This window comes from Blastochloris viridis, assembly GCF_001402875.1.
GTDB lineage: Bacteria > Pseudomonadota > Alphaproteobacteria > Rhizobiales > Xanthobacteraceae > Blastochloris > Blastochloris viridis.
The window spans coordinates 1,315,079-1,371,457 of record NZ_CP012946.1 but is presented as its reverse complement, the minus strand read 5'-3'; the positions used below and the strand labels follow the sequence as shown (position 1 = coordinate 1,371,457).

Genomic DNA, 56,379 nt, shown 5'->3' with positions numbered 1-56,379 from the left:
GCGCGCGTGACCTCCATGGAGCAGATTCATGACGTCTGTCGCTACCTTCGTTCGCAACACGCCTGCCTCGTCTCTGCAGGCTTACTTTTCTCATGTCGGAATCCTGGACTCGCTGCCGATCGACTGGTCCGCAGCCGAACCCGAGGTGGTGCGCGGTGCGCTCCAGGCGGTCGATGGAATGGATGAGCAGGCGCGAGCCCGCGTTATCAACGATGCCGAGCGGGTCAGCGGCCTCGCAGACGATGCCGGCCAGACCGCGCTTTACAGTGTGATCGACGACCGTTCCTTGTTGGACGTTCTCGCGAACGGTCACGCCCGATCGCTCTGGATGTTTCTAAACCGGCCGATCCTGTTCCGTCATGCCGAGGAAGTCCGGTTCACGGACGAGAAACGGCGTGGTCGCAGCTGGGATGGCTTCATCATCGAAGCGGGCTGCACTGTTCGTCGCGATCCGGTCTCCATCGAGGCGTTCAAGGCGGCGCTCCGCACCCGCTTTGCATCGACCAATGTCCACGTCGATATTTTCGAGCGCGTGCGCCCGACCTTCGAAGGTGAGGACTGCGATTTGGTTCAGATTACGGTCTACCGGGAGGGCCTGCCGGACGATCTTCTCGCATTCGATGACGGCGGGGCTCTTGTCCGGCGTGCCTATCGCCCGGTGTTCGAGGCCGGCATGACCTATGAGTCGGCGACCGGGGTGGTCGAAGTCGTCGCGAGCGACCGAGAGAGCCGCGCCGAAATGGCCCTGTTCCTGGCCCGCGATCTCCTCGGCGTCGACTTCCAGAACGAGAAGGTGCCGGTTCGTCGCTACGATCTCGACGTGCTGCTCTCGCCCTTCGATTTTCCGACCGACCTTGAAGACGGCATCGAACGGGTCGACGTTCGCCTGTTGCGGCTGATGCCGCTTGATACCGTCGGCGAGCGCGTCACGCTCGAGTGCATGGCGAAGGCGGGCCGCACGATCTGGAGCATGGCGGAGGAGCGGCTCGGACCGGGCAATCCGATCGATGGCGGATGGGTTGCCACACAGGCCAAGCTGACAATCAAGTTCTACCCGAAGGGCGACGCGAAACGCGGTCGGACTCTCCCTCTGACGATCACCATGCCGCACGGCTGCAATTTGAAGGAACAGACCGAGGAAGAGCAGTTAATCGGCGAGAAGTATCTCCGCCGGTGGGGAATCCTCGCCGATGACACGATCGCTCCGGCGTTCTGATCAGGAGGCGCTGGCCCTGATCTGCGCGATCGCGCAGACTCGGGAGGCGCGCATCACCGCCGCCGCCATGTCGAGCCACCATCCGGTGGTCGGTGCGCAGCTTCGGACGCTCGGCGTGCTGACTCGGGTGGGCGACGAGGCGGTGGCGACGTCCATGGCGGACCATGACGATGTGCCAGTCGCACTTGCGCGATCATCCGACGGCCGGGGCTTCGGCTATTTCAGCCCCCAGGCCGGATGGGTGTCGCGGTCGCCCGATGAGCAGGCGGTCTTTACGTTGAGTTTCGATAGCCTTCTGCCGAAGCTTCTGGACGGGCTCGATTGCCCGCTGGCCTCACGTCCGGTGCCACTGTTGCCCGGGCTGCTCTGGGAGGTCGGAGCCGCCCGGCTGCCGGCGCGCTCGGCCCGGGTGCCTGTTTGGGTCGGTCGCCGATTTTCAGATCCGGTAATGTGGGCTGCGTTTCTCGAACAGATCAAGCAGCGTCCATCACCATGTGCTCGCATCGTGCTGTCGCTGACGCCCGCGGCCAAATTGCCCAAAGACTATTTGAGTGGGCATGAGATTGTCGCCGTGCAATCGGTCGTCGATCTAAGCCACGGGCTCCGCATTGACCCACAGATCCTCTCTGCTCGCCTGTCGCACCGGCGCGATGATGGCCAACCCGTGTCATTGGCCGCGGACGGTGCATCGATCACCGTCCGAGGCAAGGCCTACACTTTCACTGGTACGAAGCACCGCGCGATCATTCGGTATCTATTCGAGGCATGGCAGAAAGGCGAACGCGAATGCCTGACAGCCGCTGTATTGGAAGCTGCCGATTCCGGCGACCAGGTCCGGACGCTCGGCAAGGCGTTCAAGGGACGCACCGACTGGCGTGAATTTATCAAGGAAGAACGCGGGCGGTGCTGGCTCGATGTCTGACACCGCCAAACCGCTGCGACCAGGCCGTCCTTCGGGGCGGCCTTTTCTTTTCCGGCACTCGGACGGCATTCCTCCCTTCTCCCCTCCCTTTCTCCTCCCCGGCTCCTCCCCCGGCCTCGGCCATCGTCTCCGCAGGTTTTCACCGGAAACCCAAGGAGAACTAGATGGCAATCAGGCATTTGAGCCAGCGGGAGCTTGCCGCCCGCTGGAACATTTCCCACCGCACGCTTGAGCGCTGGCGCTGGACCGGCGAAGGCCCGCGCTACATCAAGCTCGGCGGCCGGGTCGTGTACCGCCTCGAAGACGTCGAGGAGTACGAGCGCGAGCAGATCCGCGAGAGCACCGCCGATCACCCCAGCAGGCCTGCGGCGTGAGGGGGCGGTGATGACGATTTCCAACCGCATCTCCCTCGATGAGCTCCGGCGCATGGCCGTTGGCGACATCGCCGCTTTGTCCGCCGAGCAGCTCGCCCTCCTGCAGGACGAGGCCGCCGACGCCCTTCGCCGCGCCAAGACCGTCTGCGAGTGGCTCGATGGCGCCATCGTTTTCAAATACGGCGACCGTGCCCACGCCGCGCGCCAAGCCGCCGGCAAGGACACCGGCACAATCCGCCTCATTGACGGTACGGTCACTATCGTCGCCGATCTGCCGAAGAAGGTTGAGTGGGATCAGGACCGTCTCGCCGAGATCGTCGAGCGCATCCGCTCCGCGGGCGACGATCCCACCCAGTATGTCGACATCGCCTTCAAGGTGCCCGAGCGCAAATACGCCGCCTGGCCCAATGCCATCCGGACCGTCTTCGAATCCGCGCGCACCGTGCGCACCGGCGCGCTCAAGATTGAACTCCTGACCCGGAGGGACGCGCAATGACCGCGCTCGCTCCAGTCCCTCATGAGCCGCTGGATCTGCCCAGTCTGATTGATCGTGCTGCCAGCATGCTGAGCAGCGCGAAGACCGCGGCCGAGGTTCTTGAGGCGCGCGAAGCGGCAGGTCTTGCCTACGATGTCGCCCGCCGCGCCGCGCGCCTGCATCGGGCCAAAGCGGCCCATGACGACCTGGTGGCCGCGGCCCATCGCGCGCAGGCCCATGCGCTCGAAATCGAGGCCCGCGCCAAACGCCGGCTGGCCGACGAATACGATGCCGCGCAGGAACGGGGCGAAGTGGCCGGCCACGGCGGTGGCAGAAATTTCAAGATTCCAGACGGGAATCTTGAACCAACCGTGGTGGAACTAGGGGTCTCACCCAAGCTGATCCACGAGGCCCGCAAGATCCGCGACGCCGAGGCGGCCGATCCCGGCCTCGTTCGTCGCACCCTCGACGACCAGCTCTCCCGGGGCGAGGAACCCACCCGCGCGGCCCTGCGCCGGGCGGCCGAGGAGAGGTTGCAGCGCTCAATCGACCGGCTCAGGCGCACGCAGGACAGCGTTCGTCAGATCGACGCCGACAGGCCGCCGCCGCTGACTCCCGAGCAGCGTGCCCAGCAAATCGCGATTTTCGGAACGCAGGAGGACCGGGCGATCCACGCGCGGCTCGACGAGATCGTTGAACTCATCGCCGAGCAGCCCGACCCGGCCGAGGCTGTGCGGCGCATCCCGCCGGCATCCTACCACGCCGTCGACACGGTGCCGATCCGGCGCGCGGCGGCATGGCTCACCGACTTCAGCACCCTTTTCGAACAGGAGGTCCAGCATGGGACAGATGCGTCTGAATGACGTCGTCGCCGAGATCGTCGGCAACGTGATCGCCGGCCGAACCATCAACAAGCGCCAAGCCGCCGTTGAGCGATGGGACGACATCGATGCCGACGGCCAATATCTCGCCGGCATCGACGGCCTCGTCGGTCGGATCGACGACCGCGCGCGGGCCCTGAGGGTGAAGGCGGAGAAGACCGCAGGTTCCGCGCAGGCCGAGTTGCCGTTCCAACTGCCCGCCGCGGTGGCCATGGATCTTGAGGGCACGACGCTGGTCGCCACGCGCAAGTTGTCGCGCGCCCAGTTCGAACGCGCCATCGAGATCCGGCGGCAGCAGATCGCTCATGACAGCGCGGCTCTGCGCGAATGGCGCATCGCTCTGCATCAGGCCGACAGGTTTTGGGCGGATCATCCTGACTGGAGTTTTGGGCAGTGCCTCGACGCGATTCATGGTGTGGCCGGTAGGCTGCGCGCAACGCCAGAGGTGCTGTCGTGACCGGCGCGCTCCCCATCATCACGGCCGACCAGCGCCTCGCTGAGGCCCGCGGTATCAAGGCCGCCATCTTCGGCAAGCCCGGGATCGGCAAGACTTCATTGCTGTGGACGCTGATGTCCAGCACGGCGTCCCAGGGCTGTGCCACATTGTTCATGGATCTGGAAGCGGGTGACCTCGCTATCGAGGGCTGGCCCGGCGACACGCTGCGCCCTCGAACATGGAAGGAGTGCCGCGATTTCGCGGTGTTCATCGGTGGCCCGAACCCGGCGCTGCGCGAGGACCAGCCTTACAGCCAAGCGCATTTCGACGAGGTCTGCAGCCGTTTCGGTGATCCTGCGGTGCTCGGCCGCTATGAGACCGTCTTCATTGACTCGATCACCGTGGCGGGGCGGCTCTGCTTCCAGTGGTGCCGCGGGCAGCCCGAGGCGACGTCGGAGAAAACCGGCAAGCCGGACATCCGTGGCGCCTACGGCTTGCATGGCCGCGAGATGATCGCGTGGTTGACGCACCTCCAGCACACCCGCAGCAAAAACATCGTCTTCGTCGGCGTGCTCGACGAAAAGCTCGACGACTTCAACCGCAAGATCTTTGTACCGCAGATCGACGGCGCGAAGACCGGCCTCGAATTGCCGGGCATCGTCGATGAAGTCCTCACCATGGCGGAGATCAAGGACAAGTCCGGCACGTCGTACCGGGCGTTCGTCTGCCAGACGCTCAACCCCTGGGGCTATCCCGCCAAGGACCGTTCAGGCCGCCTCGACATGGTCGAGGCCCCGCATCTCGGCCGCCTGATGGCGAAGATCAACGGCCCGGTAAAGCCCGCCCCCGAGCGGCTCGCCTATCACAGCCCATCCGCGGCCGCGACGGCGCCGGCCCCCGACGCCCCCACGCATTCCGAAATCGCCTGAACGAGGAGACGCCAACCATGTCTGGATCCTGGAACGACTTCAACGACGCCCAGTCCAACACCAACCTCATCCCCAAGGGCACGCTGGCCAAGGTGCGCCTATCGATCCGCCCGGGTGGATTCAACGACCCGGCACAGGGCTGGACCGGCGGCTACGCCACGCGCGGGACCACCGGTTCGGTCTACCTCTCGGGAGAATTCACGGTGCTCGAAGGGTCCTATGCCCGGCGCAAGGTCTTCACGCTGATCGGGCTTTACAGCCCCAAGGGACCGGACTGGGGCAACATGGGCCGAAGCCTGATCCGCGGCATGCTGAATTCCGCGCGCGGCATCTCGGACAAGGACACGTCCGCCCAAGCCCAGGCCGCGCGCCGCATCAGCGGGTTCGCCGATCTCGACGGGCTGGAGTTCGTCGCAAAGATCGACATCGGCACCGACACCAACGGCGAGGAGAAGAACGAGATCCGCGCGGCGGTCACGCCGGATCACAAGGACTACCCCGCCATCATGGGCACGACCGGCGTGGCGCCGTCTCCGCCGGCCCCGCCGTCGCAACCCTCGATGCCCCAATCTTCGACGCCAAAGTCGGGCACGCGCCCGTCGTGGGCGCAGTGAGGCTGCCATGCTGCTCCGGCCCCGCCAGAAGCAGTTCGTCGAGCGTAGCGTCCGCGCGCTCGACGAGCATGGAAACACCCTCGGCGTCGCGCCTACCGGGGCGGGAAAGTCGATCATGCTCTCGGCGGTCGCCGGGCGCATGGTCGGCGAAACCCCAAAGAGCACCGAAGCCAAGGCCTGTGTGCTCGCCCACCGCGATGAGCTTACAGCGCAGAACCGAACCAAGTTCGGTCGGGTGAACCCGAAGATCACGACCTCGGTCATCGACGCCAAGGAGAAATCCTGGGCTGGCCAGGTCACCTTCGCGATGGTGCCCACGCTCGCGCGTGCTGGCAACTTGGATCAGCTGCCAGCGCTCGATCTCCTGGTGATCGACGAGGCGCACCACGCGGCGGCGGACAGTTATCGCCGCATCATCGACACCGCGCTGCAGCGCAATCCCATGTGCCGGATCTACGGCGTCACGGCGACTCCCAACCGGGGCGACAAGCGCGGTCTGCGTCCGGTGTTCTCGAACGTCGCCGACCAGATCCGGATCGGCGAACTGATCGCATCCGGCCATCTCGTGCCGCCCCGCACCTTCGTGATCGATGTCGGCGTCCAAGATCAGCTCTCCAAGGTGCGCAGGACCGCTGACGATTTCGACATGGCCGAGGTCGACGCGATCATGAACCGCTCGCCGGTCACGGACGCGGTCATCCGCCACTGGCGGGAAAAGGCGGGCGAGCGCCAGACGGTGGTGTTCTGTTCGACAGTCGACCACGCACGCAACGTGACCGCCGCCTTCAACGCGGCGGGCGCCGCGGCGGGGCTGGTCCACGGCGACATGACCGACACCGACCGCAAGGCGACGCTCGGCGCCTATGCCGCCGGGGAACTGAGGGTGGTCGTCAATGTCGCGGTCCTGACCGAAGGCTGGGATCACCCGCCGACGAGTTGCGTCGTGCTGCTGCGGCCGAGCTCCTACAAGTCGACCATGATCCAGATGGTCGGCCGGGGCCTGCGCACGGTTTCGCCCGAAGAGCATCCAGGCGTCGTTAAGACCGACTGCATCGTGCTCGATTTCGGCACATCGACCCTGTTGCATGGATCGCTGGAGCAGGACGTCGACCTCAACGGCCGCGAGCCCGCCGGCGAGGCGCCGACCAAAATCTGCCCGCAGTGCGAGGCCGAGGTGCCGCTCGGCTGCACCGAGTGCCCGCTCTGTGGCCACGTCTGGGAGCGCGCCGACGGTGGCGAGGCGACGCCGCTCGGCGACTTCGTGATGAGCGAGATCGATCTTCTGAAGCGGTCGAGTTTCCGCTGGTGCGATCTCTTCGGCGATGATGCCGCGCTCATCGCGAACGGCTTCAACGCCTGGGGCGGCATCTTCTTCCTCGGTGGCCGCTGGTACGGCATCGGTGGCCTGCAGAAGCAGCGCCCGCGGCTGTTGGCCATGGGCGAACGCACCATCTGCCTCGCGGCCGCCGACGACTGGCTGAACGAAAATGAGACCGACGAAACCGCGCACAAGACCCGCCGCTGGCTGAACCAGCCGCCGACCGATCGGCAGCTCGCCTTCCTGCCATCCGAATGTCGGCAGGACTTCGGGCTCACCCGCTATCAGGCCTCGGCGCTGATTACCTTTCGCTTCAACCGCGATGCGATCCGCTCCCTCGTCTTCGGTGCCGCAGAAGCCGCTCCCGAGGCAGTCATCGGGAGGGCGGCATGATGGAAGCCGCGCATGATCACCCCCGCTTCCGATCGGCTGCGGCTCTGGCATCCGCGTGGAACGCTCTGTGCCGTATGTCGGCGATCCACTCGTGGCTTTGGCTGGTCAGATCCGCACCGCTCGAAGCAGCCCCGACCATCGGTCTGGTTCTGTTCGATGGCTTGTCAAGTCTATTGGACGCGCTTGGCGCGGAAGCGCTGGGCCATGGTTGATCTCACCGAACAGGAAAAGGCAGCGATCCGCGCCGCCATGAAGCTGGTCGCCGAAATCATGGAGGAAATCGGCTGGCAGGTCCGCCTTGCCGAGCTCAACGAGGCGCAGGTTCTCACGCTCATCGAGGTCGCCGTCGGCGGCTTCCAGGACGCCATGCACGCCATGGCGACAAGCAGCGAGGTGGAGGTGCCGTTCTGATGCTCAACTTCAACCATCGCGCCACCATCGCCGATCTGGTGAACGGCGCCATCGATGCCGCGATCGTTGCCGAACGGGCCAGCACTCCGCCCCGCGACTATCTCGGCGCGTCACGTCTCGGACACGCCTGCGAGCGCGCCCTCCAGTTCGAGTTCGTGGACGCCCCGAAGGACGAAGGCGCCGGCTTCGATGGTCGGACGCTGCGGATATTCGAGATCGGACACGCGCTCGAAAGCCTGGCGATCCGCTGGCTGCAGAGCGCCGGGTTCGAGCTCTACACCCGCAAAGGCAACCGTCAGGACGGGGATCAATTCGGCTTCTCGGTCGCCGGTGGTCGTATCCGGGGGCATGTCGACGGGATCATCGCCGCCGCGCCCGAGCCGCTCGAGATCGGGGTTCCCGCAGTGTGGGAGTGCAAGACGATGAATGCCAAGAACTGGCGCGAGACCGTGGCCAAGGGCGTCGTCGTGGCGAAGCCCATCTACGCGGCGCAGATCGCCATCTATCAGGCCTACATGGAAGCGCAGGTTCCGGGCATCTCCGACAATCCGGCGGTGTTCACCGCCATCAACAAGGACACCGCCGAACTCCACCACGAGCTCGTACCGTTTGATGCGGGCCTTGCCCAGCGCATTAGCGACCGTGCGGTGCGGATCCTTCAGGCGACGGATGCAGACGAACTGCTGCCCCGGATCGCCATGACGCGCGATTTTCACGAGTGCCGGATGTGCCCGTGGGCGGAACGCTGCTGGGGGTTGCCGGCATGACCGACGACAACATCATCCATTTCAATCCGTGGCGCGACTTCAATGACGCCGCCCCGCAGGCCGATCCCTTCGACATCGAGCCGGATCGCGAGCAGATCGCCGTCTTTCTCGACGTCGTCTTCGGCTATTGCGACGGCTGGATTCCAGTTCGCGGCTTCGTCGACAAGGGGCAGGGTTTCGACGGCCGCCCGCACAATACTTGGATCGAGGCTGACGCCACCGCGCTCGACAAGATGGTGACCTTCGCAGGCTGGGCGGCGCGCGAGGGCGCGGCGTTCTATGTGGTGCCGGGAACGGTCGCCGAGACCGGCAAGGCCAAGGCCGCCGACGTCCGGCAGATGCAGACGGTTCTGGTCGATCTGGACGCGGGCGACATCGCTGCGAAACTCGAACACCTCATCCGACATCTCGGCGAGCCGACGTTGATCGTCGAAAGCGGCGGCCGCACGCCCGATGGCCTCGACAAGCTGCATGTCTGGTGGCGCTTGAGCGAACCGGCCGAGGGCGAGGACATCGCGCATCTATGCCGGCTGCGCGGCGACATTGCGGTCAAGGTCGGCGGCGACACTCATTTCCGATCGGCGCACCAGCCCATCCGTCTGGCCGGCTCGATCTATCACAAAGGCGGCTTCAAGCGACTGGTCACCATCCGCCGCCACAGCTCCCAGGTCGAGGTCCACCTGCGCGACTTCGCCGAGCTTATCGCCGACATGCCACCGCTCCCTGGCGTCGGATCCGAGCCGGGACCCGCGACCGACAAACCGTCGATCACCGAGATCCTGACCACCCCGGTCCGCGAAGGTGGTTCGGACGACTGGACCCGCTTCCAGGGCGCGAGCGCGGCGATCGGTCACTACGTGCGGCTGGCGCACGAGGGCCGCATGAGCCGCGACGAGGCCTGGGAGGCGATCTGTCAGTACAACGCCGCCCAGCTCCGCCCGAGCTGGCCGCTGGAGCGGCTCGCCTCCGAAGCGCAGCGCCTCTGGCGGTTGCACGAGGAACGTCACGGGCCGGCGCTCGAACGCCTGTCTGCGCCGCCCATGTCGGCATTGCCGGTTTTCACGCTCGGCGCGCTGCTCGACGACACAAGCCCGATGCCGGAGGACATCATCGCCCCGCGCGTGCTGACGCCGGGCGGCATGCTGGTGCTCGGCGGCGCGCCAAAGGTCGGCAAGAGCGACTTCCTGATCAGCCTGCTCGTTCACATGGCGGCAGGCGTGCCGTTCCTCGGTTTTACGCCGCCCCGACCGCTGCGGATCTTCTATCTGCAAGCAGAGATCCAGTATCACTACCTTCGGGAACGCCTTCAGGCCATCGGGATCGATTCCGCGCTCCTGACCGTGGCACGCGACAACCTCGTTGCCACGCCGAAAGTCCGCATGCTGCTCGACGCCGGCGGCGTCGCCCTCACCATCGCCGCCGTTCGCACCCACTACGGCCACGGCACGCCGGACATCCTGTGCATCGACCCGATCCGCAACCTCTTCGACGGCGGTCCCGAAGGCGGCGGTGAGAACGACAACACCGCGATGTTGTTCTTCCTGCAGGAGCGGGTCGAGGCATTGCGCGATGCAATCGCGCCCGATGCCGGCCTGATCCTCTGTCACCACACCCGCAAGATCACGAAAAAACAGCTCGCCGAAGATCCGTTCATGGCGCTCTCGGGCGCGGGCAGCCTTCGCAGCTTCTACACCTCCGGCGTCATCATGTTCCGGCCCGACGAAGACCGGCCGGAGCGGATGCTGCATTTCGAGATGCGCAACGGCCCCGGCATCGAACCGATGATCATCGACAAAATCAATGGGCGCTGGACCGAGATCGATCGCTCCGGCCAGCGGATCGTGCGACGCGAGTTTGGCGAGAAGCTCGATGCCGAGCGCGTGCGCAAGCATGACGTCATCCTTCAGCTCCTCTTCGACGAGGCGCAAGCCGGACGGCTCTACACGGCGCTTCAGTTCGCCGAGAGTTTCGAGAACCAGGCCGGGCTTGGCGGCAAGGACACCATCCGCGAGCGGATCAGCGTGCTGGCGACCAAGGGCTTCATCAAGTTCGTCCGGGACGGCGGGCCGTTCGGCCTGCCCACATCGCGCTCGAAGTTCGGCTACCTCTGCGTCGAGGCGATGACCTTCGCGACGGGTGACGAGACCGCAGACCCGGTCACCGGCGAGATCCTTCCCGTCCGGATCGCGGTGCTGCCCAGCCACTACAAGTGCCCGCAGAGCGGCGCCGCCATGCCGGTCGAAAACCCGCATGTCTGGGTCTATCCGGAGGGCGTCGAATGACCATTCTGCATCGACCCGCACCGTTCGCAGGAATGCGCAGATTCAAGTTGGGGAAGTTGGGAAAAACGGCCCCAACTACCTTCGCTCCATCCAGTCCGGTTTCGCACCGACGCGCCCCAGCAAGTTGGGACGGGGTTTCCCAACTACCTTGGCTCCGGCTCGCCCGACTGCGCGGTCTTTCGCAGATTCAAGTTGGGAACGCGATGGCCGATCCGAGCCTCCCCAACTTGGTTTTCATCAACAAAAACAGTGCATTAATGGGCCTCCGAAGTTGTGGGGGTGAAAGCTACCCCCTTCGGGGGAGGACGAGGACGACGCCCCGTCTGCGACGGGCGTCTCCTCCTCCGCCTTGTCACCAAGGTTTCGCGCGGTCCTCGTGTCGCGCCTTTCAGGAACCCCATCATGGCTCGTCTGATCGTCGTGAAACGGATCGCTTTCAACGTAGCGCCGTCAATCGGGACGGTGCTGCTGGTCGAAGGTCAGCGCTACGAGGTCAGCGCTCTGAACCCGCACCAACGCCGAGATGGCAAGCCAACCACGCTGATCACGTGGCGCGGTTACTGCGCCGACTGCGGTCAGCCATTCGAGCAGACCAGCGCGCTGACCGCCAAAGGCCTGAACCGGCGCTGCCCGCAACACCGGTCACCCGGTCACCCGGTGACGACCGGCGGGCGACAACGCAAGCGCCGTTTCCTCGCTGCCCGACCACCGGCATCCCCCCGGCTCGGCTGACCAGCCCCGAGCAGGCGACGACGGCGAGCTCCGCCAAGAACCACGCCGTCGCCGCCCCGACCACGACCATCCCCTGCACGGAGACCATCATGGCTGCGACGACTCTGGCTCTGCCCACCGCGGATGCAAGCGCGTCACCGGCGCTGTCGCTCGGTTCCGCCCACGGCGCCATCCTTGCCCTTGACCTGGGCACCACCACCGGCTGGGCGAGCCTGACGGGCGGGATCGTTCACAGCGGCACCGCCACGTTCCGGCCTGGGCGCTTCGATGGCGGCGGCATGCGCTATCTTCGCTTCCAGCGCTGGCTGACCCAGCTGGCCAATGACACCGGCGGCTTGGCATCGGTCTATTTCGAAGAGGTCCGGCGCCATGTCGGCACCGATGCCGCGCACCTCTATGGCGGTTTTCTCGCGACCTTGAGCGCGTGGTGTGAGCGCGAGGGCGTCGCTTACCAGGGCGTGCCGGTCGGCACCATCAAGCGCCACGCCACCGGTAAGGGCAATGCCGACAAGACAGCGGTGCTGGCCGCGATCCGGGCCCGCGGCTTCACCCCGGCCGACGACAACGAAGCCGACGCCATCGCCATCCTGCTGTGGGCCATCGACACCCGCGGAGGTGTGCTGTGAACTGGACACCGAGCCTGGTCGAGGAACGGCTGACGGAAGCGGCCTTCGTGCTCAAGCGCCTACCCGAACCCCGGCGGCAGGGGTATTTCAGCGTGTGGCCGGAGATCACTCACAGCTTCGCCGACAAGGTGGGCCAGGCCCCGCGCCCGATGAACATCGTGCCGTCGCCGGCCGCCATCAGCCGCATGGAGGAAACGCTGAGCTGGACCGTCGGCCTCGATCCGGTCGACGGCAAGATCGTCTGGTTGCGCGCCTTCGGCGAACGCTGGAAAATCATCTGCTGGACGGTCGGGCTGCAGCGCTCGGCCGCCCACGAGCACTGGCTCTATGCGCTGTGCGTGATCGCCTTCAAGCTTAATGGTCGGCGGCTCAATCGCAATCTGTCGAAGCGCAACGTCATCGCGCTGGCGAGCGCGGTGCAGCGGTGAGCACTGGCGCGGGAAGTGTCCGGCGGACACTTTTCGCACAGACGAAAGGCCCGGTCTTGGGGTAGATTTCGACTATCCTCGGGAGAGGCGCGCGGGGACGACAGCCCGGCACCGAATTGTTACTCGAAAGGCCTAAGCCTTTGATAATTTTGGTTCCTTCCTGGCATACAACCTATGCGGGAGGGCGAGGCGCAGCGTATCGCTAGCGTCATGGCGGATTTTTTGGGAAGCCACCCGGAAGCCAGAAGCCGCCGCCCACCCCTGAAACCTTCGTAACATCAGACACATGAGCCACCCCGCCGGGTGGATGCCCCCTGGATTTCGGGAGTCCACCCGGAGGCCAGCGGACACCCGCGTCTGGAATCCAGCTCGCGGAAGCGGCCCGATCATCGACAGGACCACACATGACCCTCGCCTTCGCCCCGGAGCGGATCGAGATGTGGCCGCTGGCGCGCCTGCAGCCCTACGCCAAGAACGCCAAGGTGCACGGGCCCGATCAGGTCGCCAGGATCGCCGCCAGCATGGTCGAGTTCGGCTGGACGGTGCCGTGCCTGGTGGCGGAGGATGGCGAGTTGATCGCGGGGCACGGCCGGGTGCTGGCGGCGACGCAGCTTGGGCTGACCGAGGCGCCGGTGATTGTGCTGGGCCATCTGACCGAGGCGCAGCGGCGGGCCTATCGTCTGGCAGACAATCGGCTCGCCGAAAGTCCGTGGGACGAAGCGCTGCTCGCCGGCGAACTGCAGGATCTGCTGGCCGAAGATTTCGATCTGTCGCTGGTCGGCTTCGCGGACGGCGAACTCGACAAGCTGCTCGCCTTCGCTCCGGAGGCGGACGGTGCAGACGGTGGCGCCGGCGGCTCGGTGCCGCCGGTCATCATCCCCGAGCCGCCGCGCAATCCGGCGTCGCGCACCGGCGATCTGTGGCTACTTGGCGGCCATCGGCTGCTGTGCGGCGACAGCACAAAACGCGAGGATGTTCGTCGGCTGATGAACGGCGAGCGCGCCGTGCTGTTCGCGACCGACCCACCGTACCTCGTCGATTACGATGGCTCCAACCATCCGACGCGCAACAAAGACTGGTCGCCGTCCTACGGCGTGACCTGGGACGACGCCAGCCAGGGCGCCGAGCTCTATGACGGCTTCATCGCCGCCGCCGTGGCCGAGGCGATCACCGAGGACGCCGCCTGGTACTGCTGGCACGCCTCGCGCCGCCAGGCGATGCTGGAGGCGTGCTGGGAGAAGGCCGGCGCCTTCGTGCATCAGCAGATCATCTGGGTGAAGGATCGGGGCGTGCTGACCCGGTCGCATTATCTCTGGAAGCATGAGCCATGCTTCATGGGCTGGCGCCGCCCGAACCGTCCGCCAAAGGTGGCCGACGAGACGCTGCCTTCGACCTGGGAGATGCCGGGCTTCGCCAAGGACGAGCGGCCCGATCATCCGACGCCGAAGCCGCTCGAGGCGTTCGGGATCCCGATGCGCCAGCATGTCGCCCGCGGCGGGCTCTGCTACGAGCCGTTCTCGGGGTCAGGCTCGCAAATCATGGCGGGCGAGGCCAACGGCCGGCGCGTCTACGCGATGGAGATCAGCCCGGCCTATGTCGATGTCGCCATCGAGCGCTGGCAGGCCGAGACCGGCCGTGCCGCGATCCTCGATGGTGATGGAACGACGTTCGCCGAGATCAAGGTCCAGCGGCTTGGTGCCGGCACCGACGCGGCGGCGGCATGATGCAGTCGCGCACCATGTCGCTGATCGAATCCGCGACCAACGTCGTCGTGGGCTACGTGCTGGCAATCGCCACGCAGATCGTGGTGTTCCCATGGTTCGGGATCGATGCCGCGTTCCGCGAGCATCTCGCCATCGGGCTCTCCTTCGTCGGCGTGTCGCTTGCCCGCGGCTATCTGCTGCGGCGACTGTTCGAGGCGATCCGAGTTCGTGGGACAGATTGAAAAACCGCCGCCCAGGCGGGCGGCGGCATCGGCTGTTCGAAGCTGCAACGCATCAGGCAGGCGGCAATTTGTAGATTCGCCCCCTCCCTTCGACCTTCTCCGACGTGACGTCGAGGCCGAGCTTCTTCTTGAGCGCGCCGGCGATGGCGCCGCGCACGGTGTGCGATTGCCATTCGAGAGCGGCGACGATCTCGTCGATGGTCGCGCCATCGGGCGCGCGCAGCATGGCGATCAGCTTCGCCTGCTTGGTGTTCTCGCGCGTGCGGCGGGCGGCACCACTCGGCCCGGTTTCGGCATTGGCCGTTGCGAGAGCGGGATCACTCGCCGTAGCGTCGTCGATCTGGACGGCGTCGGGCGCCGGCCCCGACATTTCATTGGCGTCGGGATCGGCATCGATTTCGATCCCGAGCGCTATGAGCGCGGCGTCGGTGACCACCAGCGTAACACCGTGGCCGTTGCGCTTCTTTCGCCAGATCGGGTCACCGTTCCTGGCGTCGACCTCTGCGATGAAGCCCTTGGCGGCGAGGCTGTCGATCACCTTGTTGGCGGCGCCGCCCTTGAGGCGCTCGGGCAGCGGCAGGACGAGGCGGTCGTCGCGCTGGCAGGCGGCCGAGAGAATCACGAGTTGCGTGTCGGAAAGACGGGCCATGGGATGGCGTCCTGTGCTGAAGGGGCCACGACCATCGTGGCGCTCCTACAGCCCCGAGCCCCGGTCGCGCGTCGCGACGCGGGGCTATTCAGGCGCGGAAGGGGTGCTTGATCACTCGGCGTGTTCGCCCTCCTTGAACGCGCTGTCGGTGATGCGCTTGAGGAGTTCGGCATAATGGGCGAGCGTCCCGACATGGCCCCAGTGGACCTCGTCGGGATGGATCTCGAAATGCTCGTCGCTGAGGGCCTGAAGTCGGGCCAGCATGGCGTCGATCTCGGCCTTCCTGGCGATGAAGGCGTCGAGGACCTTGGCGTTGTCGGTGCGGCGGGACATCGGGGATCTCCTTGGTTCGTGATCCCATTGAGGCTCGTTTCCGCGGCACCATCAAGCGGATAAGCGCATCATTTCTCTAGGAAAACTGGCGTTTTCTACGCGGACCTTCGGTTCATTGCTGTTTCGGAGCTTAAGATGCAGGGCATGAGCGAGCGCCGGTACGCCGCCCATGTCGGGCTGTCGCGGGGCGCGATCCAGAAGGCGAAGTCCGCCGGTCGGCTGGTTCTGTTTGCCGATGGCTCGATTGACGCCGCGGCCAGCGACGCCAGGCGCACGGCCACGACCGACCCCGCCAAGCAGCGCCAAGACTCCGGCGACGCCAAGATGAAGCCGGTGCCGGACGCGGCGCTCTCGGCGGTCGGTGACACGCTGCGCGAAAATGGTCTTGCGGCACCCATCACCGGCGGGGGAACGACCTTCCTGCAGGCCAAGACCGCCAACGAAGTGCTGAAGGCCCAGGAGCGTCGGCTGCGCCTTCAGAAGATGAAGAACGAGCTGATCGACCGTCCGCGGGCGATCGCGCTGGTGTTCCAGCTGGCGCGCGAGGAACGGGATGCGTGGGTGACGTGGCCGGCACGGGTGGCGGCGTTGATGGCGGCCGAGCTCGACATCGATCCGCGCCGGATGCAGACAGTGTTGGAGGCGCAGGTTCGTGCGCATCTCGCCGAACTCGCCGAGATCCGGCCCGGCTTCAGATGATCTGATCGACTTCGAGGGTGCCGATGCGATCACGGCGGCGTGGCAGCGCGGCCTCACGCCGGATCCGGACCTCACCGTGTCGGCGTGGGCGGACCGGCATCGTGTGCTGAGCGCGCGGGCGTCGGCCGAGCCCGGCCGCTATCGCACCGCTCGCGCGCCCTATATGCGGGCGATCATGGATGCGCTGTCGCCGGCGCATCCGGCGCGTCGCATCGTGGTGATGAAGTCGGCGCAGGTCGGGTTCACCGAGGCCGGCAACAATTGGATCGGCTATGTGATCCACCACGCGCCGGGGCCGATGCTGGCGGTCCAGCCGACAGTGGAATTGGCCAAGCGTTTTTCTCGGCAGCGCATCGATCCCTTGATTGCCGAGAGTCCGGCGCTCAGGGAACGGGTGAAGCCGGCCCGCGCGCGCGATGCCGGCAACACGGTGCTGTCGAAGGAGTTTCCGGCTGGGCTGCTGATCATCACCGGCGCCAATTCGGCGGTCGGGCTGCGCTCGATGCCGGCGCGGTATCTGTTCCTCGACGAGATCGACGCCTATCCGGCGTCGGCCGATGAGGAAGGCGATCCCGTCGCGCTGGCCGAGGCGCGCACGCGCACCTTCGCCTGGCGGGCCAAGGTGCTGATGGGCTCGACGCCGACGGTGCGCGGCCTGTCGCGGATCGAGCGGGAGTTCGCAGCGTCCGATCAGCGGCGCTTCTTCGTGCCGTGTCCGCATTGCGGCCACATGCAGTGGCTGAGGTTCGAACGCCTGGTTTGGGAGAAGGGCCGCCCGGAGACGGCGACCTACACCTGCGAGGGCTGCGAGCAGCCGATCGCCGAGCACCACAAGACTTCGATGCTCGCCGGCGGCGATTGGCGGCCGACGGCGCAGTCGGCCGACCCTGGCACCATCGGGTTCCATGTGTCGGCGCTCTATTCGCCGGTGGGCTGGATGTCGTGGGCCGATATTGCGCGGGCGTGGGAGGCGGCGACCACCGACGACGAGCGGCGGAGCCTGAAGAACACCATCCTCGGCGAGACCTGGCAGGAGCGCGGCGACGCGCCGGAGTGGCAGCGGCTTTATGATCGCCGCGGTCCCGCTCGCCTCGGTGTCGTGCCGAGCGGCGGCCTGTTCCTGACCGCCGGCACCGATGTCCAGAAGGACCGGATCGAGGTCTCGGTCTGGGCCTGGGGTCGCGGGCTGACCAGCTGGCTGGTCGATCACGTGGTGATCGAGGGCGGGCCGGAGCGCGTCGCGTGCTGGGCGGCGCTCACCGATCTGCTCGGCCGGACTTGGCCGCATGCCCATGGCCCCCGGCTTGGCCTCGTCAAGCTGGCGATCGACACCGGCTATGAGGCGCCGGCGGTCTATGGCTGGGCCCGCAAGGCCGGCTTTTCGCAGGTTGCGCCGGTCAAGGGCGTCGAGGGCTTCAACCGCACCGCCCCGGTGATGGGTCCGACCTTCGTCGACGCGACCGAGGGCGGGCGCAAGCTCAAGCGTGGCGCACGGCTGTGGACGATCGCGGTCTCGACCTTCAAGGCCGAGACCTACCGGTTCCTCCGGCTCGACCGGCCGACCGACGAGGAGCGTGCGGCGGGCGCCGTCGATCCGCCGGGGATGGTCCATCTGCCGCAGGGCACCGAGGCGGAATGGGTCAAGCAGCTGGTCGCCGAGCAGCTGGTGACAGTGAAGACCAAGCGCGGCATCGGCAAGCTCGAATGGCAGAAGCTGCGCGAGCGCAACGAGGCGCTGGACTGCCGGGTCTATGCCCGGGCCGCCGCCTGGATCGCCGGCGCGGACCGCTGGTCCGAGGACAAGTGGCGCGATCTGGAGGACCAGGTCGGCCCGCTGCCGGCGGCTGTGGCGACTGCGGAGACCGCTCCGCCCGCCACCGCCGGGGTGTTGACGCGCCCAGTGCCGCTGGCGCCCAAGCGTGCCAGCCAGTGGCTCGGCGCGCGCGCGAAATGGTTGTGAACGATGCCTTGGACGACCACCGAACTCGATGCGCTCAAGCGCGCCTACGCCAGCGGCACGCTGCGGGTGAGCTACGACGGCAAGACGGTGGAGTATGGCTCGGCCGATGATCTGTTGAAACGGATCCGCACCATCGAGTCCGAGATGGCAGCGGCGAGCGGGTCCGGGCGGCCGGTTGCCGGCTTTGCCACCTTCAGTCGGGGAGATCGATGAGCGGGGCGAGCCTGATCGACCGGATCGTGGCATGGGTTGCGCCCGAGGCCGGGGTGCGGCGGGCGCGGGCCCGGCGCAGCTTCGATGCCATCGCGTCCGGCCGGCGGGGATATGACGGCGCGGCGCGCGGCCGGCTGACCTCCGGCTGGCGGGCGCCCGGCACCTCGGCGGACGCCGAGATCGCCGCCTCCGGTGCGCTGCTGCGCGACCGCATGCGCGATCTGGTGCGTAACAACCCGCACGCGGCCAAGGGAGTGTCGGTGCTGGTCAACAACATCGTCGGGGCCGGCATCATCCCGCGGGCGGCGACCGGAAGTGCCCGGCTCGACGACAAGGTCAACGCCCTGTGGGAGGCGTGGTCGGCGCAGTGCGACGCCGACGGCCGGATGGACATCTACGGACTTGAGACGCTGGCGGTCCGGGAGATGGTCGAGGCCGGCGAGGTGCTGGTACGGCGCCGGCCGCGATTGGCCGGCGACGGGCTGACCGTGCCGGTGCAGCTGCAGGTGATCGAGGCCGATCTGTTGGACTCGACCCGCAACGGCGATCTCACCGATGGCGGCCGCGTGCTGCAGGGTGTCGAGTTCGACCCGATCGGCCGGCGCCGCGCCTATTGGCTCTACGCCCAGCATCCCGGCGAAGCGGTGGCTTCGCTGCGCCGGCGGTTCGACAGCGTGGCGGTGCCGGCGCGGGATGTGGTGCATCTTTACGAGCGCCAGCGCACGCAGGTGCGCGGGGTGCCGTGGGGGGCGCCGGTGATGCGGGTGCTGCGCGACCTCGACGACTGGACGGTCTCCGAACTGAAGCGCAAGCAGATCGAATCCTGTGTCGTCGGGGTCGTGCTGGGTGCCGACGAGCCGGACCAGGGCATTGCGCCCTCGGTCGTCGACGCCGACGGCAAGCGGATCGAGCAGTTCGAGCCCGGACTGATCGTGTACGCCCGGGGCGGCAAGGACATCAAGTTCAACCAGCCGGCGGCTACGGCTGGCACCGGCGAGTGGTTGCGGGCGCAGTTGCACATCGTGGCGGCGGGCTTCCGCATGCCCTACGAGTTGCTGACCGGCGACCTCAGCCAGGTCAATTATTCCTCGATCCGCGCCGGTCTCGTCGAGTTCCGCCGGCTGGTCGACGCGATCCAGTGGCAGATCGTCATTCCGCTGCTGTGCCAGCCGATCTGGGCGTGGTTCTGCGAGGCGGCGTGGGTGGCCGGCCAGCTGCCGCGCACCGCCGACAAATACATGCTGCCGGGTGGCTCCATCCCGGTTGAGTGGTCGCCGCCGAAGTTCGACGCGGTCGATCCGCTGAAGGACGCGATGGCCGATCTGCTGGCGCTGCGCTCCGGCACGATGTCGCTGGCGCAGGCGATCGCCCGTCAGGGCCACAACCCGGATGCCGTGCTCGCCGAGATCGCGGCGATGAACGCCAAACTCGATGAACTCGGCCTCGTGCTCGACTCAGATCCCCGCCGCGTCACCAAGACCGGCGTGATGCAGGCGGCATCAAGCGATCCATCCTTGGCCTGACCTTCAAGGACATCCTCATGACCTATCATGTCAACCTGCCGCCGCTGATGCGGGCGGCGGACCTCATGCCGGCCACCATCGACCGCGACGAGCACACCATCGAGGTGGTGTGGTCGACCGGCGCCCGCGTGCGCCGGCATCCGTTCTTCGGCGAACCGTTCGACGAAGAGCTGGCGATGGAGCCGGGCAAGGTGCGGCTCGACCGGCTGAACAGTGGCGCGCCCCTGCTCAAGGTGCATGACGCCTCCGCGCTCGACAGTGTGATCGGCTCGGTGGTGCCGGGCAGCGCCCGGATCGAGGGCGGCTGCGGTCTGGCGCGGGTGCGGTTCTCCGATCGGGAGGATGCGCAGACTGTCTGGCGCGACATCGAGGCCGGGCACATCCGCGCGGTGTCGATCGGCTATCAAGTGCACAAATACGAGGTGTCGAAACGGGACAGCGGGCCCGAACTGTGGCGCGCCATCGATTGGACCCCCTTCGAGATCTCGGCGGTGCCGATCGGCGCCGATGCCGCGGCCGGCTTCCGGTGGCAAGACCGTCTCATCCCCTGCGTCGTCCAGCGCGCCGACGCCCAGCCTATGGAGTCAGTCCCGATGGACGACACGACCGTCGACACGACGGCGGAAACCCTGCGTTCCGCCGAGCTGGCCCGTTCCACTGATGCCGCAAAGCCTGCACCGGATGCGGAGGCAATTGCGACCCGCGCCCGCGACGCCGAGCGCGAGCGCGTATCGACCATCCATGATCTGGTCGGACGTCTCAACCTCGAACGCGGTGTTGCCGACGATCTCGTGAAGCGCGGCGTCAGCCTCGACGAGGCCCGGCGCGAGGTTATCGACATGGTTGCAGCAAAGGCCAATGAGACCCGCATCTTCCCGCACGTCTCGGTGCCGCTCGGCGGGCGCGACGAGCGAGTGACCCGCCGCGAGGCGGTGGCCAATGCGCTCCTCCATCGCTACGCTCCGACGCTGTTCCCGCTGACCGATCCCGCACGCGAGTATCGCGGCATGACGCTGCTTGAACTTGCTCGCGAGCAGCTGAGTTCGGTGGGCGTCAACGTCCGTGGCCTCTCTCGTGACGAGATCGCCACGCGTGCGCTGCATTCGACCTCCGACTTTCCCGAGATCCTCTCGGCGGTCACCAACAAGACGCTGCGGCAGGCCTATGACGTCTATCCGCGCACCTTCGTGCCGTTCTGCCGGCAGGTTCTCGCGACCGACTTCAAGGCCCTCAACCGCGTCCAGATCGGCGAGGCGCCGCAGCTGCTCAAGGTGGCCGAGGGCGGCGAGTTCCGGCGCGGCACGCTTGCCGAGTCCAAGGAGAGCTATCGCCTGGAAACCTATGGCCGGGTGGTTGCGATCACCCGTCAGGTGCTGATCAATGACGATCTCGACGCCTTCACTCGCATTCCGGCCATGTACGGCACGGCGATCGCCACCCTTGAGAGCGATGTCGTGTGGGGGATCGTGACCGCCAACGCCAATATGGCCGACGGCGTTGCGCTGTTCCACGCGACGCACAAGAACCTGGCCTCGTCGGGCGCGGCGCTCAGCGCGACGTCGCTCGGTGCGGCCCGCGCGGAGATGGCAAAGCAGACCGGCCTCGACAAGAAGACCGTGCTCAACATTCGCCCGGCCTATGTGCTCGTGCCGGCCGCGCTCGAACTGACGGCCGAGCAGCTGATTGCCCAGAACCTCGTGCCGGCGAAGACGGCGGACGTGGTGCCGCAGTCGATCCGCACGCTGACGCCGATCGCCGAGCCGCGGCTCGACGCCGTCAGCCTCACGGCATGGTACCTCGCCGCCAACCCCGCCCAGATCGACACCATCGAATACGCCTACCTTGAGGGCCAGCAGGGCCCGTACATCGAGACCCGCAACGGCTTCGATGTCGACGGCGTCGAGATCAAGTGTCGCCTCGACTTCGGCGCCAAGGCAATCGACTGGCGCGGGCTCTATCGCAATCCCGGTGCCTGATCCGGCCAACTCCCCTGACACTGAACCCTGACGAGACGGGCGGCCATCGTGCCGCCCCTCGTTTTTCCACGAAAGGAATGCGTGATGAGGAATTACGTCCAGCCCGGCAACACCATCACGCTTGCCGCGCCCTATGCCGTGACGTCCGGCGACGGCCTGCTGGTCGGCTCGATCTTCGGCGTGGCGATCGCGGCGGCGGCCCTGAACGATCCGGTCGAAACCATCGTCGATGGCGTGCTCGACCTCAAGAAAGTCGGCTCGCAGGCCTGGACCGTCGGCGCCAAGGTCTATTGGGACAACACCAACAAGCAGACGACCACGACGGCCTCCGGCAACACGCTGATCGGGGTGGCGGTCGAGGCGGTCGGCAGCGGCGCCGGCGAGACCATCGGGCGCGTGCGGCTCAATGGCAGCTTCTCATGAACGCGTTTGCCGCCGCCATCGATGCGATCTTCGAGGATCCGAACATCGGCGTGGCGGCGATCTGGCAGCCGGGCGGCACCCCGCCCGGTGTTGCCGCGCGGGTCATCCGGAAATCCCCTGACGTCACCGAGGCATTCGGCAGGACCAGCGTCGTGCTGCCGACGCTGGTGCTGGATGTCCGTACGTCGGATGTCGCCCGCCCGCAGGATGGCGACGCGGTCGAGATTGCGAGCGAGAGCTTCAAGATCATCGGCGCGCCGACGATCGACAGCCTCGGCCTTGTGTGGTCGTGCGAAGCGGTGCAGGCCTGACATGCGGATCGCCGTCGAGATCGACGATCTCCGTCAGGTGATCGCTGCGAGCGAGCAGGATGTCGAGCGCGCGATCACGTCCGGCATGAAGGCCGTGACCACCGGCCTCAAGGACGCGCTGCGCCAGGATGTGGTCTCGGCCGGATTGGGGGCGCGGCTGTCGCGGACCTGGCGCGGCCGGACCTATCCCGAGACCGGGACCAGCCTGGATGCGGCCGCTTATGTGTGGTCGAAGGCGCCGGTGATCATTGATGCCTTCGACCGCGGCGTGACGATCCGATCGAAGGCTGGCTTCTGGCTGGCGATCCCGACGCCGGCGGCCGGCAAGACTGGCCTTGGCGAGAGTGGCGGGCGCAAGAAGATCACGCCGGGCGGCTGGGAGCGGCGCACCGGCATGCGACTTCGCTTTGTCTATCGCCGGACGGGTTCGAGCCTGCTGGTCGCTGACGACAGCCGCATCAATAAGAAGGGGCTTGCGGTGAAGAACCGGCGCAAGAGCGGCCAGGCCACAACGGTGGTGTTCCTCTTGGTGCCGCAGGTGTCGCTGCGCAAGCGGCTCGACATTGATGCCATCGTCCGGACGTGGACCGGGCGCGTGCCGTCGCTGATTGCCCAATACTGGTCCGGGTGATGCTGGATCAATCCGCTTTCCGCCGGGCTGCCGTCTTGTAGATTTCGTTGCGTTCCCGCTTGCCGACGGCGACAACGAGAACCAGCAGCTCCAGGTCCCGAACCTCATAGACCAGCCGATAACCGGCGCTGCGCAGCTTAATCTTGTAGCGTTCCTTTGCGCCATGGAGACGCGCGGAGGGAATATTCGGGTTTTCCAATCTCTCGGCGAGCTTGGCCTTGAACTGGTCTCGCATGGTGCTGTCGAGCTTGCGCCATTCCTTCAACGCCTCGTCGAGGAAGGCGAGCTCATAGCTCATCGAGCGAAACCTTGTGGATCGCCTGACCCTCGCGAGCGTCCGCGATGGCGTTCAACTCAAGGTCTTCGAGCCGCTCCAGCAGTTCCTCGTAAGCCTTGGCCGGGATGCAATAGAAGGCCGGTTCGTTGCGGTTGAGGATCGCGACGGGGAAGCCTTCGCCGGCAGCGACCGTGCCCATGGGATTTTTCTTCAGGTCCGAAATGCTGGCGACCGTAGTGGCGTGAACGGCATGCGCCATGGTGGAGCCTCCTTGTTGGTCCTCTAAATAGCACTCTTAACAGGTCTTTCCAAGCCCGTCGCCGGCCTGCTTCAAAGCGAGACCATGACCTCGAAGCGTGAGACCATTCTCGATGCGCTCACCGCGCGGATCGCCGCGGCGCTGCCGGGGGCCGAGGTAAAGCGCAATGCGGCCAAGGCTGAGCGGATTGGCCCCGGCGGTCTGGTGATCGTCCGCGATGGCGACCCCGGCGAGCCGGAGGTCACGCTGTCGCCGGTGAGCTACCTCTACCACCACCGGATCGCCGTCGAGGTGGCGGCCTATTCGAGCGCGACGCTGTCGCGCGAGGCTGTCCTCGACGGCATGCTGGCGGCGATCGGGGCGGCGATCGCGTCCGACCGGACGCTCGGTGGCCTAAGCGACTGGATCGAGGCGGAGGCACCGCTCACCGCCGACGTCGAGACGCTGGGCGCCCAGCCCGGGCGGACCGCTGAACTGACGGTCCTCGCCGTCTACGCCACGCCCGACCCGCTGACCTGACAAGAGGAGCATCGATATGGCACGCGCACGCGGCGCCAACGCCGTGATGGCGATGGCGTTCGAGACAACCTATGGCACATCGCCCGGCTCGGGCTACAAGAAGGTGCCGTTCGTCTCTGCAGCCCTCGGTGAACAGCAGAACCTGATCGAAAGCGATCTCCTGGGCTATGGCCGTGAACCGCAGCCGCCGGCGCGCGACGTTATCAACAACGACGGCGACGTCGTCGTCCCGCTCGATCTGCGCAACTTCGGCACCTGGCTCAAGCTGGTGTTCGGCAACCCGACGACGACGCAAGGGGTGGCGGCAACCGGGGCCGTCACCTTCAGCGCGCAGCCGGCCAACAACGCCACGATCACCATCGGCGGCGCACCCTGGACGTTCGTGTCGAGCGGCGTCACCGGCGACAAGAGCCTGATCGGCGCCACGCTGCAGGAGACCCTCGCCAATGCAGTGATCGGGCTCAACAAGAGCGCAACAGTGGCGCTCACCGGACAGACCTACGCGCTCGACCTGACCGGAACGATTATCCTCATCACCTCCAAGACCATCGGCACCGGCGGCAACAGCGTCACGCTCGCCGCCAGCACGTCGCCGGCGTCGAACGGTACGGTATCGGGCGCCACGCTCTCGGGCGGGTCGGCGTCGGGCCCCTATAATCACGTCTTCACCTCCGGCGCCTTGTCGCTGCCATCGGCATCGATCGAGGTCGGCCTGCCCGAGGTGCCGAGCTACGGCATGAACTTCGGCGCGATGGCCGACAAAGTGTCGATCCAGCTGCAGCGCTCGGGCCTGCTCAACGCCACCTTGAGCCTGATCGCACAGGGCGAGACCCGCGCCGCCACCTCCGGTGCCGGCACGCCGACGGAAACCGCGCTGGAGCGGTTCTCGCAGTTTTCCGGCGCCATCCGCCGCGATGGCGTGCCGCTCGGCAACGTCGTGTCCGGCACGTTCACCTATGCCAATGGCCTCGACAAGGTGGAGATCATCCGATCCGACGGCCGGATCGCCGGCGCCGACCCCGCAATGCTTGCCGTCACCGGACAGATCGGCGTCCGGTTTGCCGACACCACGCTGCTCGATCTCGCTGTCGGCGGCACCGCGGTCGAGCTGGTGTTCGAATGGTCAATTTCCGCCAGCAAGCTGCTGCGGTTCGTCGCGCACGCCGTCTATCTGCCCCGCCCGAAGCTGCCGATCTCTGGCCCGGGCGGCGTCCAGGCCACCTTCGACTGGCAGGCGGCCAAACATTCGACGCTGGGCAAGACCTGCACTGCCACCCTCATCAATGACGTCGCGAGCTACTGAGATGAGGGCTCTCGCGTTTCTGGTGATCCCGTTCGCCTGGCGAACGGTGCGGGACACCGGCGTCAACATCTACCAGGAGAACGCGGTCACTGGCGCTCGCCGCGTCCTGAACCGTTGCTGCGGATATCAGCCAATTTGTCGGGCGTGGCTCGGCGGCGGAGATTTCGACGAACGTCCGGTTCCGCCGAATTGCCGATCGAGCGGCGTTCCGCTGATCTTGGAGAACAGGAGAAGCTGACATGATCCGTCTCGACCTCTCCCGCGATCCGAAATGGGTCGACCTCGGGCATGGCGTACGGGTGCTGGCGGCGCCGCTCACCTCCGCCGTGATGATGGCGGCGCGATCCGACCTCCGCGAGGCGCTGCCGGGCGACGGCGGGGCCGCCGGGCACGCCGCTGCGGTGGCGCTGGTGAAGGCGATCGCGCGCATGGTGATCCGGGACTGGGACGGCATCGGTGACACCGACGGCAACCCCTTGCCGCCGACCCCCGAGCGCATCGACGCGCTGCTCGACTTGCCGCCGCTTTACGACGCGTTCGAGCGCGACCTTGTTGGGCCGGCATTGCTGTTGGCCGACGAAAAAAACGCATCAGCGCCCTCGCCGAATGGCATTTCGGCGGGGGCGGCAGCTATTGCGAAGCCTGCCCGACGCCGTGCCAAACCTGCCCCTACCGGGTGAATGCACCGCGGACCGTCGAGGGCATCGGCGTCTGGGACGTGATCGTCAAATGCGCCGGCCAGGTGCGGACCACCGGCGGGGCGGTCACCGGCCTTGACTTTGCGGCGGTGTTCCGGCTCGCCGACGCCCTCGGCGTCGATCCCTTCGTTCTGGCCGAATGCCTGCCGGCGGTGGAAGCGGTGATCGTCAGCAAGCTCAACGAACAGATTGCCAATCGGTGATTCTATGACCGACCGTCAGATTGCCATTCGTCTCGCCGTCATCGACGGCGGCAAGGCGAAGGCGGAACTCCGCGCGGTCGGCGAGGATGGCGAGCGCGCGCTCCGGCGCATCGGCGATGCCACGACCGCGGCCAACACGAAGCTGCGCCTCGTCAACGCCGTGACCCAGGAGGCGCGCGGGCACCTCGACGCCATGGCGTCGAACGCAGGGCTTGCCGGCGCTGCCTTGGGCGGGTTGGGATCGGCCGGGCTCGTGGCTGCGGCTGGACTTGGAGCGGTCTCGCTCGCGCTCACCGCCGGCCTGCGCGAGTCCGCCGAGGCCGAGAAGGTGCAGGCGCGGCTCGAAGGCGTGCTGAAGGCGACCGGCTTTGCGGCCGGGCTGACCGGCCAGGAAATCTCCAACCTCGCGGATGAGATCGAGGGCTATTCGCTCGCGAGCGCCGAGAGCGTCAAGGAGGCGGCCGGCATTCTGGCGACGTTTCGCTCCGTCTCTGGCGACACCTTCACCCGCGCCATCCGGCTGGCGCAGGACCTCTCGGCGGTATTCGGCCAGTCGCTCGCCTCATCGGCGACCCAGCTCGGCAAGGCGCTCGAAGACCCCGAGCAGGGACTGACCGCGCTGCGGCGCGTCGGCGTCTCCTTCACCGACACCCAGAAGGAGATGATCGTCGGGATGATGAAGCTCGGCGATGTCGCCGGAGCGCAGAGGGCGATCCTTGACGCCCTCGAACAACAGGTGGGCGGCGCCGGGCGTGCCGAAGGCAGCGGTCTGGCGGGCGCCTTCTTCCGCGCCTCCGATGCCGTCGGCGACCTCTTGAAGAAGTTCGTCCTCGTGACCGGAACGCACGACGCCGTCCGGTTCGCGCTCGACAACATCGCCAAGGGTGCGCAACGCCTCACCGGTGCTCTTGATGCGGCCGACCTTGGCCGGCAGGTGGTCGAGGCGAACCGGCAGCTCCTCGAGGCGCAGAAGCAGCTCGACGACGCCCGGGCGACCGCCCGGCAGACGGGTCTCGATGTCGACCGCGCGCTCGCCGAGTCCTGGCAGCGCGAGGTGGACCGGCTCAGCGGGCGGGTTGACAGCCTGATCGCCCAGGGCCGGGCCGAGGTCGAGGCCGTCGACACCGCCCGCGCCGGTGCGCAGGCGGCCCAGGACGAGCGCCGCCGCGACACGCTCAAGGGCATCGTCGCGGAGATTGACAAGGCTGGGCAGGCCTATGACAGCCTGCCCGAGAAGATCGCACGCGCTCGCGCCGAAGAAGAGCATCGGCGGGAGACGATCCGGGCGACCCTTCTCCCCGATGGCTCGAACCGGGCCGAGATCGACGCCGCGCTCGCCGCATCCCGCGACCTCGAACAGCAGCGGATCGCCGCACTTGAGAAGAGCGCGTCGAAGACCGATGAGGCGCGCGAGGCAGAACGCCGGCGCAAGGAGATCCTCCGCGAGGTCAAGAAGGTGACCGAGGAGATCTGGACCCCGGCCGAGAAATACGCCGCGACCATTGAGAAATTGAATGGCCTGCTCGCCTCCGGCGCGATCGACCAGGAGACCTATGCGCGGGCCGTCTCCCACGCCCGCGAGGAGATGGAAAAGGGCGAGAAGGCTGCGCTCGCCAAGGCGACCGATGCCGCCTCGGGCGTGCGCCGGGCGATCAACAACTACATGGAGGACGTGAGCAACGCCGCCAAGGTGGCCGAGCAGGCCACAAGAAGCGCGCTTGGGCACATCGAGGACGCCCTCGTGACGATGGTGACCACCGGCAAGTTCCAGTGGAAGAGCCTCGTCGATTCGATCGTCGCCGATCTTGTCCGGCTTCAGATCCGCCAGCTTCTCGGCGGCCTCACGTCCGGACTGTCCGGTGGCGGCGGGCTGTTCGCCGGCTTGTTCGGCGGCGTCGGATCGACCTCCGGGCCGGTCGCCGCCGCCAGCCAGATGTTCGGCTCACCGATCTATCACGGCGGCGGTCTCGTCGGCGCCGGCGGGGCATCGCGCATGGTTCCGGCGCTTGCCTTCGCCGGTGCGCCACGGCTCCACGATGGCGCCTATCTCAAGCCCGACGAGGTGCCGGCCATCCTGCAGCGTGGCGAGCGGGTGCTGAGCCGGCGTGAGGCGGCCGATTATCAGCGCGGCCGCGAGGTCCCGGTGGTGCTGACCTTCAACGTCACGACGCCAGACGCGTCGTCCTTCCGCCGCGCGCAATCGCAGATCACCGCCGAGATGGCGGCGGCGATCGAGCGCGCCCGGCGCAATCTGTGAGGTGCGGCAATGGGGTTCCACGACGTCCGCTTCCCCGACGCCATTGCCCGCGGCGCCACCGGCGGCCCGGAATATTCGACCGACATCATAACGGTGGCCTCCGGCTTCGAGCAGCGCAACATCAACTGGCAGGCCTCGCGCGCCCGCTACGACATCGGCACTGGCATCCGCACCCGCGAGCAGATGGCCGAGGTGATCGCCTTCTTCCGCGCCCGCAAGGGTCGCGCGTATGGCTTCCGGTTCCGCGACTGGACCGATTTTGAGGCCACCGGCCAGGAGATGGTGCCGACCGCCGACCCGCTGGTCTGGCAATTGGTGCGGCGCTATGCCAGCGGCCCGGTCGAGGAGGTCCGCCTGATCACCAAGCCCGAAGCAGGGAGCGTCATGGTGCGCGTCAATGGCACGCCGGCCAGCGTCACCATCGACCCTCTGACCGGCAAGGTGACGTTCCCGTCGGCGCCGGCGGCGACGCCCTACGCCGACGTCCGCTTCGACGTGCCGTGCCGGTTTGATGCCGACCATCTGCCGGTGGTGGCGACGGCCTATCACCTGCAGCAAGTCTCGTCGATCCCGATCGTCGAGATCCGCGCCTGACGGACGCCGACATGAAAACCATGAGTTCCGGCCTCGCCGCCCATCTCGACGGCGAAGTGACGACGCTGGCCTGCCTGTGGCGGCTTGAGCGCACCGACGGCTGGGTGCGCGGCTTCACCGACCACGACCAGGACATCACCTATCTCGGGCTGACCTATGTCGCCTCGACCGGCTTCCTGCCGTCGGCGATCAAGTCCGGGTCGGACCTCTCGGTCGACAATCTCGACGTCGATGGCTTCCTCGATGACGATGCGCTCCGGCCCGAAGACCTCACCGCCGGCCGGTTCGACGGCGCGCGCATCGACATGATGCTGGTCAACTGGGCTGACCTCGCACAGGGGCACATCCTGCTGCGCCGCGGCTGGCTTGGCGAGGTGAAGCGCGCCGATCAGCGCTTTTCGGCCGAGGTGCGCGGCCTCGCTAACCGGCTGCAGCAGACCGCGGGCAATCTCTATTCGCGGCTGTGCCGCACCAGCCTCGGATCAAGCGAATGCACGGTGAACCTCACGCCGCTCACCGACACGCTGGCCATCTCGGCGGTGGCATCCGGCGACACCTTCACCGTGCCGACGTCGCGCCCGGATGGGTTCTTTGCCTTCGGCACCTGCACCTTCCTGTCGGGCGCCAATACCGGCGCCGCGACCGAGATCCTCTCCCATGTCGGCCAGTCGGTGACGCTGTTCACGCCGATGCCGCGGCCGATCGCGGTCGGCGATCAGGTTCGCCTCGCCGCCGGCTGCGACAAGACCATCGAGACCTGCCACGCTCGGTTCGGCAATGTGCTGAACTTCCGTGGCGAGCCGCATATCCCCGGCAACGACAAGGTCTTCAGCTATCCGGTGCGGGATTGATGTATACGCGCGATGACATCATCGCCGAGGCGCGCTCGTGGATCGGCACGCCCTGGCACCATCAGGCGTCGCTGAAGGGCGTCGGCTGCGATTGTATCGGCCTCATTCGCGGCGTCGCCAAGCCCTTCCTCGGCGAGATCGCGATCCCGCTCGACTATCCGGCGACCTGGCACCTCTATCGCGCCGAGCCGCGCATGTATCTCGGCTTCAAGGCGCTCGCCGAGGAGATCGACCCCGCCGAGGCGCTGCCCGCCGATATCCTGCTGTTCGGCGCCGGCAAGGGGCCGGCGCACCATTGCGCGTTCGTGCCACCGCACGGTGGGCTGATTCACTGCTACCAGGAGGCCGGGCGCGTGGTCGAACAGGGGTTTTCCGATTTCTGGCGGCCGAAGCTCCGGCACGCCTTCCGGTTTCCGGGGTTCTGATGGCGCGCCTTGCCCTCTCCGTCGGCGGCATGGTGCTCGGCAACATGCTGCTGCCGGGCATCGGCAGCGCCATTGGCGGCGCGCTCGGCGCCTATGTCGGCGGCATCATCGACCAGCAGCTGTTCGGCTCGGGCACGCCCGATCAGACCGTCTATGGCGCGCGGTTGCAGGACCTGCGGGCCCAGTCGTCGAGCTATGGCAGCGTGATCCCGACGCTTTACGGCAAGGGGCGCCTCGCTTCGAACATCATCTGGATGCGCGGCTTCCACGAGGAAACGCGCACCACGACCGAGACGGTCGGCGGCGGCGGTGGCAAAGGTGGTGGCGGCGGAGGCGGCGGATCGACCCGGACAACGGTCGAGTACCACTATTATTGCGACGTCGCGATCGGGCTCTGCCAGGGGCCGATCGCATCCGTGCCGCGGGCCTTCGCTGACGGCAATGCGCTTGACCCCGCCCATGTCGGCGACATGCGGGTCTATCCCGGATCGCAGACGCAAGGCGCCGATCCGCTGATCCAGGCTGTCGAGGGGGCGGCGAACACGCCGGCCTATCGCGGGCTTGCCTACGTCGTGCTCGAGCGCTTGCACATCACGCCCTACGGCAACCGCCTGCCGCAGCTTTCGTTTGAAGTGGTGACCTGATGGCCCAGCTCGTGCTCACGATCGCCGGCAGCGCATTTGGCCAGGCGGTCGGCGGAGGCCTTGGCCAGGGACTCGGCGCGCTGTTCGGCGCGACCATCGGCGGGCTCATCAATCAGCAGCTGTTCGGGCCGCAGACCGATCGCCGCGTGGTCGAGAGCGGCAAGATCACCGACGTCCGCCTGTCCGGCTCGGCCTATGGGCAGGTGCGGCCCAAGGTCTATGGCCGCGGGCGTTTGCCTGCCAACATCATCTGGGCGCGCGGCATCCGCGAAGAGGTGCGCACGACGACGGAAACCACCGGCGCCGGTGACGGCAAGGGCGGGTTTGGTGGCGGCGGGAACAGTGGTGGCCAGACGGTCACGACGACAACCTACCACTACTATGCCGACGTCGCGCTGGGCTTGAGCGAGGGGCCGCTGACCTCGGTCTATCGTATCTGGGTCGATGGCCAGCCGCTCAACACCGATGACGTGGATGAAGTTCGCATCTATTACGGCGATGAGGCGCAGCAGCCCGACCCGCTGATCGAGGCGGTCGAGGGCGCCGACCGCACGCCGGCGTTTCGTGGCACCGCCTATGTCGTGCTGGAGAACCTCTACCTCACGGCGTTCGGCAACCGCTTTCCCAATTTCGAGGTCGAGGTGTTCTGCGGGTCGCCCTCGGGCACCTCCGACGCGCGCCATCTCATCGAGAGCATCTGCCTGATCCCGGCCTCCGGCGAATTCGCCTATGACCCGGACATCGTGTTCTCGAACCGGCACGGCGCCGGCACCGGCTTCAAGGCCGCGATCAACGTCCATGCCGGCTCAAAGCGGGCCGACTTCGCAGTGGCGATCGACAATCTCAAGCGCGAACTGCCGAACGTCGAATGGGTCGCGCTGGTCTATGCCTGGTTCGGCACCTCGCTTGATGTCGGAGCTTGCGCGCTGCGGCCCGAATGCGAAGTCGGCGTCTATGTCGACCAGGTGCCCGAAAGCCGCCCGCATGTCTGGAGCGTCGCCGGCATCGGCCGGCTGCTCTATCTCCTGAACGGTGCCGTGTCCGGCACGCCGCACTGGCCGACGGTGTCGTCCTACACGCGGCCGGACGGCTCGTCCGGCCTGTCGTATGGCGGCACCATCGATGATGGCGCGATGGTGCGCGCCACCCAGCACCTCAAGGCGCGCGGGCTGAAGGTTCTGTTCTATCCCTTCATCATGATGGACATTCCGCCGCCCGATCCGGCGCCGTTCCCGTGGCGCGGTCGTATCACCGGGGCGGCGGCCGACGTGCCGGGGTTCTTCACCCGGCCGGACGGCTATCTGCGGTTCATCCGCCATTGCCTGACGCTGTGCGAGCAGGCCGGCGGTGTCGACGGCTTCGTCATCGGCTCGGAGATGGTCGCGCTCAACCGCATCCTTGACGCCGGCGGCGCCTATCCCGCCGTGCCGTACTGGCAGCAGATCGCGGCCGAGGCCAAGACCCGGCTCGGCAGCACCTCCATCGTCACCTATGCCGCGAACTGGGACGAATACCGCTACCACGACCGCGGCAATGCCACGGTGGACTTCCCGCTCGATGCGCTGTGGGCCGATCCCAACATCGATGTCGTCGGGATCGACGCCTATTTTCCGCTGACCGACGCGCCGCGCGCGGTGCATGACAAGGCGGCGATCCGTGCCGGCTGGGCAGGCGGCGAACTGATCGACTATTACTATGCCAGCGCGGTCGATCGAGATCTTGCGCGGCGCGGTCTTGATCCGCAGCGATCCGTGATCACCGATCGCTTCTGGGCGCTCAAGGATCTGAAGTACTGGTGGGAGACGGAGCACGTCCCGCGCGTGAACGGCACCCCGAGTGGTCCGCCGACCGCCTGGGTGCCGCAATCGAAGCCGATCTGGTTCACCGAGTTCGGCATCCCGACGGTCAATTGCGCCACCAACCAGCCCAACGTCTTCATCGACCCCAAATCGTCCGAGAGCTTCGCACCCTATTATTCGACCGGCACTGTTGATCGCGTCGTCCAGCGCGCCGCAATCGAGGCGACCGAGGACTACTGGCGCGACCCGGCCAACAACCCGGTCTCATCCCTCTCAGGCGCCTCGATGCTCGGCCGGCGCTTCGTGTGGTGCTGGGATGCACGGCCCTATCCCTGGTTTCCGACGCTCTCGAACGTGTGGAGCGACGGCGTGAACTTTCGGCTCGGCCACTGGATCAACGGAAAGATCGGCAACATGCGCCTCTCCGACATCGTTGCCGATCTGTGCCGGCGCGCCGGGCTTGCCTCATCGGAGTTCGATGCCTCTGCGCTCGACGACGAGGTGGTCGGCTATGTGGTGACCGAGCGCAAATCGATCCGCGACATGATCGCGGTGCTGCAGACCGCCCATTTCTTCGACTGCGTCGAGCGCGACGGCAAGCTGGTGTTCGTCAAGCGCGGCGGCGGCACTCTCGTCCCCATCGATCCGAACGATCTCGGTGCCTCCGACAGCGACAGTGACCGGTCAAAGGTCAAGGTCGAGCGGACCCAGGACACCGAGCTGCCGATCGCCGTCGATGTCGTGCATATCGACGAGGGCCGCGACTACCAGTCCTCGACCGTCACCATCAAGAAGCAGGTCGGGCGCTCCGACAGCGTGACGACCTTCTCGCTGCCGATCGTGCTCTCGATTGAGCAGGCGCAGACCATCGGCCAGCGGGCGCTGCGGGAGATGTGGCAGGGCCGCGAGGCGATCGACCTCCGGCTGCCGACCCGATGGCTTAAAGTTGACCCGACCGACCTCATCGAGGTGCCGATCGATGGCGTGCTGCGGCGATACCGCGTGACGTCGATCACCTACGGCAAGCCCGGCCTCGTGCTGGTGCGCGGCCAGGCGACCGACGGCGGCAATCCGGACTATGTCACCGCGCCAACGGGATCGGGCAGCATGCCGCCGGTTGCGGCCGACCCCGTGCCGCCGGTCAAGATCGAACTGCTCGACATGCCGATCATCATCGATGCGCACGACGCGTCGGCGGCATCGTTCTATATGGCGGCGTGCCCGATCGGCGGCGGCCGGTTCCGCGGCGCGAGCCTGTTCCAGCCGACCGCCGACGGGCTCGACTACACCACCGCGGCGGTCGCGACGCTGGCCTCGACCATGGGCGCGACGGTGACGGTGCTCCCGCCCGGGCCGGTCTGGACCTGGGACCGCGGCAACAGCGTCGAGGTCCAGCTCGATGACGGCACGCTGCAATCTCTTCCAGACGAGCGCATTCTGGCCGGCGCCAACGCCGCGCTGATCGGCGATGAGGTGATCCAGTTCGCCACCGCCGAGCTGATTGCCGCCAGCCGCTATCGCCTGTCGCGGCTGCTGCGCGGGCAGCGCGGCACCGAGCACGAGGTCACGACGCATCCCGCCGGCGTAAGGTTCGTACTGCTCGACCCGGCCCGACAGGTGCGCCCGGCCTTCTCGGTCTCTCGGCTGGGGATCGCGACCGCCTACAAAGGCGCGCCGGTGCCGGAGGGTCCAGCCGGCAGCCACGCCATCGACGTGCCGTTCACCAATGGTGGGCGCGGCCTCAAGCCCTTCGCGCCGGTGCAGCTCAAGGCCCGGCGCGAGGCCTCCGGCGACGTGCGCCTGGCCTGGATCCGCCGCAGCCGCGTCAGTGGCGATGCCTGGTTCGCCGAGATCCCGCTCGGCGAAGAGGCCGAGGACTACGACGTCGCGATCCTGAACGGAGAGGCCGTCGTGCGCACGACGCGCGTCGGCGCGCCAAGTCTCGTCTATACCGCGGCCCAGCAGACCGCCGACTTCGGATCGCAGCCGGCGGCGCTCAAATGGCGCGTCGCCCAGGTCTCGCGCGTCTACGGCGCCGGCCAGCCGACCGAGGTCACCTCGGTGCTCTGACCAGCGCACGATCTCACACCTTAAGGATCATCGATGCCGACGACCAATCTCGGTCTGCCGCAGCTTGCGGCCGACCAGGCGCAGAAGCACGTCACCGTCAATGAGGGGCTGGCGCTCCTCGACGCATTGGTGATGCCCGCGGTGAAAAGCCGGCCGCTCGCCACGCCACCCGGCAGTCCGGCGGAGGGCGAGCGCTGGATCATCGGTGCGAGCCCCACCGGCGCCTGGTCCGGCAAGGCCACCCAGATCGCCGCCTGGATCGGCGGCGCCTGGACGTTCCTCGCGCCGAAGCCCGGCTGGACCGTCCATGTCGAAGACGAACGGCTCACCCTGGTCTGGACCGATGGCGCCTGGCGCGACCGCATCGTCGGGACAGCGAGCGGCGGCGCGATCCGACTCGTCGCCGTTGAGCAGGAGCTGACGCTGACCGGCGCCTATGTCGAGACGACAGCACCCGCGATCATCGCCGACCGCATGATCGTGCTCGGCGTCGCCTCCCGCACCACTCAAGGCATCACCGGCGCGACGTCCTACAGCGTCGGGGTTGCCGGCAACACCAGCCAGTTCGGCGGATCGCTCGGCATTGCGCTCGGCTCCACCAATATCGGCGTGATCGGCCCGACCGCCTTCTATGCCAATACGCCGATCCGCGTGACCGCGGCCGGCGGCAACTTCACCGGTGGCAAAGTCCGCCTCGTCCTCTACGCGCTCGCCTTCACTGCGCCGAGCAGCTGATCCCCTGAACTCTGATCACCGGAGACCATCATGACCAAGGAACTGCTCTGGCCGAGCGCGCCGGGGAGCACCCCCGACGTGCCCGGCGGAACGGCCGGCTTCGTGCGCGGCGCCGCGATCCAGGATCAGGAGGGGCGCATCGCGCCGATGGTCTCCATCCTGGGTGCGCCGACCAAGTTCCGCGACGCCTTCGAGGCCTTCGACACGACGGACCGCTGGAATGCGGTACAAATCGTAGGTGGCGACATCATCCAGGTCGACGGCAACGTCGCCGGCGCGAGCTACCTCGTGGTCTCGAAGGACCCGCTCGCGGACGGCACCGAGACGATCATCGAGACGTTCGACCGCTTCGTCATGCCGGTCCGTGTCGCAGCTGGCATCTCGATGTCGCAGCGCGTCAACGGGCAGGAGTTCTCGTTCGAACTCGTCTCGACCGATGATTGGCCGGGTGCGGTGCCCTTGGTCCCGGCCTCGCCCGTCGCCATCACCTCGATCTCCCAGGCGACGACGACGCTCTCGGTCACGACGAGCGCGCCCCACGGGGTGAAGATCGGCGAGAAGGTCTCGATTTATGGCGTCTCCGACAGCCGCCTGAACTATGCCGTCGTCACGATCGCGACCACGCCGACGCCAACCACGTTCACCGCGACCGCCGGACCGCAAGGCACGCTGCCGTCGGTGACCGCGGGGCCGTTCGCGGCCGGCTTCGTGCTGAAGGCCGATCCGCTCGGCTATGCCCGCAACGGCTCGAGCCTGGTGTTCGAAGGAGCAACCGCGACCAGCGAGAGCTACTATGTGCGCTCGGAAGGCGGCGACGCGCTGCCGTCCGGGACGATCGCCGGCAACCACGCTGCGGCGTTCTCGGTGTCGACCGCCGCCACCCAACTGGTAACGGCCGCGGGCGCCTATGCCTTCGCCCCGGCCGGCCTCTTTGAGATCCTGCCGCAGCTCGAAAAGGTGACGTTCACCGCCTCGCCGACCGACAGCGTCGCCGCGCTCTCGGCGCTGTTCAAGCGCACCCAGGTCGTCCCGAACCCGGCCCGCGATTACAAGCTCCGGTTCCGGGCGAAGAACCATCGATCGGCCTCTCGGCCCGCCGGCAAGATCGTCTCCGCCGTAAAGACCGGCACCACGACCACCACCATCACCTTCGACCAGCCGCACGATCTCACCACCGGCGACCAGATCGTCGTCTACGGCATCCGCGACCAGACCAACTTTGCCAACCTGACGACCCCGACCGCTGTGGCATCGGTGGTCGACGCGCTGAGGATCACGGTCGCCCTGGGTGTCGCGGCGACTGCCACCTCCTATGGCGGCACCGTGATCCGGGTGAACGGTGGCGTATTCGCCGCGCCGATCACCCAAGTCGTCCAGTCGATCGCGCGGACTGCCAATGTGCTGACCGTCGTTGGCAACTCGGCGTGGGCCGGCCTTCAGCATGGCCAGTACGTCAATCTGCATGGCGTGCGCGATGCCACGACGGGCGCCGATCTCGGCGTCGACGGCCCTTACCGGGTGCGCGAGGCCGCGAGCACCAACCTGATCCTCGAGCCGATCGGCACCGCGCCGACCGGTGCCGACATCACGGTGACCAACGCCGGCGGCGCGGTGCTGCCGCGGACGGATTTCCGCCTCCACTTCATCCGCGTCATGGAGTTCACCCGGCTCATCACGGAGTCGATCGGCGGCTTCGCGCGCGGCGACCAGATGGACGCAGCTCCAGTCCTCGTCACCAACGCCGTCTCGGCCGTCACGGTGACCGGTGGCATCGCGCAGGATGCCGCCGCTGGCAATCCGGTCGGCATCGGCGCGCGGGCCGCCAACGCCAACCAGGCGGCGATGTCGGCGACAGGCGATCTCGTCCACCTCATGGCGACGATGATCGGGGCGCTCGTCCAAAAGCCCTATTCGATCCCGGAGGCCGATTGGTCCTACACCGGGGCCGCGGTCACCACCACCACCGACGTCGTGCTCGCCACCACGGCCGGCGCCGGCATCCGCCGCTACCTGACCGCGATCCAGATCAAGAACACCAACGCGACGGCGACCGAGGTCGTCGTCAAGGACGGTTCCACCGTGATCTGGCGGCTGCTGGCGCCGGCAAACATGGCAATCGGGGACGCAATCGTGTTTCCCTCGCCCCTGAAGACCAGCGCCAATGCCGCGCTCAACTTCGCCTGTATCACGACGGGCGCAAACGTCTACGTCGCCGCCCAGGGCTACACCGCGCCCTGACGAAATGCGCCCGCGTTTGTCGCGCCATAGGTGGCCACACGGCGCCAAGGCGCATGGTCCGCATGATGGTGCGGCCGGCGCCGCAACCGCGCCCGTTGCCGCCCGTGGCGCCACTGTTCGGCAACCCCAAGTCTGCCAACCCAGGTCCGCCCCCCAGGTCCGCCTACCCACGTCCGCCTACCCACGTCCGCTCACCCAAGTTCCAGGAGGTCTCGCCATGTCCGGCGCCCCCGCCGCGGCGGTCACCGTCGCCCCCGAAACCCTCACCATGACCTGGATGGTCGCGGGCAGTCTCGTGCTCGAACTGCTGGTCTTGATTGTCGTCCTGGTTCGCGTCGCCTGGTGGCTGTCAGGGCGCTTCACCAGCATTGATGGCAGCTTCTCATCGATCGCCAGAGAGATCGCCCAGCTCAAGGCTGACATCTCGAACGACATCGCCGGCCGCAAGGTTGTCGCCGAAGCCCGGACCGACATCGGTCAGATCAAGGCGACGTTGATCGAGTTCCGCGAGCGCATTGACCGTCTCGAAAACCACTGGGACGGACACAAGCACGCCTGATCCAACCCACCAGCCAGTTCCATCCCACGAAAGCCCGCCCCTCCGGCGGGCTTCGTCGTTTCTGGAGAGCTCTCCATGTTGCCGAAGGACTACCGTTGGCTCGAGGCCGAGCCCGGCCCGCGCATGATCATCGAGGCATTGAAGGAATACGGCGTACTCGAAGCACCGGGCGCTGCCGACAACCCCCGCATTCTCGGTTGGCAGCGCGAACTCGTGGAAACCGGTGTCGGCACTTATCGCATCGGTGATTACGGCCATGACGCCGTGCCGTGGTGCGGGCTGTTCGTCGCCATCGTCGCCCACCGGGCGAACACCGAGCGGCGGCCGGAGCGCGTCCCGCCGGCGACCTACCTGTGGGCGCTGTCGTGGGCGACATGGGGCGTCGGCATCGACCGCAGGCAAGCCGCGCTCGGCGACGTGCTGGTCTTCAAGCGCAGCGGCGGCGGGCACGTCGGGCTCTATGTCGGCCATGATGCCTCGGCCTTCCACGTTCTCGGCGGCAATCAATCCGATCGCGTCTCGATCACCCGGCTGTCGCGCAACCGGCTCGTGGCAGTTCGCCGCCCGGCCTATCGCGCCCAGCCCGCGAACGTCCGCACGATCCCTCTCGCTGCGAGCGGAAGCCTCTCCGTCAACGAGGCCTGATCCAACTTGAACCTTGGAGATTTCCATGAACGCCGTTCTTCAATTCGGTGCGGGCTACCGCACCTACATCATCGCCGCCGTGCTCGTTCTCGTCGTGGTCGTCGAGAAGGGTCTCGGCATTGATGTGCCGGGCGTCGATGTCGGGTCCGACTGGCTCACCCAGATCCTCGCCGCGCTCGGCCTCGGCACGCTGCGGGCCGGGATCACCGGGGCGAGCAAGTGACCGGTTGGTTCGCTCTTGTTTTCATCGTCGCGGTGGTCATCGCCACCGCGGCGATCTTCGCCGCTGGCCGCAAGGCGGGCGCCGCCGCCGAGGCGGCGAAAGCCCGCGAGGTCGAACTCAAATCCCAGAAGGAGGCCTCCGATGCAAAGGACCGCATGCTCGAAGCAGGCGCTGCCGCTCCTTGTGATCGCGACGCTCTCGCTGACCGCCTGCGCGGCGGCACCTTCTAGGCCGTCAGTCGTCTGCCCACCGGTTACGGCTTACGACCGCGCTTTCCAGGCGCGGCTCGCCGATGAAATCCAACGCCTGCCACCCGGCGCGGCGCTTGAACGGGCGATGCTGGACTATGCCAAGCTGCGCGATCAGGCACGGGCTTGTAGCGCGAAAATGAACTCGCATGAGACGTTGTCAGATAGAAAGGTCAACTCGACAGACCGATAACCTGATTACCTGTGCCGTCGACGCGCATCTCGACGGTGGACGATTTCGAGAGACGGTACGAGATGGAGCCTCCCAGCGCGAACGGGTATATCATTGGGTTTGAGTCGAGGCTTGCCACTGGCAGGCTGCGACCAGCGTATCTCAAGCATGCTTCTGCCAGCCACGCTGCGACTGGTGACCCATGGAGATCGATTGATTTCTTGCGGACAATCCTTTTGCCATTCTCAAGTCTCTCGATGGCACCCCAACTGGCTTGAGATTGAAGGACCATGTTCGTCATGCGGCGCGTTCCCTCGCGTTCTCCATAGATTTCAGCCATTCTTCTGTGGATTTCAGCGGAGGTGCATTCGCCTTGCAGAGCGGTGAGCCTGCCAACGATCTCTGCCACTTTCCCAAAAAATGGATAAGTGGCCAACGCCATCCCCCAAGTCATGGCAGGAACAGAAATATCCGGCCCATCCCGATAAATTTTGGCCCCGCGATCCGCGAACTCGACTAAGTCTGAACGCAGCGGCTCCAGCCACAGCCGATTCAGCACCGTTCGTGTCTTTTTCTTCGCAGCAGTACCGTGGTGAGATGCGTCTAGAACTTTGGCAAGATCATCAAGATTTGAAACGCCAGCCCTCACGCGAAGCGCAGCTTCCGCCCATTCCAGTTTGATGAAACGGTCAAATCCGATCTGAGGTGCAGGCAACTTCATCAAGTAGATCTCTTGATTGTTATTTTTACGAATGGAACGATCACTTCCTCTACGGAGATTCCACCGTGCGCGACGATCTGGTCTCCCTTCGGAACGAATGCTCCCCGGGTGCCGGCGTATAGCGGCAAGAAGTCGGACGGTAGTCCAGCGATATCGAAACGAAAGCCGTCAATTCCCTCGGGCACTGATTCAGCGAGGGCATCACTGCGATATGTCCGCACCCTCTCACCTCTTACTTCCGAAACAACTCCTTGATTGAGCCGACCAATTCCTTCCGCTTCGACATTTCCGTGGTCAGCGGTGAGGTAGATCTGATACCCGTGCCTTGCGAGCATCAGGAATAGCTCCTCAACGAACCCGGTGTCGCACCAAGCGCTGATCTGCCCGGCAATACCTCGCTTGCCCAACATCGCGCCGTGGACGATTTCGTCGACCATATCGACGACTATTCCGGCGACCTTCGTGGCCGGGTGGGAAATAGCGTCTTCCAATTCAGTCAGTTGAGCATTCCGCTTGAGGCTCTTCTGATAGTAGATCTCCGGCTTGCGTAGACCATTTTCCTGCCAGAACCGCTCCCACAGCAACGGCTCTTGAGACGTCGTCGAGATGGAGCCCGCGAATTCTCGTGGCTTCAAACCGGAAAAAAGCGCCTGCCGGGAGACCGATGTGAGAGTTGGAAGCCAGGCGAAGCAAGCACCGTCTTCTACTGCAAATCCCGGAACGCGCTCCGTGAGATACTCACGGATCTGGATCCACTGATCCATCGCGAGGCCATCGAACACAAGAAGTGCAATGCGATCCTCGCCAGCGTTGCGGCGTAGCGCGAGAAACCTTGGCACATGGTGAACCATTACTGGCGCTTTCGCGGCAGGCAGGGACGGCAGATCAGCGAAATGATTCAAAATCCATGCTTTTAGTCGTTCATCTGCTTCATGTTGTAACTGCCGGACTTGTTTCAATACGGTATCTGCGAGGCTCGCGTTCAAGCTATGGAACCTGAAGATCACCTCGCCCAATCGGCGCGCGAGATCGCCCCAGTCACGATGCGAAGAATCTATGCTAGGCAGCTCCCCGGAAATCCTCGTCACTCCATCACGGACGAGATCGGCAAGCGCATTGGGATCACTGATGAGCCCCACCTTGGCCCAATCCGGGATGCCAATGGGAGAGCCTTTGATGGTTACCGGCTGGAGTGTTCCCTCAAGAAACATCGTGTCCACGATCATCCGGACATCCGGATGCTCAAACGGAACAGCAATTGCGCTAAACGCCTCTGTCGGCTCTGCATCCGAGCTTCGAGAGCTGTGGACGCCGTACTGCCCCAGAAAGCGCTCCCAGGCATCTTGCACGACACGCACCATGTAGCTCTTCGAGGAGAGCAACTCGGCAACCGGAAGATCTACAAGCGTGGTTTCGCTCAGAATTGCAGATACATGATCCGCGAGGAGATCCGGCAGGCCAGATCCGCGGTAGTGCAGGCGTAAGACTTCTCGCCAGAAATCTTCGGGGCGGTTGAGCAAATATGGGCTGATGCGGAAGATGTGCGTAAGGATGAAATCTTTGGTGGCACTCTCACCCAAAGGGTGCGTCCCATGCCGATTGTGGGCTGCAAACAGCGCCTCGTGGTATTCGGAGCCAATTCGTCGGATCACACTATAACTGAGCTTGGGAAACAGGTCTGCCAAGCCCAAACGGACCTGTCGCCCGTCGCGGATGTAGTCCCAAGGCAACACGTTCACATCGCTGCCATTGAGCTGCAAGATCAGCGCTTTGGCAGATCCATCCTCTCCCCGGTCCCACGCTGCTCGATAGCGCTCTTCGTACTCTGTTCGAAAGGCTATAGAATCCTCAAAAGGCAGGACTTCGAAGCCCCGCTCTCGAAGGCTCAGCAGTATCCGTTCATCCAAGAGAAGATCGTCCGGATCGCATGCAATCCAGAAGTGGGACAAGTCGACAGGAAAATCATGCACGATCCGATCAATCCAGGCGCTCATGATGCACCTGCCGAAATCTCCCCGATGCGCAACACCAGGATGGCATTGAGATCGGGAGCGTAGGCCTCGGAGGCATCAAGCTGCGCCATGCGGATGTCGTGGTCCACCTGAAGGCGCTTTCGACGATGCTCTCTCACATTCTGAAGGCCGATGCGGCCAACGGCTTGATGCCGGGCTTCATAAGCGTATTGGGCGCGCTCGCGTTCTTCCTGAATGCGGGTTTTGTGCGCTCCGGCAAGATCGGAGAATATGCGCTCGCCTTGGACCATGGCAGCGCCGCTCGATTTTTCGAACCAAGCCGCCACATCCGAGATCGCTGGCGGTCCGACCAACGTCACCTGTTCGGTGAGCAGCAGATCCCAGATGCGCTTGGCTGTCGGCAAGAAGGTGCGTCCCTCATCGTTTACGAACACGGGCATGAAGCGTCGCCGACTGAAATCGTCCGCAGACAAGCTGATCTCCCATAACGACCAGACCCCACGGACGCTTTCAGGCAGTCCGGCGATCCGAACGATCGGCATGGGCTGGCCTGCCACGCAGCGCGGCAGGTCGCTGATCAGTGCGCGAGCTCGGGGATCCTCAAGGGTTACCCACTCGATCGCCGGATTGCCTTCGGCGGTTCGCGCGTCGAAGCAAATCGAGGCAGTCTCGCTACCATCGCCCCAGCGAACCCGCCATGCGTGACCATCCTTGGTCGCTTCACCGCCCCTCGATGGCAGTCCGGTCGTGATCGCCCGCTCAAGCCAGAATTGCGCCGGATGATCCCGCCATTTCCGCGCATCGTCGGCATCAAGGTCATGGCTGTCAGCAAGGAGCTCGCTGCTCTTGCGGGTTTCCGCGATCGTTGACTGCAGCTGCGAAACCACGGCATCGCATTTGGCTTCGATGGCGTCGGGGTTCTGCAATCCCTGGACGAACAGTTCGTCGAACAGCGGCTCCGCCTCGACGGAATCCATCACATCCGCGGCTTTGTCGACACCGAACTCTTCGGCGATGATCGCAAGCTTGGTTTCCAGTACCTCGCGAACGCGGTGCTCGACCGTATCTTCGAGCACGAAGTTTATCGCGCGGACGACATGCGGCTGCCCGATACGGTCGACGCGGCCGATACGTTGTTCGACCCGCATCGGGTTCCATGGCATGTCGAAATTGACGATGACGTGGCAGAATTGAAGGTTCAGACCTTCGCCACCGGCATCGGTCGAAATCAGGACGCGCACCGTTTGCGCGAATGCCTTCTGGGCGCGGCTGCGGGCGTCGAGATCCATGCCGCCGTTGAGCGTCGCGATCGAGAAGCCCCGGCTTTCCAGAAACTCGGCGAGCATCGCCTGTGTCGGCACGAACTCGGTGAACACCAGAACCTTCAACTCCGGATCGTTTTCTTCCTGCTGGAGCTTGTAGATCAGCTCCAGCAGCGCTTCGGCTTTGGCGTCAGTTCCCTGCGCCTCGGTGGATCGGGCGAGTTTCAGCAGCGTGTCGACTTCCGCTTGCTCCATCTCCCAGCCTTTGGCCTGGACGGCGATGTCCACCTGCGTCTGACCGTCGAGATCCGCCCATTCGTCGACATCGGCGGTGTCGAAAAGCGATGGCTGGGCCGGTGGCTTGTCCAGCAGAGCCTGGCGCTTTTCGAGCGTGGCACGAATGGCGGCCGTGCTGGATGTCACCAGCCGCTGCATCAGGATCATCAGGAACCCGATGTGCCGCTGCTTTGCGGCCATCGCCTGATTGTAGCCGTGGCGCACATAGTCGGTGACCGCCTCGTAAAGCTGCTGCTGGGCCGCGTGACGATCGAGCCAGGCGACCGGATGAAGGCGCGTCATGCGCGGCTTGAAGAGAGGCTTGCCTTCGGCGTCGATCGCGACGCGCTTCTCGGTTCTGACGACAAAGGGGCGCACGCGCTCGCTGGTCACGCTGCTCTCATCGGGAAAGGAATCCCGGTCGACCAGCTGCATAAGCCGCATGAACTGGTCCGTCTTCCCTTGATGGGGCGTCGCCGACAGAAGAAGCAGGTAGGGCGCCGCCTCCGCAAGCGCCGCGCCCAGCTTATAGCGCGCGACCTGGTCCGTGCTCCCACCCATGCGGTGGGCCTCGTCGATAATGACGAGATCCCAGGATGCCGAAATCAGATCCTCGAAGCGTTCCCGATTGTAGGTGCTGAGTTGCTCGAGGCTCCAGCCCCGACGCGCCTCCATCGGCTTCACGGAATCGAGCGAGCAGATCACCTGATCATGCAGCCGCCAGAGGTTTTCCTCGTCATTGCGCCACTGGCGGAAGGCGGAAAGCTCTGCCGGCTCGATGTACTGCAGCGTCTCGCCGAAATGGAGCCGCATCTCGGCCTGCCACTGTCGGACCAGCCCCTTTGGTGCGACCACGAGGATCCGCTTGGCCATGCCGCGCAGCTTGAGTTCGCGCAGGATGAGACCGGCTTCGATGGTCTTGCCGAGCCCGACCTCATCCGCCAGCAGGTAGCGGATCCGGTCGCGGCTCATCGCCCGGTTCAGCGCATAGAGCTGATGCGGCAGCGGCACGACGCTCGACTGGATCGGCGCCAGCAACAGATTGTCTTCGAGCGCGTCAAGCAGCTTCGCCGCGGCCGCCGTATGCAGGATCTGATCGACCGTGAGCCGAACCTCGTCCAGCGGCGACAGGTCTTTCCCGCGCGCCCGCACGACGGCCTCCTTGGCAGGCAGCCAGACGCGATAGGCGGTCTCGCCCCAGACATCCTGACGGTCTACGACACGGCAAGGCGCGGCATGCCGTGCATGCCAACACCACTCGCCGATGCCATATCCGCCGCGCGCCTGTGTCACGCATTGGCCTCCATGCGGGTGAGCGCGCTGTCGTACCAGAACAGCAGCTTCTCATCTTCCTGCAGCGCTTCTTCCGGCACCTTCTGGGCAATCGAGATGATCGTCTTGAAGTCCTTCGCGGCCCACGCCGAGCGGAAGCCCGCCCGCAGCACTTCGAGCCGGAATTCCTTCAGGCGTCGTCCCGGCGCATCGCGGTAGGCTTCGAACTCCTTCAGCAGGGTCTTCTCCCGCTTCTGCTCCAGATCCTGCGCCTTGCCGGGGTCTGGCACATACCAGCGGTCCTTGGCCTTCGCCTTCAGGCGCGGGTCCGATTTTTCGAGGTTTCGCAGATCATGGTAGTTCGTCGACAGGTAATTGTGGATCTGGCTGGGCACGTCGCCAGATGCGTCATAGCGCAGGAAATTGTCATCCAGCAGCGCCGATAGTTCCGGGCGCGTCTCATGCTTTTTCCAGCCCGCGCCGAGCTGCGTGGTGAACTCTGGATGCACTTCCTGATAGGTCGACGGACGCTTGCGCAGAAAGTCGGTCAGCCAATCGATGGCACTGCGCTCGTCGGCGACGAACATCTCCATCTGCGGCGCTTGAGCCACCTGTGCACGCTTCCGGTCATACTCGGTGACCTGCTCCGGCAGAAACACCATGCCGTCCCGCGCCGGGAACCGGCTTCGGAGTCCGTCGAGGAACTCTTCGGTCGATAGCGGCACCGGAACATCGTGGCGGACGAACCACGCCACCATGCGGTCATAGATGCGGCGGGGATCTCGCTCCAGCACGAATTCAAGCAAACCGTTATGAGACTTAGAAACAGAGAGCTGACGCAGGTGAGTCTGGACGAAATCCCAAGCGGATTCCGGCGCAGCACCACGTTCGGCTAGCCGCTGTTCAAGGCCGCCATTTGGCTTGTAAGCGGAGATCACAAGATCTTGCTTAACTGCATTGGGCGACATCGCCTGTTGGAAAGTCAGATGAACTTTGTCTAAGGTAGTTACCTCTGCGACGACAAACCCTACTTGCTGAAGAGAAACCTGGATCGCATTCCAAACAGCCGCTCGGCTATTTGAAAACACAACTGTCATCCAGCGGCCCGGCTTTAGAACCCGATAGTATTCTGCAAAGCAGGCCTGCATTAACCGCTGGTATTCCATTACTCCTTTTTGCTTCACACGATCGATAATCGCTTCTTGGATCGGATCCGTTATTACGCCATGCCATGATTCTGTAAGGAAATTGAGATCTGAATAGTAAATATTTTCACCAAATGGCGGGTCTGTAAAAATGTAGTCAATCGCTTCGTTCGAAATTCCATTTATATTTGACGCACTGGAGGTACTAATGAAAACATTACGCCCCCATTCTTTGCCTTTTCCCCACTGCGTCTTTTCCATCCTTTTGATTCGATTTATGCTTCCTTTTAATAAATCAATTACATTTGCTTCGGCTACTAACGATGAAACATAAAATACACCAGTAAGTGGTGAATTTCCAAAAGACGAAGCGGGCCTATACCTGTTAAGTATCGACGCATTGACAAACTGATGCTGGGCGATGATCGTGAGCGCCTTTCGTATGTTCGCGTCTTTGACACGTTCTACCTTAGCAAAAAATCCAGCTAGAACTCGAAGAGACCTAGGCAAAAATAGATCATGAATGTTGGTAATTTTAGTTGTCTTCATTCGCCCCACGCGCGTCATCTGCATATCGGGAAATTGGTTTGACGGAGCATTGGTGGGAAACGGCATTTCGTTAATCTTATTTATTAGATCCAAATCGCTATCGTCTGGAGACTTTTCGGACCTTTTCTTTATCGACGTATAGCGAATTAATACAGGCCTTCTTATTGGAACCTCTCGGGCCTTTTTTGACGCTGGATCAATTATAGTTTGAAATGCCAATTCTAGATTGTTCTTGGTCAATTCGGCGCTGCAGTGTGGGCAAGCGAATGCGTCCTTCACCCGTCCATCTTGATCTAGGGCGTGATCATGAAATACGACTTCCCCAGTGCACTCTGGACAGTAAAAAACTTCTGACCAGACCGTAAAATCAATTTTTCCAAAACTATTCCCGATCTTCGTCGAGTACATCCAACCAAACTCATTTTCCATCTCGACAAATATTTTCTCCGCCTCCGTCAGAAAGCGATTTATGTCGAGTGTCTGGTTGTAATTTGTAGCAATAAAGGTCGCCACGGGAGAAAGATCAGCAAGAATAGTTGGTCGCGGGCCCCATTCCGGTAATGTTTTGCCAGCAGACTTCCATTCTGATTCAATCTGATGTCTATACTGAGCAGGCGCTACAGCACACCATTGGGAGGCTACTCCAGTCATCCCCGATCCGGCGAAGCCATCCAGCACGATGTCGCCTGGTTTGGTGAAGTGGAGGATCGAAGGCACTATCGCCAGATGCGGCACCTTGGTGTGGTAGGAATGGGCCTTGTAGATCGGGTCGGTCTTCCCCTCCGAAACGTCGATCGCCATCGGCTCGCGCGCGTATTTCTCGGTAGGGTCATAGGGCCTACCGTAATTCGTCACGAAATCCTGGAGCCACGGGTTCGGGCACGCGGTGTAGTACGGCGGATCCGACATCGCGAGGATCGCCTCATCCGTCCCTCTCGGAAACCCCTCCTGCTTGCGGAACTCGGGATCCTTCAGCTTCGCTGCCAGCAACGAAAGAAAGTGCTCCCGCCGCGCTTGATCGCTGGGGAAGGCCTGCCCGAGGCACTCGACGGCTCCGCCGCCTGAGACGGATTCGAGTTTGAGTTTGTCCGTCATTCGCTTGTCTCTTTCTTCGCCGTGGCCGTCCCGTCTTCCAAGCGCAGCGATTTCAGTTTGAGTCCCGCATTGGTCAGCACATACCTCTGTTTTGAGGACGTGGGTTTGTCGGGAACGGTCATCCGCAGAATTCCACCGTCCAGCAGCGGCTCCAGATGCGTTACCTTGAAGTGCGGCCGTTGGGTGTAGCCCGTAGCTGTCATGAGCTCGGCCAGTGAACGCGGCGCATCAGCATGCTGCACGATCATCCATTGCACGGCCGTCAGCTCCCTCAGTACGGGCACTTGTTCGGTGTCCCTCGGAGCGACTTGTTCAGTGACTTGTACAGTCGATCCATCGTCGGTCGCGGCAGGCGTAACTGGCTGTTTCCTATCGGTAATGTCTTCCGATGCCCCCAAGAACCGAGCACGCAGGTGGTCCGCCAGAGCGAACTTTCCCTCGACCCCAGCACTTGGCCTGAGGATGACCTGTACGGCCAGGCGCTGTGCAAGTTCGCGTACCGCGGGACCGGGAAGGCCGGTCAACGCCTTGATGTCGGCCAGGTCGATTTCGCCGTTCCGGATCAGATAGGCGAACACAGCGGCTTCGTGCTCGGAAAGCTGAACGCCAAGGCTCGCCTGCGCCAAAAGCTGCTCTTCGGTGACGAGCTTCTCCCTGCGGAGCCGCAAGCGGAAACTCTTTTCCGCCTTGTCGTTCTCGATCTCTGGCGGGACAAAGCCCAATCGCCGCCAGCCGTCGAAGATCGCTCCGACGCCCGTCCCACCCTGATCGGATAGGCCGATGCGTCGGAATGCACCGACAATTCGCGGGTTTCGAACCTCTTTGTCGCCCGGATCCAGAAGCTGTTCGCGCGACGCCAGCGCATCGCCCGGATTGAAAAACTCGGCCTGATCCCGGAAGAACCGGATGACCGGCACACGCGTGGCGTCACCAAAGTCCTGATGGATGAGCAGGTTGATGGCTGCTTCGCGAAACGAGATGTAGTCGGGCGGATCGTCATGCCTGCGCAATGTCGTCGGATCGACGGCGAACGGCTTCTCGCTGTGCTTGAGGTAGAAGTCGAGAATGGCCTTCCAGGCTTCAATCAGGTTCGCCTCGATGGTCACCCGGTCGGCCCAGCGAATGCTCGGCGCATATTCGCTGGCGCCGTGCCGGTAAAGCTGAAGGTCGACGACAATCCGAGGCAGTTCCTGCCGGACATATTCGCCCGATCCTAGAACGACGATGGCCGCCCGTGTTGGCAAGAGCTTTCCTTCACGTTCGACCAGAAAGCCCCACTCGCGCAGGAATGAGATGTCATCTGCCGAGCCGTCCTTGCCGGGATTGCTGGATTCGAATCTCGCGCGATACCAGCGGACGGTCCCCTCGTCGAAACATTTCGTGGGATCCAGATCCAGCGTCTCGGAATCATAGGTGATGCTCCCCGCGTCTCGAATGAAGCGCAGAAGCTCTTCTCCGGTGCAGGCATAGTCGCCGCTGCCTCTGCGAATGAACGCCTTCTTCGGATTTCGGTCTAGGTGGACCGGCTTCGCATGTCTCGGGGCTTCAGGCACATGGAAGCAGATCACCGAGCCTTCCGGCATCGTGTGAACGTCACCCGCAATCGGCAGGATGACACTGATTTTCTGTCCATCCCGCACTTGGCCCAGAAAGTCGTTCTGAACCTTGTCGATATCGGTGACACCAGTTATGGAAAACGTCCCGTTGGACTCCTTCACGCCGAAGACCAGATGACCGCCCTTGGTGTTGGCAAACGCACTCACCGTTTCAAGCGCGGACCTCGGGACAGCCCAAGCCGCTTCCTTGAATTCGATGTCGTCCCATTCGACAGACTGAAGCCGGGCCAGAAACTCGTCACGCGTCATGGCTTACTCCACCACGAAGCGGAGTTTGGTCGTGTCCTTGCCCTTGCAGCGGTCGTTGAGGAGGCTTTCAAACCGTTTGCGCAGCTCGTCCGGCGATGCCGGCGATCCTCCCTGAAGCAGCGCCTTCTTGATGTCGTCGCTGGAAATCCCGATTTTCTCCAGCCCTGACAGCGCCTCCTGAACCGCGGAAACGAAGTCCGGCGGCACCGGATCGGGCAGCGCCTTCGATTTCACGAAACCATCGACCAGCGTCTTGGCCGCAGGGCGCAACAGGTCGAAGTTCGATTGGATGATCGGGTCTTCGAGGTTATCGAGGAGCGTCTGCTGCCAACCGCCCAGCAGCCTGTCCAACTCATCATCAAGCAGCTTGAGGACATTGGCCGCCGGAAGCATATCTCCTTGCTCGTTCGCCGGGCGGAAGCCGCAGTGCGGACAGACCGGGCTCGCAGCAAGCTCGGAGTCGACGAGCGCGGCGCAACTCTTCAGCTTGTCGAGTTTCTCCTCGAAATTCGACAGCTGACTGGTCGGCATCAGGGAAATGCCCGCCAGAGCGCGCATCGACACAAGGCGCGGATCCTTGCGCAGAACGGACTTAGTCTTGTCCTCCGCGACGCCCAGACGGGCCTTGCTGTGCTGCCCGACATAAGCTGTGAGGTAGTCCCTCTTCAACTGGCCGAGCGTCTGCCTGTATTCAGCTGCGTGCTGCGCCGTCCGGTCAGCGGCGAGCTTGTCGAGAACCTGCTTTCGGGTGGCTTGCGCCTGCTTCACCCATGCATGATCTGGAGACAAGACCATCTCGGCCTGAGACAGGTAACTGGCGGTCGTCCCCAATTCTGCGACGAGATCCAGCATCCGCTCGATCGCATCCAGGACTTCGAGGTTCTTTTTCTGCGCCGCGATGTCGTCGGCGTTGATCCGCAGGTTCTTCAGCTTCCCCACGGTGTTGTAGGGTGACAGGCTTTCGGAGAAGTTTTTCAACGCATCGAGTTTCGAGCGCCAATCGCGGATCTCTTCATCCCGAAGGAGCGACTGACCCCAGAAGCTCAGCCTTCCGGCCATGTCTGTGGAAGCGCTGAGCACGCGCCGTGTCAGTTTGCCGACTTCTTCCTGAAGAAACTTGACTGGCTCGTCCGAGCCTTGGGTCGCCTGCTGTGCAAGCCCTGGCGGCAGCGCAAGCAACTCGAACAGCGCTCGAAGGATGGCGACATTGATCTCCTTCGGAGCCTCGACGTGTTTGAACTGCTTCAGTTCGTCGAGCGGCCGCTCGGCGAGCAACGTGATCTTGCCAGAGTCGATCTTGTCACCGGTGATCGCCAGGACGATGTCGCCTGCATAGACCAGCCCACCCAGAACGGTGACCAGCAGATCGGGCTCCAGGCGGAACTTGATCGGCGCGAAATACTCGACGTCCGCGTCGCCGCTGACCAGCTCGCCGCGGTTCAGCACCTGGCCATGGCCTTTGGCCTTCAGCCGAGCCAAAACCTCCTGCGCGTACCGAGACCGTGTGGGGTCGATGCGATCACCGTCAAGCATCTCCAGGCCGTCGAGGATGACCACGGCGTCCTTGGTCCGGTTTCCGCCTGCCAGCGCGCGCAGGGCGTTGCCGACAAGCTGCTTCCGGTTCGCCTCGGTGACGAGCGCAGAGAACGTCGGGTATTCAGGCGCCACCTCGGCAAACTGGTTATTCAGCGCGAGGCCGGAAATGACGTTTACGACGTCTCGGAAGTTGATCCGTTCTTCCGAGCCAAGACGTGCCTTGTCGCGCAGCGAGACGCCCTTGGTCCACTCTCTCAGCGTCTTTGACTTTCCCTGATAGGTAACCTCAAAAGCCTCCAGCTGATTCTCCTGCAGCCACCTGCCAATATCGCGTAGCGCGCTTCTAGCTTTGTCGAGGTAGATCGCCTTCGCACCACCGCTAGCTGTCGATGCGAGTTCCTGAGCCGCGGCGTAAGAGGAGATGTGCCGCCTCAACGCGTCGTCCGGATGCTTCAGCCTGAAAAACACCTCGTCGGACTTCAATTCGTCCCGAAGCTTGTAAGCCTCGAATGGCTGCGGAAAGTAGATATAGAAGTTCCGCTCTGGCTGCGCCGTTGGCCGGTCACGCGGTCCGCCGAGAAACAGGTAACCGTTCCGTTCGACCCGACGGTCCTGCCATTCGATCTGATACTGCCAGATTAGATGGCCCGGAACGTATGCAGTTTCGTCGGGCCGCTCGATCATGAAGTCGACAACCGCACGATAGTATGCGCGGTCAAGAGCGTCGTCCGATAAGGTCTCCGCGCGTTTTTCGATCTGGGCGTCGTAGTCGACGTCCTTCTTGAGGTCGAGATAGTACTGCTCGGTGTCGGGCGCTCTGGAGATGAACTGGCCGTTGACGGTCTTCAGCGTCTCCCGCAGGACGGTCTGAACGAGGGAAAGCAAGTCGGCCTCCGGCTCTCCGCCCATGTCCTCGATGCCCGGCTGAAACAGGCAGAGCGTGTCGCGGAGTTCCTCAGCGGTCGGTCCCACAGGAACATAAATGTCGCCGCCCGTTGTCAGGCGATGGACGGAAAGTCCGTCAATGATGCGGAGCGCCATCGGCCTATAAGCCGGGCGAGTGAACGCCTTCCTCACGCGCTCCGACAGGACTTCTGACACCTTGAGGACCGGCCCGATGTTCGGATCCGCGCGCAGCACGGAGTTTGACGTGACCGTCTCCCAGAACTTGTCGTAGCCGATCAGCCCCGGCCGATCGTCGGGCACCTCATCGCTGAGGATAGCCTGGATCTGATCCCTAAGTGTAACCAGCGCGCCGCGCTTCTCGGTGAACACCAGCCGCTCGAAGGTTCCGATGTAATCAGGATGTACTGGGAAAAGCCGGACGTACTCGTCCATGCGCTCGTTCATCAAGCCATAGAATTTGGCGAATGGTGTGAGGTAAGCGCGGATCTTGTTCTGCTGATCTGCCGTCTTTTTCAGGAGGCGCTCGGCCACCACGAAGCTGACGTCCTGGCGGGCCAGCAGGACCTGCGTGAAGCGATCCTTCACACGACGAAGGCTGTCGGCCACGTGCTGGAAGCGGCTGCTGTCGAAGATCGCCTCTTGAACGCCGGCGACGAACCGGAAGCGAAGGTGCTTTGTGACCTCGCCAATCTCACGCAGAAACGACAGGTCAAGAACCAGATCGTGATCCTTGCGCGACCTCAGGTATTCGAGGAACTCGTCGACGACGATGAGGACGCCGTGGTTCGGATGGACCTCGGCGAACGCCGCCATCATCTTTTCGAAGGCAGCCTTGTTGTTGATGACCTTGTCCGCTGGGGGGAAGGAATAGCTGACGCCGTGCCTTTCGAGGAACACCTCAAGCTGCTGCGTGATGATGTCCCGCAAGGACATCTGGCTGGAAATCTCGATCCGGTGAACCTTGAATTTTCCCGCAATCGCGCCTGCTGCCTCTGCCACCTTGGGATGGCGGATCATCGAGACATGGGCGGCGTCTTCAGCGACGAGCGAGAGCACAGACATTAGGTGCGATTTACCGGTCCCGTAGTTGCCGACGACAAGTATACCTTTGTAGTCGAAACTGCTAGTATCTTCTATTCCTTTTCTTTCGACTTCGGCTCCTCTAAGGATCTTAAAGGAAGCGGTAAGATCGAAAGAAATCTGCGCTATGATCTGCTTGTTAATCCGCTCGGCCATGTCGTCGGAAATGACGTAGGTCGACACAAGCCTCTTGGCCTCGTCCGGGCGATTGGCGTCCAGAAGCTGAATGACCGACTCGATCGGCTCAAACTGAATGAGATCGCCATAACGCATCGGCATCCCGCGTTCCCCCCACCCCTTCAATGAATTTTGAACGGGACCAAGCTGTTGACGCCGTAGTCCCGATGTTCTGGATGTCCTGTCGTGGCGTAGGAAAGTCGGTCTTCCCGAAGCTCTCCTGGCCACACCGCAATGACACGACGCGCATGAGCATGTTGCCTCAGTAAATCTAGCGGGCTGAGCTGCAGCGTCCGATCGAATAGGAGCTCGATGTTATCCACGAGCAAGAGCCCATGGCTTGCAAATTCATCCGCGAGCCCCTTCAGCAGCTCAGCCGCCTGCAAGTGTCTTCGGGTGTTCGGCACCGTAAGCAATTCACGACCAAGCGCAGCACTGACGCTCAGAACACGCGTTTGTAGGCGCGCGGCCAGCTGCCCGAGGAGATTGCTTTTCCCAGATCGCGGAGGACCGACCAAAAGGACCAACTTGCTGTTAAGGCCTGAGATATCGTCGACGAGGCGATCCAATTTCTCGATCATCTCAGCCATCCATCCGAGACGCGGAGGAATGGGCCTGAGTCTCGGTGCCGAGTACGGCACCGTTGAGCAGTACGATTTGCTGATCCTGGGGACGCCGCGCTGCGGGGTCGGTGTCCAGACCCAGTCGCTTGAGCGCGTAATAAAGAAGCGCCTTCCGCACGGGGATCTTGGCCCGACCGCTTCGCATTCCGTAATCGAGGGCAATGACTTTTTGCTGCGTCTCGGACAACTCAGGGTGCGGCCCGATCTCCAAGGTTACCTGCTCGTTCCAGTCGGCATCCCTATCAGCACCGACCTCGGTCATCTTGGTGCCCCGGGTCTCGATTATCCGGGAAAGCAGGAAGTCCTTAAAACTCTGGTCGGTGAGACAGAAGGCTCGTGCGTGCCAGCGGAACCCGTCGAACCCGATCGCGTGCGGCGCGATCCAGCGCCAGCGCGGCTCGGGGCGGGAGAGCGACTGGTACTTGACCTCAATTGCCTCTGATCGCCGGATAGCGGCGATCACCGAGCGCAGGGTGTTGGCATTGACACCCCGCACAGGGCTCGGTGCGGCGTCGTAGGACGGGAACTGGCCAATCCAGGCGTCAGCCCGGTCAACTATGCCGTCGGCAACGGAGCGCAGCTGAGAGAGGTAGCGGCTGGCGTCGGGCTTCAGGAACAATGGCTCGAACTTGGTGCCCCTGATGTAGGTCCGGGCACTTTTGTTATAGACCATATTGTCCGGCGCCATTCCGATGTAGCGGTTTAGGTCGGTGGACGCTTGGTTCACCGAGACGCCGAACGCCCCCATCAGATCGCCTCGATTCACATGCCCCTCCCAAAACAGACGGAACTCGATGAACTCGAGCCGCCGCCCGACGCCCCACCGAAGATCTGCCTTATCTGTTCCCACCATGCACTCCCAGGACATGGTCCGTCGCGAAACTGGGCGAGTCCAGTTTCTGGGCTTTCACTCAACCTATCCGAGAAGCGGGGCGGGTTCAATCAAAATTGGTAGGGTCAGGCGTATTGCGTTGGTGTTCGTGCCATTTTGTTTCAGAAGTTTTGACGTGCGGCCTGACGATGGCGTGGGCGCAAAACACTATCAAGGTAGTAGCGATCATGGCACCAAACACCAAACGTTGCGGTCCGAAACAAAATAGGAGGAGAAACTCTACGTAACCGCAGATTTTTTTATGTTTACGCGGATTCACCAGTCGTTAACAATGCGTCCCATGAGAGAGTTCGCTCACAGCCCCTTTCCCTCCGCCAAATTCCCCTGACAAAACAGTCTCTTGTGCCGCGAGCAGCCCGAAATTCCAAAGGATTTCCGGGGTTATGGCCACTCACCTGTGGACTGCGCGCGGCTCGGAATGGCCGAAATCCGCTCTCTCTCCGCCCGAATTCTCCGAACCTGTGGACTGGATGGGTCACAGTACGGAGTTTTTGTCATTGAAAAATCGAGACAATTTCGATTGGCGGGGCCGTACGATTCGAACCCATGTTCGTCAACCGAGAGTAGAGAGCGCGAAACTCTCCATTGATTTTATTGGCATTCTCCTCTTTCAGACCTACGTCGACGATTTTGGAAAAGCGGTCCGTCGTCGCCCGCGATCTCATTCGCATCGCGCGCAAAGCGCGCGATGCCGCTGCCGGTTCTCCCCGGCTGCGCGACGACACGCGCTCGTTGGGACTGATGAGGTCGCTTCCTCGGCCTATGAGCCGATCCGATGGTCGAAGAAGGACACCGACGAAACGTTCCGTCAGGCGAAGGAG

Annotated in this window: 55 protein-coding genes (1 of these 55 running past the window's edge); 42 read left to right on the top strand and 13 right to left on the bottom strand. The window is 64.5% G+C overall.

Going from position 1 to position 56,379, the window contains the following annotated elements; translation table 11 throughout:
* The first annotated feature begins 28 nt into the window (after nt 1-28).
* The 11 genes from BVIR_RS06055 to BVIR_RS06005 all read left to right on the top strand — a co-directional run bounded on the left by BVIR_RS06055 (nt 29) and on the right by BVIR_RS06005 (nt 8,736).
* Nucleotides 29-1,216 carry a hypothetical protein gene (locus tag BVIR_RS06055; protein ID WP_055036884.1) on the top strand — a complete coding sequence of 396 codons (1,188 nt, stop codon included), beginning with the start codon at nt 29-31 and terminating at the stop codon, nt 1,214-1,216.
* The gene (locus BVIR_RS06050) at nt 1,191-2,138 is read left to right on the top strand and encodes a hypothetical protein (RefSeq protein WP_055036883.1); all 948 of its coding nucleotides are present in this window, start codon (nt 1,191-1,193) and stop codon (nt 2,136-2,138) included. Before BVIR_RS06055 ends, BVIR_RS06050 begins: the two co-directional genes overlap by 26 nt.
* Before the next feature lie 164 nt (nt 2,139-2,302).
* Complete coding sequence (locus BVIR_RS06045; RefSeq protein ID WP_055036882.1) at nt 2,303-2,512, top strand: helix-turn-helix transcriptional regulator; 210 nt, start codon at nt 2,303-2,305, stop codon at nt 2,510-2,512.
* A 10-nt stretch (nt 2,513-2,522) separates the two neighbouring features.
* A complete protein-coding gene (locus BVIR_RS06040) occupies nt 2,523-3,008 on the top strand; it encodes a hypothetical protein (RefSeq protein ID WP_055036881.1) in 486 nt (161 codons plus the stop codon).
* Nucleotides 3,005-3,850 (top strand): hypothetical protein, encoded by an 846-nt coding sequence (locus BVIR_RS06035; protein ID WP_145912056.1) that lies wholly within the window; start codon nt 3,005-3,007, stop codon nt 3,848-3,850. Before BVIR_RS06040 ends, BVIR_RS06035 begins: the two co-directional genes overlap by 4 nt.
* The gene (locus BVIR_RS06030) at nt 3,828-4,325 is read left to right on the top strand and encodes a hypothetical protein (RefSeq protein ID WP_145912057.1); all 498 of its coding nucleotides are present in this window, start codon (nt 3,828-3,830) and stop codon (nt 4,323-4,325) included. Before BVIR_RS06035 ends, BVIR_RS06030 begins: the two co-directional genes overlap by 23 nt.
* Nucleotides 4,322-5,233 (top strand): ATP-binding protein, encoded by a 912-nt coding sequence (locus BVIR_RS06025; RefSeq protein WP_055036878.1) that lies wholly within the window; start codon nt 4,322-4,324, stop codon nt 5,231-5,233. The genes BVIR_RS06030 and BVIR_RS06025 overlap by 4 nt, the downstream gene beginning before the upstream one ends.
* A gap of 17 nt (nt 5,234-5,250) precedes the next feature.
* Nucleotides 5,251-5,847, top strand: a complete 597-nt coding sequence (locus BVIR_RS06020) for a hypothetical protein (protein WP_055036877.1) — start codon at nt 5,251-5,253, stop codon at nt 5,845-5,847.
* 7 nt (nt 5,848-5,854) lie between these two features.
* The gene (locus BVIR_RS06015; RefSeq protein WP_055036876.1) at nt 5,855-7,558 is read left to right on the top strand and encodes a DEAD/DEAH box helicase; all 1,704 of its coding nucleotides are present in this window, start codon (nt 5,855-5,857) and stop codon (nt 7,556-7,558) included.
* 204 nt (nt 7,559-7,762) lie between these two features.
* Entirely contained in the window at nt 7,763-7,969 is a 207-nt protein-coding gene (locus BVIR_RS06010) for a DUF6511 domain-containing protein (protein WP_055038716.1), read from the top strand.
* Nucleotides 7,969-8,736: a PD-(D/E)XK nuclease family protein gene (locus tag BVIR_RS06005; protein ID WP_055036875.1), complete on the top strand. Its 768-nt coding sequence runs from the start codon at nt 7,969-7,971 to the stop codon at nt 8,734-8,736. The genes BVIR_RS06010 and BVIR_RS06005 overlap by 1 nt, the downstream gene beginning before the upstream one ends.
* Here the strand turns inward: BVIR_RS06005 and BVIR_RS17110 are convergent.
* Nucleotides 8,682-9,209, bottom strand: coding sequence for a hypothetical protein (locus BVIR_RS17110; protein WP_197604411.1), 528 nt, complete (start codon nt 9,207-9,209; stop codon nt 8,682-8,684). The genes BVIR_RS06005 and BVIR_RS17110 overlap by 55 nt on opposite strands.
* Here BVIR_RS17110 and BVIR_RS06000 point away from each other — a divergent pair.
* The 6 genes from BVIR_RS06000 (at nt 9,159) to BVIR_RS05980 (ending at nt 14,749) form a co-directional block, all read left to right on the top strand.
* Nucleotides 9,159-11,018 (top strand): AAA family ATPase, encoded by a 1,860-nt coding sequence (locus BVIR_RS06000; RefSeq protein WP_197604409.1) that lies wholly within the window; start codon nt 9,159-9,161, stop codon nt 11,016-11,018. The two genes, BVIR_RS17110 and BVIR_RS06000, sit on opposite strands and share 51 nt — an antisense overlap.
* A gap of 402 nt (nt 11,019-11,420) precedes the next feature.
* Nucleotides 11,421-11,750 (top strand): chromo domain-containing protein, encoded by a 330-nt coding sequence (locus BVIR_RS16725; RefSeq protein WP_145912058.1) that lies wholly within the window; start codon nt 11,421-11,423, stop codon nt 11,748-11,750.
* An 86-nt stretch (nt 11,751-11,836) separates the two neighbouring features.
* Complete coding sequence (locus BVIR_RS05995) at nt 11,837-12,376, top strand: crossover junction endodeoxyribonuclease RuvC (protein WP_417852055.1); 540 nt, start codon at nt 11,837-11,839, stop codon at nt 12,374-12,376.
* The gene (locus tag BVIR_RS05990; RefSeq protein WP_055036873.1) at nt 12,373-12,804 is read left to right on the top strand and encodes a DUF6362 family protein; all 432 of its coding nucleotides are present in this window, start codon (nt 12,373-12,375) and stop codon (nt 12,802-12,804) included. Before BVIR_RS05995 ends, BVIR_RS05990 begins: the two co-directional genes overlap by 4 nt.
* 404 nt (nt 12,805-13,208) lie before the next feature.
* Complete coding sequence (locus BVIR_RS05985; RefSeq protein ID WP_055036872.1) at nt 13,209-14,528, top strand: site-specific DNA-methyltransferase; 1,320 nt, start codon at nt 13,209-13,211, stop codon at nt 14,526-14,528.
* Nucleotides 14,525-14,749 carry a DUF7220 family protein gene (locus tag BVIR_RS05980; RefSeq protein ID WP_055036871.1) on the top strand — a complete coding sequence of 75 codons (225 nt, stop codon included), beginning with the start codon at nt 14,525-14,527 and terminating at the stop codon, nt 14,747-14,749. Before BVIR_RS05985 ends, BVIR_RS05980 begins: the two co-directional genes overlap by 4 nt.
* Before the next feature lie 52 nt (nt 14,750-14,801).
* Here the strand turns inward: BVIR_RS05980 and BVIR_RS05975 are convergent, their stop codons facing one another.
* A complete protein-coding gene (locus BVIR_RS05975) occupies nt 14,802-15,398 on the bottom strand; it encodes a DUF3489 domain-containing protein (protein WP_055036870.1) in 597 nt (198 codons plus the stop codon).
* Nucleotides 15,399-15,509: 111 nt separating this feature from the next.
* Nucleotides 15,510-15,731: a hypothetical protein gene (locus BVIR_RS05970; protein WP_055036869.1), complete on the bottom strand. Its 222-nt coding sequence runs from the start codon at nt 15,729-15,731 to the stop codon at nt 15,510-15,512.
* A 135-nt stretch (nt 15,732-15,866) separates the two neighbouring features.
* Between BVIR_RS05970 and BVIR_RS05965 the strand changes: the two genes are divergently transcribed.
* The 8 genes from BVIR_RS05965 to BVIR_RS05930 all read left to right on the top strand — a co-directional run bounded on the left by BVIR_RS05965 (nt 15,867) and on the right by BVIR_RS05930 (nt 23,467).
* Nucleotides 15,867-16,430, top strand: coding sequence for a hypothetical protein (locus BVIR_RS05965; protein WP_055036868.1), 564 nt, complete (start codon nt 15,867-15,869; stop codon nt 16,428-16,430).
* Nucleotides 16,384-18,390: a phage terminase large subunit family protein gene (locus BVIR_RS05960; RefSeq protein WP_171841654.1), complete on the top strand. Its 2,007-nt coding sequence runs from the start codon at nt 16,384-16,386 to the stop codon at nt 18,388-18,390. Before BVIR_RS05965 ends, BVIR_RS05960 begins: the two co-directional genes overlap by 47 nt.
* Before the next feature lie 3 nt (nt 18,391-18,393).
* The gene (locus BVIR_RS05955) at nt 18,394-18,603 is read left to right on the top strand and encodes a phage head-tail joining protein (RefSeq protein ID WP_055036867.1); all 210 of its coding nucleotides are present in this window, start codon (nt 18,394-18,396) and stop codon (nt 18,601-18,603) included.
* Nucleotides 18,600-20,126, top strand: coding sequence for a phage portal protein (locus tag BVIR_RS05950; protein ID WP_055036866.1), 1,527 nt, complete (start codon nt 18,600-18,602; stop codon nt 20,124-20,126). The genes BVIR_RS05955 and BVIR_RS05950 overlap by 4 nt, the downstream gene beginning before the upstream one ends.
* Nucleotides 20,127-20,143: 17 nt before the next feature.
* The gene (locus BVIR_RS05945) at nt 20,144-22,102 is read left to right on the top strand and encodes a prohead protease/major capsid protein fusion protein (protein WP_055036865.1); all 1,959 of its coding nucleotides are present in this window, start codon (nt 20,144-20,146) and stop codon (nt 22,100-22,102) included.
* Between the two features lie 84 nt (nt 22,103-22,186).
* Nucleotides 22,187-22,525 carry a DUF2190 family protein gene (locus BVIR_RS05940; RefSeq protein WP_055036864.1) on the top strand — a complete coding sequence of 113 codons (339 nt, stop codon included), beginning with the start codon at nt 22,187-22,189 and terminating at the stop codon, nt 22,523-22,525.
* Nucleotides 22,522-22,836 (top strand): head-tail joining protein, encoded by a 315-nt coding sequence (locus BVIR_RS05935; RefSeq protein ID WP_055036863.1) that lies wholly within the window; start codon nt 22,522-22,524, stop codon nt 22,834-22,836. Before BVIR_RS05940 ends, BVIR_RS05935 begins: the two co-directional genes overlap by 4 nt.
* 1 nt (nt 22,837) lies before the next feature.
* Nucleotides 22,838-23,467: a DUF6441 family protein gene (locus tag BVIR_RS05930; RefSeq protein WP_055036862.1), complete on the top strand. Its 630-nt coding sequence runs from the start codon at nt 22,838-22,840 to the stop codon at nt 23,465-23,467.
* Between the two features lie 7 nt (nt 23,468-23,474).
* Here the strand turns inward: BVIR_RS05930 and BVIR_RS05925 are convergent, their stop codons facing one another.
* Both BVIR_RS05925 and BVIR_RS05920 read right to left on the bottom strand, forming a co-directional pair.
* Nucleotides 23,475-23,765 (bottom strand): type II toxin-antitoxin system RelE family toxin, encoded by a 291-nt coding sequence (locus BVIR_RS05925; RefSeq protein WP_055036861.1) that lies wholly within the window; start codon nt 23,763-23,765, stop codon nt 23,475-23,477.
* Entirely contained in the window at nt 23,755-24,003 is a 249-nt protein-coding gene (locus BVIR_RS05920; RefSeq protein ID WP_055036860.1) for a type II toxin-antitoxin system Phd/YefM family antitoxin, read from the bottom strand. The genes BVIR_RS05925 and BVIR_RS05920 overlap by 11 nt, the downstream gene beginning before the upstream one ends.
* Before the next feature lie 84 nt (nt 24,004-24,087).
* On the opposite strand from BVIR_RS05920, the gene BVIR_RS05915 reads away from it, so the two are divergent.
* From BVIR_RS05915 to BVIR_RS16720, 16 genes are all read left to right on the top strand, one after another.
* A complete protein-coding gene (locus tag BVIR_RS05915) occupies nt 24,088-24,522 on the top strand; it encodes a hypothetical protein (RefSeq protein WP_055036859.1) in 435 nt (144 codons plus the stop codon).
* Nucleotides 24,523-24,538: 16 nt separating this feature from the next.
* The gene (locus tag BVIR_RS17175) at nt 24,539-25,825 is read left to right on the top strand and encodes a phage tail tube protein (RefSeq protein WP_055036858.1); all 1,287 of its coding nucleotides are present in this window, start codon (nt 24,539-24,541) and stop codon (nt 25,823-25,825) included.
* 239 nt (nt 25,826-26,064) lie between these two features.
* Nucleotides 26,065-26,505: a hypothetical protein gene (locus BVIR_RS05900; RefSeq protein ID WP_055036856.1), complete on the top strand. Its 441-nt coding sequence runs from the start codon at nt 26,065-26,067 to the stop codon at nt 26,503-26,505.
* Nucleotides 26,502-26,726 carry a DUF7697 family protein gene (locus BVIR_RS05895; protein ID WP_055036855.1) on the top strand — a complete coding sequence of 75 codons (225 nt, stop codon included), beginning with the start codon at nt 26,502-26,504 and terminating at the stop codon, nt 26,724-26,726. The genes BVIR_RS05900 and BVIR_RS05895 overlap by 4 nt, the downstream gene beginning before the upstream one ends.
* A 4-nt stretch (nt 26,727-26,730) precedes the next feature.
* Complete coding sequence (locus tag BVIR_RS05890; RefSeq protein WP_055036854.1) at nt 26,731-28,983, top strand: phage tail tape measure C-terminal domain-containing protein; 2,253 nt, start codon at nt 26,731-26,733, stop codon at nt 28,981-28,983.
* 9 nt (nt 28,984-28,992) lie between these two features.
* On the top strand, nt 28,993-29,577 hold the full coding sequence (locus tag BVIR_RS05885; RefSeq protein ID WP_055036853.1) for a DUF2460 domain-containing protein: 585 nt from the start codon (nt 28,993-28,995) through the stop codon (nt 29,575-29,577).
* A gap of 11 nt (nt 29,578-29,588) precedes the next feature.
* Nucleotides 29,589-30,428, top strand: a complete 840-nt coding sequence (locus BVIR_RS05880; protein WP_055036852.1) for a DUF2163 domain-containing protein — start codon at nt 29,589-29,591, stop codon at nt 30,426-30,428.
* Nucleotides 30,428-30,853: a C40 family peptidase gene (locus BVIR_RS05875; protein WP_055036851.1), complete on the top strand. Its 426-nt coding sequence runs from the start codon at nt 30,428-30,430 to the stop codon at nt 30,851-30,853. Before BVIR_RS05880 ends, BVIR_RS05875 begins: the two co-directional genes overlap by 1 nt.
* A gap of 44 nt (nt 30,854-30,897) precedes the next feature.
* The gene (locus BVIR_RS05870) at nt 30,898-31,497 is read left to right on the top strand and encodes a hypothetical protein (protein ID WP_236823725.1); all 600 of its coding nucleotides are present in this window, start codon (nt 30,898-30,900) and stop codon (nt 31,495-31,497) included.
* Nucleotides 31,497-35,366, top strand: coding sequence for a baseplate multidomain protein megatron (locus tag BVIR_RS05865; RefSeq protein ID WP_055036849.1), 3,870 nt, complete (start codon nt 31,497-31,499; stop codon nt 35,364-35,366). Before BVIR_RS05870 ends, BVIR_RS05865 begins: the two co-directional genes overlap by 1 nt.
* Before the next feature lie 33 nt (nt 35,367-35,399).
* Nucleotides 35,400-36,101: a DUF2793 domain-containing protein gene (locus tag BVIR_RS05860; protein ID WP_055036848.1), complete on the top strand. Its 702-nt coding sequence runs from the start codon at nt 35,400-35,402 to the stop codon at nt 36,099-36,101.
* A gap of 30 nt (nt 36,102-36,131) precedes the next feature.
* Nucleotides 36,132-38,339 carry a hypothetical protein gene (locus tag BVIR_RS05855; protein ID WP_055036847.1) on the top strand — a complete coding sequence of 736 codons (2,208 nt, stop codon included), beginning with the start codon at nt 36,132-36,134 and terminating at the stop codon, nt 38,337-38,339.
* Between the two features lie 217 nt (nt 38,340-38,556).
* Entirely contained in the window at nt 38,557-38,898 is a 342-nt protein-coding gene (locus BVIR_RS05850) for a hypothetical protein (RefSeq protein ID WP_055036846.1), read from the top strand.
* A gap of 75 nt (nt 38,899-38,973) precedes the next feature.
* On the top strand, nt 38,974-39,543 hold the full coding sequence (locus tag BVIR_RS05845; RefSeq protein WP_055036845.1) for a TIGR02594 family protein: 570 nt from the start codon (nt 38,974-38,976) through the stop codon (nt 39,541-39,543).
* Between the two features lie 25 nt (nt 39,544-39,568).
* A complete protein-coding gene (locus BVIR_RS05840; RefSeq protein WP_055036844.1) occupies nt 39,569-39,766 on the top strand; it encodes a hypothetical protein in 198 nt (65 codons plus the stop codon).
* Nucleotides 39,763-39,996: a hypothetical protein gene (locus BVIR_RS16720; RefSeq protein WP_055036843.1), complete on the top strand. Its 234-nt coding sequence runs from the start codon at nt 39,763-39,765 to the stop codon at nt 39,994-39,996. Before BVIR_RS05840 ends, BVIR_RS16720 begins: the two co-directional genes overlap by 4 nt.
* A 191-nt stretch (nt 39,997-40,187) precedes the next feature.
* On the opposite strand, the gene BVIR_RS16320 is transcribed toward BVIR_RS16720, so the two are convergent.
* The 8 genes from BVIR_RS16320 to BVIR_RS05805 are packed head-to-tail and all read right to left on the bottom strand — an operon-like array spanning nt 40,188 to nt 55,519.
* Nucleotides 40,188-40,907: a hypothetical protein gene (locus BVIR_RS16320; protein ID WP_082416762.1), complete on the bottom strand. Its 720-nt coding sequence runs from the start codon at nt 40,905-40,907 to the stop codon at nt 40,188-40,190.
* Nucleotides 40,907-42,901: a BREX-3 system phosphatase PglZ gene (pglZ, locus tag BVIR_RS05830; protein ID WP_055036842.1), complete on the bottom strand. Its 1,995-nt coding sequence runs from the start codon at nt 42,899-42,901 to the stop codon at nt 40,907-40,909. Before pglZ ends, BVIR_RS16320 begins: the two co-directional genes overlap by 1 nt.
* Entirely contained in the window at nt 42,898-45,711 is a 2,814-nt protein-coding gene (locus BVIR_RS05825) for a DEAD/DEAH box helicase (RefSeq protein ID WP_055036841.1), read from the bottom strand. The genes pglZ and BVIR_RS05825 overlap by 4 nt, the downstream gene beginning before the upstream one ends.
* Nucleotides 45,708-48,479: a DNA methyltransferase gene (locus tag BVIR_RS05820; protein ID WP_055036840.1), complete on the bottom strand. Its 2,772-nt coding sequence runs from the start codon at nt 48,477-48,479 to the stop codon at nt 45,708-45,710. Before BVIR_RS05820 ends, BVIR_RS05825 begins: the two co-directional genes overlap by 4 nt.
* Nucleotides 48,476-50,344 (bottom strand): RNA-binding domain-containing protein, encoded by a 1,869-nt coding sequence (locus BVIR_RS05815; protein ID WP_055036839.1) that lies wholly within the window; start codon nt 50,342-50,344, stop codon nt 48,476-48,478. The genes BVIR_RS05820 and BVIR_RS05815 overlap by 4 nt, the downstream gene beginning before the upstream one ends.
* Nucleotides 50,345-50,347: 3 nt before the next feature.
* Complete coding sequence (locus tag BVIR_RS05810; RefSeq protein WP_236823724.1) at nt 50,348-54,145, bottom strand: DUF6079 family protein; 3,798 nt, start codon at nt 54,143-54,145, stop codon at nt 50,348-50,350.
* 20 nt (nt 54,146-54,165) lie between these two features.
* Complete coding sequence (gene brxF, locus BVIR_RS16315; protein ID WP_060833052.1) at nt 54,166-54,624, bottom strand: BREX-3 system P-loop-containing protein BrxF; 459 nt, start codon at nt 54,622-54,624, stop codon at nt 54,166-54,168.
* Nucleotide 54,625: 1 nt separating this feature from the next.
* Nucleotides 54,626-55,519, bottom strand: coding sequence for a BrxR family helix-turn-helix transcriptional regulator (locus tag BVIR_RS05805; RefSeq protein WP_055038712.1), 894 nt, complete (start codon nt 55,517-55,519; stop codon nt 54,626-54,628).
* 422 nt (nt 55,520-55,941) lie between these two features.
* Here BVIR_RS05805 and BVIR_RS05800 point away from each other — a divergent pair, with 422 nt between their 5' ends.
* Nucleotides 55,942-56,379, top strand: the beginning of a protein-coding gene (locus BVIR_RS05800; RefSeq protein ID WP_197604407.1) for a Druantia anti-phage system protein DruA. The gene runs 1,461 nt beyond the window's last position; the window shows 438 of its 1,899 coding nt (coding positions 1-438); the start codon lies at nt 55,942-55,944; its stop codon lies off the right edge, out of view.

What these genes read in the sequence shown, in the direction of transcription:
- BVIR_RS06055 (WP_055036884.1), top strand. Translation starts at nt 29, where the DNA reads ATGACGTCTGTCGCTACCTTCGTTCGCAACACGCCTGCCTCGTCTCTG.
- BVIR_RS06050 (WP_055036883.1), top strand. Translation starts at nt 1,191, where the DNA reads ATGACACGATCGCTCCGGCGTTCTGATCAGGAGGCGCTGGCCCTGATC.
- BVIR_RS06045 (WP_055036882.1), top strand. Translation starts at nt 2,303, where the DNA reads ATGGCAATCAGGCATTTGAGCCAGCGGGAGCTTGCCGCCCGCTGGAAC.
- BVIR_RS06040 (WP_055036881.1), top strand. Translation starts at nt 2,523, where the DNA reads ATGACGATTTCCAACCGCATCTCCCTCGATGAGCTCCGGCGCATGGCC.
- BVIR_RS06035 (WP_145912056.1), top strand. Translation starts at nt 3,005, where the DNA reads ATGACCGCGCTCGCTCCAGTCCCTCATGAGCCGCTGGATCTGCCCAGT.
- BVIR_RS06030 (WP_145912057.1), top strand. Translation starts at nt 3,828, where the DNA reads ATGGGACAGATGCGTCTGAATGACGTCGTCGCCGAGATCGTCGGCAAC.
- BVIR_RS06020 (WP_055036877.1), top strand. Translation starts at nt 5,251, where the DNA reads ATGTCTGGATCCTGGAACGACTTCAACGACGCCCAGTCCAACACCAAC.
- BVIR_RS06015 (WP_055036876.1), top strand. Translation starts at nt 5,855, where the DNA reads ATGCTGCTCCGGCCCCGCCAGAAGCAGTTCGTCGAGCGTAGCGTCCGC.
- BVIR_RS06010 (WP_055038716.1), top strand. Translation starts at nt 7,763, where the DNA reads ATGGTTGATCTCACCGAACAGGAAAAGGCAGCGATCCGCGCCGCCATG.
- BVIR_RS06005 (WP_055036875.1), top strand. Translation starts at nt 7,969, where the DNA reads ATGCTCAACTTCAACCATCGCGCCACCATCGCCGATCTGGTGAACGGC.
- BVIR_RS17110 (WP_197604411.1), bottom strand. Translation starts at nt 9,209, where the DNA reads ATGCAGCTTGTCGAGGCCATCGGGCGTGCGGCCGCCGCTTTCGACGAT.
- BVIR_RS16725 (WP_145912058.1), top strand. Translation starts at nt 11,421, where the DNA reads ATGGCTCGTCTGATCGTCGTGAAACGGATCGCTTTCAACGTAGCGCCG.
- BVIR_RS05985 (WP_055036872.1), top strand. Translation starts at nt 13,209, where the DNA reads ATGACCCTCGCCTTCGCCCCGGAGCGGATCGAGATGTGGCCGCTGGCG.
- BVIR_RS05980 (WP_055036871.1), top strand. Translation starts at nt 14,525, where the DNA reads ATGATGCAGTCGCGCACCATGTCGCTGATCGAATCCGCGACCAACGTC.
- BVIR_RS05975 (WP_055036870.1), bottom strand. Translation starts at nt 15,398, where the DNA reads ATGGCCCGTCTTTCCGACACGCAACTCGTGATTCTCTCGGCCGCCTGC.
- BVIR_RS05970 (WP_055036869.1), bottom strand. Translation starts at nt 15,731, where the DNA reads ATGTCCCGCCGCACCGACAACGCCAAGGTCCTCGACGCCTTCATCGCC.
- BVIR_RS05965 (WP_055036868.1), top strand. Translation starts at nt 15,867, where the DNA reads ATGCAGGGCATGAGCGAGCGCCGGTACGCCGCCCATGTCGGGCTGTCG.
- BVIR_RS05955 (WP_055036867.1), top strand. Translation starts at nt 18,394, where the DNA reads ATGCCTTGGACGACCACCGAACTCGATGCGCTCAAGCGCGCCTACGCC.
- BVIR_RS05950 (WP_055036866.1), top strand. Translation starts at nt 18,600, where the DNA reads ATGAGCGGGGCGAGCCTGATCGACCGGATCGTGGCATGGGTTGCGCCC.
- BVIR_RS05945 (WP_055036865.1), top strand. Translation starts at nt 20,144, where the DNA reads ATGACCTATCATGTCAACCTGCCGCCGCTGATGCGGGCGGCGGACCTC.
- BVIR_RS05940 (WP_055036864.1), top strand. Translation starts at nt 22,187, where the DNA reads ATGAGGAATTACGTCCAGCCCGGCAACACCATCACGCTTGCCGCGCCC.
- BVIR_RS05935 (WP_055036863.1), top strand. Translation starts at nt 22,522, where the DNA reads ATGAACGCGTTTGCCGCCGCCATCGATGCGATCTTCGAGGATCCGAAC.
- BVIR_RS05930 (WP_055036862.1), top strand. Translation starts at nt 22,838, where the DNA reads ATGCGGATCGCCGTCGAGATCGACGATCTCCGTCAGGTGATCGCTGCG.
- BVIR_RS05925 (WP_055036861.1), bottom strand. Translation starts at nt 23,765, where the DNA reads ATGAGCTATGAGCTCGCCTTCCTCGACGAGGCGTTGAAGGAATGGCGC.
- BVIR_RS05920 (WP_055036860.1), bottom strand. Translation starts at nt 24,003, where the DNA reads ATGGCGCATGCCGTTCACGCCACTACGGTCGCCAGCATTTCGGACCTG.
- BVIR_RS05915 (WP_055036859.1), top strand. Translation starts at nt 24,088, where the DNA reads ATGACCTCGAAGCGTGAGACCATTCTCGATGCGCTCACCGCGCGGATC.
- BVIR_RS17175 (WP_055036858.1), top strand. Translation starts at nt 24,539, where the DNA reads ATGGCACGCGCACGCGGCGCCAACGCCGTGATGGCGATGGCGTTCGAG.
- BVIR_RS05900 (WP_055036856.1), top strand. Translation starts at nt 26,065, where the DNA reads ATGATCCGTCTCGACCTCTCCCGCGATCCGAAATGGGTCGACCTCGGG.
- BVIR_RS05890 (WP_055036854.1), top strand. Translation starts at nt 26,731, where the DNA reads ATGACCGACCGTCAGATTGCCATTCGTCTCGCCGTCATCGACGGCGGC.
- BVIR_RS05885 (WP_055036853.1), top strand. Translation starts at nt 28,993, where the DNA reads ATGGGGTTCCACGACGTCCGCTTCCCCGACGCCATTGCCCGCGGCGCC.
- BVIR_RS05880 (WP_055036852.1), top strand. Translation starts at nt 29,589, where the DNA reads ATGAAAACCATGAGTTCCGGCCTCGCCGCCCATCTCGACGGCGAAGTG.
- BVIR_RS05875 (WP_055036851.1), top strand. Translation starts at nt 30,428, where the DNA reads ATGTATACGCGCGATGACATCATCGCCGAGGCGCGCTCGTGGATCGGC.
- BVIR_RS05870 (WP_236823725.1), top strand. Translation starts at nt 30,898, where the DNA reads ATGCTGCTGCCGGGCATCGGCAGCGCCATTGGCGGCGCGCTCGGCGCC.
- BVIR_RS05865 (WP_055036849.1), top strand. Translation starts at nt 31,497, where the DNA reads ATGGCCCAGCTCGTGCTCACGATCGCCGGCAGCGCATTTGGCCAGGCG.
- BVIR_RS05860 (WP_055036848.1), top strand. Translation starts at nt 35,400, where the DNA reads ATGCCGACGACCAATCTCGGTCTGCCGCAGCTTGCGGCCGACCAGGCG.
- BVIR_RS05855 (WP_055036847.1), top strand. Translation starts at nt 36,132, where the DNA reads ATGACCAAGGAACTGCTCTGGCCGAGCGCGCCGGGGAGCACCCCCGAC.
- BVIR_RS05850 (WP_055036846.1), top strand. Translation starts at nt 38,557, where the DNA reads ATGTCCGGCGCCCCCGCCGCGGCGGTCACCGTCGCCCCCGAAACCCTC.
- BVIR_RS05845 (WP_055036845.1), top strand. Translation starts at nt 38,974, where the DNA reads ATGTTGCCGAAGGACTACCGTTGGCTCGAGGCCGAGCCCGGCCCGCGC.
- BVIR_RS05840 (WP_055036844.1), top strand. Translation starts at nt 39,569, where the DNA reads ATGAACGCCGTTCTTCAATTCGGTGCGGGCTACCGCACCTACATCATC.
- BVIR_RS16320 (WP_082416762.1), bottom strand. Translation starts at nt 40,907, where the DNA reads ATGAAGTTGCCTGCACCTCAGATCGGATTTGACCGTTTCATCAAACTG.
- pglZ (WP_055036842.1), bottom strand. Translation starts at nt 42,901, where the DNA reads ATGAGCGCCTGGATTGATCGGATCGTGCATGATTTTCCTGTCGACTTG.
- BVIR_RS05820 (WP_055036840.1), bottom strand. Translation starts at nt 48,479, where the DNA reads ATGACGGACAAACTCAAACTCGAATCCGTCTCAGGCGGCGGAGCCGTC.
- BVIR_RS05815 (WP_055036839.1), bottom strand. Translation starts at nt 50,344, where the DNA reads ATGACGCGTGACGAGTTTCTGGCCCGGCTTCAGTCTGTCGAATGGGAC.
- BVIR_RS05810 (WP_236823724.1), bottom strand. Translation starts at nt 54,145, where the DNA reads ATGCCGATGCGTTATGGCGATCTCATTCAGTTTGAGCCGATCGAGTCG.
- brxF (WP_060833052.1), bottom strand. Translation starts at nt 54,624, where the DNA reads ATGATCGAGAAATTGGATCGCCTCGTCGACGATATCTCAGGCCTTAAC.
- BVIR_RS05805 (WP_055038712.1), bottom strand. Translation starts at nt 55,519, where the DNA reads ATGGTGGGAACAGATAAGGCAGATCTTCGGTGGGGCGTCGGGCGGCGG.